Consider the following 56,099-nt stretch of genomic DNA (forward strand, 5'->3'; position numbering starts at 1 on the left):
ACCGCCCGGAATTACCGGGCCGTCGTCACTCTCGCTGCCATCGTCCTATGGCTGCGATAAGTGTCCACACCACCTAGCGCAGGCACACGACGTAGCGCAGCCGGCCGCCGACCGTGCGCTGCGCCGGATCGGCGATAGCAGCCTCGCGGACCCCGACCGGATTGTTCAGATAGGTCCGCATGAAGGCTACGATCTGGTCGCGGTAACGGTCCGGGAATGGCTGGTTGGCGACGCCCCGGTCATCGGTGAAGGTGGTCGGCCCGCCGCCGTCGTCGCTGGTGAGGCAGCCGGCGAGCGGAAGCGAGAGCAGCAGGATGGCTGCCAGTTGTGATGAAATCCGCAAACGACGCTGTTCCCTGAGTCCCCGGAGGCGTCTCATAAACCGCCGGGCGGCCGAAGGGAATTCGCAACTCGGTTATTCCTCGCCCGGGTTCACAACCGGAGCCAGACGCACTCCGGCCCGTCGCCATTGGGGAAGCAATGGACGGACGGGCCGGTTCTGCATCCAAAAGGCGCAGCGGGGCAATGTGGATCGAAACTACGCCCCTCGGATCAGATTCAACCGCGCTTGGGTCAGCCGCGCTTGGCCGGCGCAACGTGCTTGGTCGCGACCTTCGCGTGGACGTGCTTGGTCGCATGCTTCGGCGACTTCACCTTCAGCATGCTCATGTGCTTGTGGTGGCGGTGATGGCGATAGTGCTTGTGGTGCATCTTGGCGTTGGCGTTGCGCACCTTCGACGGCAGCTGCTCGCTCTTGATCACGGGAGCGGCCTTGGTCGCCGGGGCAGTCGTGGTCGCCGGCGCGGGCGTTGCGGCCTTGCCGGTTTCGGCGGCGAGCGCGGGCGCTGCGATCACGGACATGGCGAGCAGCGCGGCGGAAATCGTCTTCAACATGGTGGTCCTCCTCGTCGGGATCGAGAGGTCTCCGGCCGGATGGTCGGCCTCACCGATCAATGCACGTGACCTTATGAGCCGCGCACTGAACCCGTTCTGAAGGACCCTGACGGACTTCATTCATGTGCATGACATCTCTGTCATGTTCTCCTCTACCGCCGAAAAAGCAGGATCACGCAATCGTGGGATCGGCCGGGAATGTTCTGCACCCCTGGGTGTTCAAGTCATCAGGCTTGGGTGTAGGATTACCGAGTACGATCAGGAACGATCAGGAGCAACCAGGAATGAGCAGGAAGACGAAGTTTTTGGGCCTCGCAGTGCTCTCGATGACGCTCGCCTCCGGGCCGGTCATCTCGGCCTACGCCGCGGGCAGCGACAATCCCTCGCCGCCGGCTTCCGACAGCGGCAGCAGCAAGGGCAAGAAGGCGAAGAAGGACAAGAGCTCCGCGATCGACGATCAGAAGTTCCTGGCCGGCTATCGCTCCGCCTACACCACGATCTACGACAAGCACGACTATACCGCCGCGATCGAGCAGCTGAAGGCGCTCGGCCAGGATGATCGCGCCGACGTCGCCAACCTGATCGGCTACTCCTATCGCAAGCTCGGCGACTACAAGGTCTCGCAGATCTGGTACGAGCGCGCGCTGAAGGCCGACCCGGCCCATGTGCGCACCTGGCAGTATTACGGCCTCTGGCAGGTCGAACAGGGCAACCGCGATCAGGCGCAATATCACCTGAACCGCATCGCCCAACTCGCCGGCACCAACAGCGACGAATATCGCTCGCTCGCCGCAGCGCTGGAGAAGCCCCCGGGCACCGGCCTGGTTTACTGAGCGAGGCAAATTCCACCAATCGAGCCGGCGCCGTCACGACGACGGCGCCGGCTTTTTGCTGTGCCGTAGGATGGGTAGAGCGCAGCGAAACCCATCCTGCTTCCGCGCGCATCAGAGGTGATAGGTATCGCTTCGCTCCACCCATCCCACGGATCAGCATAATCGTTACGGATGGAGATTACGGATAATGCTCGAGGCGACGATCGGGCTTTTGCGGGCGGCTCGCCCCCACCGTGTTGCCCGCGGCGCCGGCATCCGGCTTGGCCGGACGCGCGGCCTTCTCCACCGGCGGCCCGCTGTTGCCGGTCTTCTTGGCGCTGTTCAGCGCCTCGCCGGTGGTGGTCACGTTGGCGGCCTGCCCGGCCCCCGCCGAGCCGGCCGAAGGGCCGGAGCTTTGCGCCAACACGGTTCCCGATAGCACCAATGCCGCCATCAGTATTGCCGCGTTGATTGTCATGGAGGGGGCCTTCTGCGCTCGAATGATGCACAGCAACGCGCCGCTGCCACGGACGTTCCCACGGAGCCATGATTTAAGGTAAATGCGCGGCAAATTTCCGCCTTGGCGCGGCCTGTCGCAGGAAGCGCCGGGCGTTTGCGGCTTCCTCAGCCATGCGCTGCTGACGGGCTGCGTAGCGCCGCCTCGCGATATTCGGCCCATGCCTGCCGCAGGATTTGCACCGACGAGGTGAGGAATATCGTCGCCATCACGGTGGCGACGGCAAGGTCAGGCCAGGCCGAGACCGATCCCCACACGCCGAGAGCCGCCGCCATCACGATGAGGTTTCCGATCGCGTCGTTGCGCGAGCAGAGCCAGACCGAGCGGACATTGGCATCGCCGTCCTTGTACGGCAGCAGAAGCAGAACCGAGCCTAGATTGGCCGCGAGTGCCAACGCGCCGATGGCGCCCATCACCTCGGCCTTCGGCACGCCGAGCACGAACGTCTGGTAGACGGTCGAGCCGAACACCCACAGCGCCATCAAGCTCAGCGACGCGCCCCTTCAACAGCGCGGCGGAGGCGCGCACGCGCAGGCCGGCGCCGATCACCGCAAGGCTCAGTCCATAGGTGACCGTATCGGCAAGGAAGTCGAGCGCATCGGCCTTGAGCGCCTGCGATCCGGCAAGCTGACCCGCGATCATCTCGGTCAGGAACATCGCGCCATTGATGCCGATGACCGTCCAGAGCACGCGCCTGTAGCGCGGATCGAGGCCGTCAAAGACCGGAACGCCGCCCGAGCAGCCGCACGAATCGGCCGCGCGGTCGCGCTCCCCTGCCCGCACGCCGGCCTTGACCGGCAGCGTCAGCGGCGGTAGTGCGCAGCATTCTGCCCGCAGCAATCGTTCATTGCTCGTCCTTGCAGACGACAGGATAAGGCCGGCCACGCAACGCGTTCAAGCCGATCCATCCGGAACAGCTCCGGCGATCATGCGTCGCGGGTTCAAGGGCTGCCGGCTGCGTTCAGCCGACAGCCCAACCTGCTGATGCGGGCCGTCGCCTCACTTCGCCTTCTGGATCGCGGTAACGGTGTAGCCGCCGTCGCCCTCCTGGGCCTCGAACCGGACCTTGTCGCCGACCTTGACCTGCTTCAGCAGCGCCGGATCCTTGACCCGGTAAACCATCGTCATCGGCTCGTCCATGCCAAGGCTCTTGGCCGGACCGTGCTTGAGCGTGATCTTGCCCGCGCCCTCGTCGATCTTCTTGACCTCGCCATTGATCGCGGCGGCCTGCGCGAGCGCCGCGCCCAGGGTCAGAGCCAGCGCGAACGCGCCGGCGCCGGCAAGTTGGATCATCCTGTTCATCTTGTGCTTTCTTTCGTTGCTGGTTTCATTTCACGATGACGCGGCCGGTCATCCCGTAGTCGCGGTGATCCGGGATCAGGCAGGAATATTCAAACGTTCCGGCCTTGGTGAATTTCCAGACGATCTCCGCGCTCTTCTTCGGTGCGAGGCGAACGCCGTTCGGATCGTCATGCTCCATGTGCGGATGCTTCTTCATCACTTCGGCATGCTTCAGATTCTCTTCGGTGGTCGCGAGCAGGAATTCGTGATCCTCGGTGCCGGCATTGCGGATCACGAAGCGGATCTGCTCGCCGCGCTTGACCTCGATGCGGAACGGCGTGAACTCCATCTCCTTCATCTCGACCTCGACCGTGCGCGAGGGCTTGCTCGGATCGCCGGGCTCGCCGGCCGAATAGGATTCGTGGCCGTGCTTCTCGTGACCACGCGACGGCACTGCGGTGACCGACAGCGCAATCAGCGCGATGCCGATGCTGGTGAGTTGCTTCACTGGATTCTCCATTCTGTGTTTGATGCTTGTCGTTGGTGAGTGAGCTGGATCCGCTACATCTTCATTCCCTTCATCGATGGCTTGGCTTTTCGCCCCGGCGCCGCCGGCGGCTGGCGCGCGGGCTCGGCGGCGGGCGCCTCGACCTCATAGGCAACCGTGCCCGGCGGATATTTGTACGGTCCGGGGTCGGCGTAATCGTCGCGGCCGAGCCCCTCGCGGATCTTCATCACCGTGAACATGCCGCCCATCTCGATCGGCCCGAATTGTCCGGTGCCGGTCATCATCGGCAGCGTGTTGTCGGGCGCGGGCATCTCCATGTTGCCCATCGCCATGCCGGTCGATCCCATCACCATGGCGTCGGGCGCGAGCTTGCCGACCGCCTTGGCCAGATCCTGGCGCGACACGCCGATGAAGTTTCTGACGTCGTGGCCCATCGCGTTCATGGTGTGGTGCGACTTGTGGCAGTGGAACGCCCAGTCGCCCGGATTGTCGGCGAGCATGTCGAACGCCCTGACCGCGCCGACCGGCACGTCGGTCGTGGTCTCCGGATACTGCGCGCTCTCCGGCACCCAGCCGCCGTCGGTGCAGGTCACCGCGAAATTATGCCCATGCACATGGATCGGATGGTTGGTCATGGTCAGGTTGCCGATCCGCACGCGGATCCTGTCGCCGAGACGGATCGGCATCGGATCGATGCCGGGATAGACGCGGCTGTTCCAGGTCCACATGTTGAAGTCGGTCATCTCATTGACCTTCGGCAGATAGGTGCCGGGGTCGATCAGGTAGCTGCTCATGATGAAGACGAAGTCGCGGTCGACTGGCCGGAATGCCGGATCGCGCGGGTGCACGATGAACATGCCCATCATGCCCATCGCCATCTGCACCATCTCGTCGGAATGCGGGTGGTACATGAAGGTCCCGCTGTGCTTCATCTCGAACTCGTAGACGAAGGTCTTGCCCGGCTTGATGTGCGGCTGGTTGAGTCCGCCGACGCCATCCATGCCTGACGGCACGATCATGCCGTGCCAGTGCACCGTGGTGTGCTCCGGCAGTTTGTTGGTGACGAAGATGCGGACCTTGTCGCCCTCGACCGCCTCGATGGTCGGTCCCGGAGCCTGGCCGTTATAGCCCCAGAGATTGGCCTTCATGCCGTCGGCGAATTCGCGCACCACGGGCTCGGCGACGAGATGGAATTCCTTCCAGTCGCCGTTCATCCGCCACGGCAGCGACCAGCCGTTGAGCGTGACCACCGGCCGGTAGTCCGGCCCGCTGGCGGGATGCAGCGGCGGCTGCATCACCACCTTGTCCATGGTCGGTGCTTCGGGAACGGCGGCGGCCTGGACGCGGCCGCTGACCGCGCTCGCCGTGACCAGCGCCGCGCCGCCCAGAAATCCTCGTCGAGAAAACATGTGCTGCTCCATTCAATGACCGCCGCCGGCCGCGGGCTGCGCGGCCGAGGCGATGGAAGACGGTGTCGATGCTGCGCCGGCCGAGCCGCCGCCGTTGATCGCGGTCTGCAGCTCGGATTGCGCCAGAAGGAAGTCGCGCCTGGCGTCGATCGCCGCGCGCAGCGAGGCGAGCCGCTCCCGCGCTTCGGTCAGCAGCGCGAACACGTCGACCTGCATGCTGGAGAAGCGCAGCTGCATCTCCTCGGTGATGATCTGCCGCAGCGGCAGCACCTCGCGCTGGTAATGGCGCGCGATGTCGTAGGTCGAGCGGTAGACGCGGTAGGCGTCGCGCGCCTCGGAGCGGACGTTGATCGCATTCTCGGTCAGGCGGTTCATCGCCTGGCGGTAGATCTCCGCCGCCTGGCGCACGCGCACCTCGCCGCCGTCGAAGATCGGAATCTGGAACTGGACGTCGAAGCCGCGCTCCCTGAACGGCGGGGCTTCGGGATCGTGCGTCCGCCTGTCTATGCCGGCGACGTCGAGCAGCGTGACGAAACGCGTCGCCTCGGCGAGATCGAGCGCCTTGGCGAGCGCGACGATTTCCATCCGTGCGATCTGCAGGTCGACGCGATGGCCGACCGCGGCGATCTCGATCGACGGCTGTTCCAATGGCCGCTTCGGCAGCAATGGCAACTTGCCGGGGATTCGGAAGCCGAGATCGCGGTCCCACAATCCGAGCAGGCGCGCCAGCCGCTCGCGCGAACTCGCCGCGTTCTGCCGCGCGCTGGCGAGGTCGGCGGTGATCTCGGCGTAGAACACCTGCTCGCGGGCCTGGTCGAGCTTGTTCATGCCGCCGGTCTCGCCGAGCTTTTTCGCGAGCTGCGCGGTCGACTCCGCGGTCGCCTTCGCATCCGTCAGCAGCGCGACCGTCTCGTTCGCGGCCACCGCCGCGACATGGCTGCGCCGCACCTCGGCGGCAAGCCGCAAGGTGGCGAGCGCGGCCTTGAGCTGCGCCTGGCGGAAGCGCTCGCGCGCGATCTCGGAGCGGGCCGGCAGGGTCGCGAGCGCCAGGATGTCGCCGACGACTTGCCGCTCGACCTCGCTGGCACCGTTTCCGGTGATGCGGGAGACCGAGAAGGTCGGGTTCGGCGGCAGGCTGTCGGCGACGTAATCGGTCTCCGCCAGCGCCAGTTCGTTATAGGCGGCCTGCAGCCCCTTGTTGTTCAAGAGCGCAACCTGCACGGCGGCATCCGCCGTCAAATTGCGCGCGAGCAGCCGCTTCAGTGCGGCGTCGACGGTCGCGGCCTCGTCTCCGCTGCGAACGAAGGCGACGTCCTTGCCGATCGCCTGCTCGGTCACCTCGGAGACGACGCCCATACCGCTGTCGGGCGAGAACGACGCGCATCCCGCGAGCGCGGATGACGCAAGCAGCAGGATCGGCACGATGGCCAGATGTCGCATGGCGCCCTCCTACTGTTCCGGCTTGGCCGGCGGCGTCACGCCGTCATTGCGCTCGCGCCAGGGCTGCGGCGTCGACGGACGCAGGCTGCTGTAGGGCGCGATCGTCGAGCGGTAGCCGACGGCGGCCGTCCCCGCCGCCGGATTTGCCGGATCGCCTCCGACGACGACCGGCCGGCCGTCGGCCATGCAGCCGGCGAGCGGTGCAGATGCGAGGATGGCGGCGGCCATCCGCGGCAGCAATGTGGGTGGCGCGCGCCAGCCGAGCCTGTTGCCAAGCCTGGTGGCCACGGCGGCGAGCCTCGCCCCGAGATGCGAATACATGGATCTGTCCCGATCATCCGATGAATAACAGGCGTGCGCACGCAAGCGTGCGGCACCGCCACGATGTCAGCGAACGATCAGGCGATGGGGGGACGATAGAGGCGCGGAGGCGCCTCGCTCCGCAGGCTCTGATAAGCCTCGGAAAGACGCGTGGCGATCGGGTGCAAGGGAGCAGCGACGAATGGAAGATCGGCCGGCAGCGCCGACACGCACATCAGCGCGCAGCACGGCCCCGGCGAACTCTTGCCGTCGTGGCTATGCTTCACAGGCGGCGCAGCATCATCGGCTGCGTGTTGCATGTGCATGCCGCCAAGATCGTGGGCGGCATGATCGTGCGTGACGGCTTCGGCATGCGCGATCGACGCCGCGTGAACATGCGCCGCGGCGGCGGGCTGCACCTCATCGGTCAGGCACGGAAACGGCGCCCCGAATGCAAGCGCGAAGGACGGCGCGAGCACGCAAAACAGATAGGCCAGGATGATGGAACATCCCGCCCGCAACCGCCCTGATCTCGTCAATCGCACCAGCACCCGCTTCGCATCTCCGACCGCCGCAAGCTAACCGCAAATCAGCTGCAAACCGCCATCAGCTATATACCCCCTTGGGGTATCATTCAATCCGATTTGAAACTACCAACAGGCGTCATGTTTCCATCACATCCTTGCCTGCTGGCGCGCGGCACAGGAAGCAACTTCGGGTGCCGACACTCTCGCTTCGATCTTGATGCCCTTCACGACGGCGAAGATCGCGGGAATCACGATCAGCGTCAGCAGCGTCGACGAGATCATACCGCCGATCATGGGCACCGCGATGCGCTGCATGATCTCCGAGCCGGTGCCGGTGCTCCACATGATCGGCAACAGCCCGGCCATGATCGCGACCACCGTCATCATCTTCGGCCGGACGCGCTCGACCGCGCCCGCGATGATCGCGCGATTGAGATCGTCACGATCGATCGTGCGTCCCTCGGCCGCGCGGCGCGCCGCGACCTCGCCCAGCGCCTGGTTGAGATACATTAGCATCACGACGCCGGTCTCGGCGGCAACGCCGGCGAGCGCGATGAAGCCGACCGCGACCGCAACCGACAGGTTGAAGCCGAGCGCCCACATCAGCCAGAAGCCGCCGACCAGCGCGAACGGCAATGACAGCATCACGATCATCGTCTCCGCCACCGAGCGGAAATTGAGGTAGAGCAGCAGGAAGATGATCGACAGCGTCACCGGCACCACGATCCTGAGCCGCGCCGCGGCGCGTTCGAGATATTCGTACTGCCCGCTCCAGACCACGTAGGTTCCGGGCGGAAACTGCACGCCGGCCTGCACCGCGCGCTGCGCGTCCGCGACATAACCGCCGAGATCGCGATCGCGGATGTCGACATATATGTAGGTCGCGAGTTGCCCGTTCTCGGTCCGGATCGTGGTCGGCCCGCGCGCCGGCGCGATGTCGGCGACCTCGCCGAGCGGCACCGCGCCGCCCGCCGGCATCGGCACCAGGACGTCGCTGGCGATCGCGCCCGGATTGTCGCGCAAATCGCGCGGATAGCGCATGTTGACGGTGAAGCGCTGGCGTCCCTCGACCGTTGTGGTCACGCTCTGGCCGCCGAGCGCGGTCGCGATGGTGTCCTGCACGTCCTGCACCGCGATGCCGTAGCGCGACAAGGCCTCACGCTTCGGCGTGATCTCGAGATAGTAGCCGCCGAGGCTGCGCTCGGCATAGGCCGACGAGGTGCGGGGCACGCCCCTCACCACCTGCTCGACCTGGCGGGCGAGCTTGTCGATCACGGCAAGATCGGGACCGATCACCTTGACGCCGACCGGCGTCCTGATCCCGGTCGAGAGCATGTCGATGCGCGCCTTGATCGGCATGGTCCAGGCGTTGGAGACACCGGGGAATTGCAGCGCCTTGTCCATCTCGGCGATCAGGCGGTCGAGCGTGAGGCCGGCGCGCCATTGCAGTTTCGGCTTCAGATTGATGATGGTCTCGAACATCTCCGACGGCGCCGGATCGGTTGCGGTCGCGGCGCGGCCGGCCTTGCCGTAGACCGAAGCGACCTCCGGAAAGCTGCGGATGATGCGGTCCTGCATCTGCAACAGCTCGGCCGCCTTGGTCACCGAAATCCCCGGCAGCGTGGTCGGCATATAGAGCAGCGTGCCCTCATTGAGGTCGGGCATGAACTCGGTGCCGAGCTGCCGGGCCGGCCAGATCGAGACGGCGACGGCGCCGAGCGCCAGCAGGATCACCAGCGTTTTCGCCCGCAACACGGCGTGGATGACCGGACGGTAGATCCAGATCAGGAAACGGTTGATCGGATTTCTGTGCTCGGGGGCGATCCTGCCGCGGACGAAGATCACCATCAGCGCCGGCACCAGCGTCACCGACAACAGCGCCGCCGCCGCCATCGCAAACGTCTTGGTGAACGCAAGCGGCGAGAACAGCCGCCCCTCCTGCGATTCCAGCGTGAAGATCGGCATGAAGGACACGGTGATGATGAGCAGGCTGAAGAACAGCGCCGGCCCCACCTCCGCCGCGGCCTCGATCAGGATCGCGACCCGCGACCTGCCGGGCTCGGCTCGCTCCAGGTGCTTGTGCGCGTTCTCGATCATCACGATCGCCGCATCGATCATGGCGCCGATCGCGATCGCGATGCCGCCGAGGCTCATGATGTTGGAGCCGATGCCGAGCAGCTTCATTGCGCCGAACGCCATCAAGACGCCGACCGGCAGCATCAGGATCGCGACCAGCGCGCTGCGGACATGCAGCAGGAACAGGATGCAGACCAGCGCGACCACCGCGCTCTCCTCCAGCAATGTGCGCTTCAGCGTGTCGATCGCCGCATAGATCAGATTGGAGCGGTCGTAGACCGGCACGATCTCGACCGACTTCGGCAAGCTGGTCGCGATCTCCCTGAAACGCTTCTTGACGTTCTCGATCACGTCGAGCGCGTTGACCCCGAAGCGTTGCAGCACGATACCGCTCGCGACCTCGCCCTCGCCGTTCAGTTCAGTGATGCCGCGCCGCTCGTCGGGGCCGAGCTCGACGCGGGCGACGTCGCGCAGCAGCACCGGCGTGCCGCTATCGGTCTTCAGCACGATGTTGCCGAGATCGTTAATGTCCTTCAGATAGCCCTTGCCGCGGATGACATATTCGAACTCGGAGAGCTCGACGGTGCGGCCGCCGACATCGGCGTTGCTGGCACGAATCGCGTCGCGCATCCGCTGCATGGTGATGCCGCGATCGCGCATCCGCTGCGGATCGAGGATCACATTGTACTGCTTGACGAAGCCGCCGACGCTGGCGACCTCGGCCACGCCTTCGGCCCTGGCAAGCGCGAATTTCAGGTTCCAGTCCTGGATCGTGCGGGTGTCGGCAAGGTTCAGCTCTTTCGACATCACGGCATACTGGTAGACCCAGCCGACCCCGGTCGCATCGGGCCCGATGGTCGGTGAGACGCCGGCCGGCAGCCGCGACGCCGCGCCGTTGAGGAATTCGAGCACGCGCGAGCGCGCCCAGTAGATATCCGTGCCGTCCTCGAAGATGACATAGACGAAGGAGACGCCGAAGAACGAGAAGCCGCGCACGACCTTCGACTTCGGCACCGTCAGCATCGCCGTGGTCAGGGGATAGGTGACCTGGTCCTCGATCACCTGCGGCGCCTGGCCGGGATATTCGGTGTAGACGATGACCTGGGTGTCGGAGAGATCGGGGATCGCATCGAGCGGCAGATGCAGCAGCGCGTAAAGGCCCGCGGCTGCCGCAAAGCCGGTGCCGAACAGCACCAGCAGCAGGTTGCGCGCCGACCAGGCGATGACACGGGCAATCATCGCCGGTCTCCCGTCTTGTCGCCCTCGCCCGCCTGGGCAGCACCGGCCTCGGCGAAGCCCTTGATCGCCGCCTTCAGGTTGCTTTCGGCATCGATCAGAAACGTCGCTGATGTCACGACCGCATCGCCTTCGGCGATGCCGTCGCGGATTTCGACATAGCCCTCGCCGCGCCGCCCGAGCTTGACCTCGCGCGGCTCGAACCGCCCGTTGCCGCGGTCGATCAGCACGCTCTGGCGGCTGCCAGTGTCGAGGATGGAATTATCAGCTACCGCAAGTACCGGCGCCGGGCTGCCGGTGTCGATCTCGGCGTCGACATACATGTCCGGCAGCAGTGCGAGGTCGGCATTCTGCAATTCGATCCGCACCCGCGCGGTGCGCGTCTCCTTGTTGACCTGCGGATAGATCACGCTGATCCGGCCGACGAAACTGCGGCCGGGATAGCTGCGCGCCCGCACGGACACGTTCTGCCCGACCACGATATTGCCGAGATCGCGCTCGGCAACGTCGACCAATGCCCACACGACAGAGACGTCGGCAATCCGAAACAGCACGTCGCCTTGCTGCGCGCGCATGCCCTCGATGGCGGCACGCTGCAGCACGATGCCGTCGCGCGGCGACAGCCACTGGATCGCGATCGGAACGGTCCGGCTCTTCTCCATCTCGGCGATGACGGGTTCGGGAACGTCGAGATTGGTCAGCCGCTGCTTGGAGCCGCGCCCGTAGGGCTCGATGTTCGCAGTCGCCTTCGACGTGATGGTCGCGACATATTCGGCCGCAGCGGACGATATTGCCGGGCTGTAGATTTCCATCAACGGCTGGCCCTTCGTCACACGGCTGCCGGTCGTGACGTCGGCGACTTTCTGCACATAGCTCTCGGCGCGCATTGCGATCACCGACACCCGCCGTTCGTCGAGCTGGATCGTGCCGGGTGCACGGACCAGCGTGCGGATGCGGCGCATCTGCGCGGGCTCGGACTTGACGCCGCTGCGCTGGATCCTGCCGGGCGACAGCGTGATCGAACCGTCGTCGCTGTCATCGCCGTCATAGACGGCGATGTAATCCATTCCCATGGAATCCTTCTTCGGCACCGGCGAGGTGTCGGGAAGTCCCATGGGATTGCGATAATATTTGATCTTGCGCTCGCCTTTCGCGGCAGGCGCGCTCACGTCTGCCGATTGCCCGGGCCCGCCGGCACCGCCCTCGTCATCGGCAAACACCGGCAGATAGTCGCGCCCGTCAGGCGTCTTCTTCGGTGTCGCCGAATAGAGCGACTTGCCGTCGGGATCGCGATAGTAGATCGGCGCAGCAGTCTCCGCCGCCCGCGCGACGGCGACGATCGCAGCTGTCACCGGCCGCGGCGGCAGGTTGCGGCCGATCCATGCGGCGCCTGCCGCTGCCGCGATCGCAGCGGCAGCGCCGGCCCATGTTAAGGCGCCCATTGCTCGGCGGCTCATTGCTCGGCCGTGACGACGAGCTTGTTCTCGACCGCGCCGGTCTCGCCCTGCACCTTGGCGCCGAGCGACAATTGCCAGCGCCCGGCCATGCCGAAGGTCGCCTTGAACCGGTAGGTGCCGGGCTCGGTGCCCGGCATCGGCGTCACCTTGGTGGCCATCTCCTGCATGCCGTCGGGTGCCATGTCGAGCCGGGTCGAGAAGATGACCGCGTCGGGCACGGCTTTCCCGCTCATCTTGTCGACCAGCCGCACCGTGACGATGCGATCGGCACCCGCCTTGACCGTCGGCTGCACCAGCTGGAATTCGTAGTTCTTGATCTCGGCGTGGGCAGACATGCCCGTCATGGCAACGCCGATCAGCGCTGCGGCAGCGGCCCGCGCCAGGTGGAAAGACTTCATGGTGATGATCCTCGTTACGTCTGATGAGCCGCGTGAGCGGCATGCAAAGGCACGCGCGCCATTGGCGCACGCGTCAGCGATCAGGCGCTGGCGCGCCCGTCAGACAGTGGTTCGAGGCGGATGGTCGGGAGGTTTGGTGCCAAGGCCGTCGAGCAGACGGTCGTCATGGGCGGCGATCCGGCTGCGCAACGGATCGCGCTCGATCAGCGACATGGCGCCGGCGGGCACCGGCAGCGAAACGCTCAACATGCAGAGCGCGAGGAACGGACAGTCGTCGCAGCCCTTGCTCTTGCCCTGGTCCGGACAGCACGGCATGTCGTCGGCCAGCGCCTGCTCGGACATCGCCTGTCCAGACATGGCGTGATCGTCCAGCATCGCCTGCATCGCAGCGGCCGAGGCATCCGGCATCATCCGGGCAAATGCCGGCGCCACGGGCGCGAGCAACAGCCCGGCCGCGACGAGCAGCAGAATCCAGAGATTGGCGAGCCGCCTCAGATGCATGCCCGCTTCTCGCACGGATCAGTGCACGGCGCAAATCCGTCCGGCTTCACGATCGCGCCAGCACCCGGGGGGAGCTCTCACTCGCCCCTAGATCTGCTTCAAGGTCGCCGGATCGACCGGCATCCTGCGCAGCCGCTTGCCGGTCGCCGCGAAGATCGCGTTGCTGATCGCCGGCACGATGCCCGAGGTTCCGGTCTCGCCCATGCCGCCGGGCGGCTCAGTGCTCGGCACGATATGGACCTCGATCGCCGGGGCCTGATCGATGCGCAGCATCTGGTAGCTGTCGAAATTGCTCTGCTCGACGCGGCCGTCCTTGAGCGTGATCTCGCCGTAGAGCGCGGCGGTGACGCCGAAATTGATGCCGCTCTGCAGCTGCGCCTGCACCGTGTCGGGATTGACCACGGTGCCGCAATCCATCGCACAGACGACGCGGTGGACACGGACCGAGCCGTCCTTGGCGACCTCGACCTCGGCGACCTGCGCGAGGTAGCTGCCGAACACGAATTGCAGCGACACGCCGCGTCCGCGCCCGGCCGGCAGCTTGCCGCCCCAGCCGGCCTTGGCCGCCGCGAGCTCGAGCGCCGCCTTGGCGCGCGGCGACTTGCCGAGCAGCGCGCGGCGGTAGTCGACCGGATCCTGCTTCGCCGCCGCAGCCAGTTCGTCGATCACGCTTTCGGTGACGAACACATTGTGCGAGGGCCCGACGCTGCGCCAGAACGCGGTCGGAATGCCCGGCGGTTCGACCCGGACATATTCGACGTGGAAGTTCGGAATGTCGTAGACGAGATCGATCGCGCCCTCGGTCGTGTCGGGGTCGAGCCCGTTGCGGAACGCCGGCGGCGCCCATCGCGCCAGCACCGACGAGCCGGCGAAGCGGTTGTTCCAGGCGACCGGCTTGCCGGATGCATCGAGGCCGACCGCAATCCGGTCGCACCAGTAGGGCCGGTACATGTCGTGCTGGATGTCCTCCTCGCGGGTCCACACCACCTTGACCGGCGTATCGACCTGCTTGGCGATCTGCACGGCGCGAATGACACCGTCGACCTCGAGCCTGCGGCCGAAGCCGCCGCCGAGCAGATGATTGTGCACCACCACCTTCTCCGGTGGCATGTTCAGCACCTTCGCGGCCACCGCCTGCGCACGGGAGAGCGCCTGACTGCCGACCCAGATCTCGCAACCGTCGGAACGCACATGCACGGTGCAGTTCATCGGCTCCATCGTGGCATGGGCGAGGAACGGCAGTTGATAGGTCGCCTCGACTTTCGTCGCCGCGCCCGCCATCGCCTTGTCGGCGTCGCCGATATTTTGCGCGACCGTGCCCGGCTTGGTGGTGGCTGCTTCGAGCTCGCGCGCGATGTCCGATGTGGCGAGCTTGGCGTGAGGGCCCTCGTCCCACTCGATCGTGAGCGCCGCCAGACCCTTCTTCGCCGCCCCCATGTGGTCGGCCACCACCGCGACGGCGTCGTCGAGCGTCACGATCTGGCGCACGCCCTTGACGGCTTTTGCCGCCGCATCATCGACGCGCTTCACCCGCCCGCCGAACACCGGCGACTGCGCCAGCGTCGCGACCTTCACCCCGGGCGGCCGTGCGTCGATGCCGTAGACCGCCGTGCCGTTGACCTTGGAGGGTGTATCGAGCCGCTTGGCCGGCGTGCCGATCAGCTTGAACTCGGCCGGGCTCTTCAGCGTGACATTCTCCGGCACCGGCATCTGCGCCGCGTCAGTCGCGAGTTCACCGTAACCCAGCTTGCGTCCGGAGGCCGCGTGATGCACCTCGCCGTTCTCGGCGCGGCATGTCCCCGGCTCGACGTTCCAGCGTTTCGCCGCGGCCGCGACCAGCATCGCCTTCGCGGTGGCGCCGGCTTTCCGCATCGGCTGCCAGGCGCCGCGCATTGCGTTCGAATTGCCGGTGGCCTGCACGCCGAGCAGCGGGTTGGCGTAGAGCTTGTCGCTCGGCGGCGCGTGTTCGAGCCGGACCTGCGTCAGGCCGATCTCGAGCTCCTCGGCGATCAACATCGGGATCGAGGTGTAGGTGCCCTGCCCCATCTCGACATAGGGCATGGTCAACACGACCTTGCCGTCGCCGCCAATCCGGACGAAGGCGTTCGGCGCGAAGCCGTCGGAGGCCGCCGCCTCGCTCTCGCGGCCCGCGAACGGCAGGCTCACGCTGAGCAGCAGACCGCCGCCCGCGATCGCGCCGGCGCGGAGGAAATTGCGCCGCGACAGGTCGGCAGCGCGCTCAGACAGATTGTCGATCAGCGTCATGGCTCAACCTCCCGACTGCGCGGCTTGCTTGATGGCTTCGCGAATGCGCACATAGGTGCCGCAGCGGCAGATATTGCCCGACATCGCTTCATCGATATCGGCATCGGTCGGCTTCGGCTTGCCCGCGAGCAGCGCGGAGGCCGACATGATCTGCCCCGACTGGCAGTAACCGCATTGCGGCACCTCATGCGCGAGCCAGGCGTCCTGGATCTTCTTGCCCGCCGGCGTCATGCCGACCGCCTCGATGGTCGTGATCCTGGAGTCGCCGATGCTGTCGATGGTCGTGATGCAGGAGCGCACCGCCGTGTCGTCGAGATGCACCGTGCAGGCGCCGCACAGCGCCATGCCGCAGCCGAACTTGGTGCCGGTCATGCCGAGCACGTCGCGCAGCACCCAGAGCAGCGGCGTGTCGCCATCGGCATCGACCGAATGACTGGTCCCATTGATCGTGATCTGGAAGGGCATCGTGACACTCCTGTCTGGTTCAGGCTTCGGCGGGATTGCGTCCCTCCGGGCGAAATCGGCAGCATTTCGAAGCAATCGGACGCATCATCGCGCCGATTGCTTACTTATGGTAATAAATATAGTTCCGGCACCCCATAAGTAGCGCCTTGATGCGCAATGAAATAACCATTGGTTTATAATCATGGATCGACTGACCAGCATGTCCGTGTTCGCCCGCGTCGCCGATCTCGGCTCCTTCACCGCGGCGGCCAAGGAGCTGCGGATGTCGCCGACCATGATCGGCAAGCATATCCGATTTCTCGAGGACCGGCTCGGCTCGCAATTGATCAACCGGTCGACCCGGCGGCAGGGCCTCACCGAGCTCGGCCGCAGCTATCTCGATCACTGCAAGCAATTGCTTGAACAGGCCGAGGCCGGCGATGCGCTGGTCGAGGAAGCCCTGAGCACGCCGCGCGGCAAGCTCCGCATCGCGACCTCGGTCGCCTTCGGGTCGTACAGCCTGGCGCCCGCGCTGGTGCGCTTCATGAAGAAATATCCGGAAGTCTCGGTCGACCTCATCCTCAGCGACAGGATGGTCGATCTGCTCGAGGAAGGGCTGGATGCGGCGATCCGGGTCGGCACGCTGACCGACTCCACCATGATGTCGCGCTCGCTGTCGCCCTATACAGGCGTGGTGTGCGCCGCGCCGAGCTATCTCGCCGAACGCGGCACGCCAACCCATCCGGCCGATCTCGCCCGCCATGAATGCCTGCGCTACCCCGGCTGGTCGGACGGGCAGCGATGGACATTCTCGGGGCCGGAGGGCGAAGTGCATGTCGATGTCGCGAGCCGCCTCTTCATCAACAGCGCGTTCGGCATCCGCTATGCGGCGCTGGCGGGCGCCGGCATCGTGCTGATGCGCGACGAGCTGCTGGCCGACGATATCGCCGCGGGACGGCTGCAGGTCCTGCTGCCGAACTACACGACGCAGAGCCGCGCGCGCCAGATCCTGTGGCCGAAGCATCGCAAGATGACGCCGAAGCTGCGCGCGCTGATCGACTTCATCGTGGAGACGTATGGCTGAGACAGATCGCCGCGGCCAAACCGCTCAACGCGACTGGCCAAGGTTGTGACATCGCGACGGAGCGCGTAGGATGAGAATGTGCAATGAGGCCGTCGCGCCGATGCCGGGCGGCTTCCGTTCAAGTGAGGCGCGACATGCTGCCTGCCGAGGTTTGGACGCGCCTTCCCATCTCGAGAATTGAATATCTGAGCGACGCCGTTCGCGGCGCGGGCCTTGACTCGACCCAGATGTCCAGCGGTCATCTCTCGGGCAGTCTCGTCTTTTCGAACTCGGACGGCATCGAGTACAGCGGGCTGATCGACGGAGACAGCGCCGCGCCCACCGGATCGACCGGTGGACGTAGCCGAATTTAGCAGGAGATACACTGATGCTTGACTTGAAGCGTACTACGATGCTTGCAGCGTCCATCCTCACCGCCTCGATCATTGCGGCAATACCGCTTGAATCTGCGTCCGCAGCGCTGCTCGGCGCGATGCCGATCGGTAATCACGTCGCGCAATCATCCGACGTCGTTGCAGTCCGCGCGGCCGGCCGCCGTGGCGGCGCAGCGGTCGGTCCCCGCGGCGGCGCCGTCGTTCACCGTGGTGGCGCAGCCGTTGGGCCGCGCGGTGGCGCCTATCGCGGCCGCACCGCCGTCGTCGGGCCCCGCGGCAACGTCGCGGTTCGCGGCCGGACGGTGGTGGGAGGCGGCGGATGGGCGCGTCCGGGCCGGTATTACTGGCCAAGGGGCGGCGCAATCGCAGCCGGCGCTGCCATCGGGGTCGTGACGGCGGCAACGGCCGCGGCATGGGCCGGTGCCGCGCCGGCGCCCGGCATGTGCTGGTACTATACCGATCCGTCCCGCACGCAAGGATTCTGGGACTACTGCCAGTAATCGCCGTAGCGAGCGAACCGATATGAAGCCAGCGATGTCTCGCGCCTGCCCTGGCGGAGGCACCACTGGTGTTCCTCGCTACTTCGTGCTTGCGATGATCAGAAGATTATTGAGTACGGGCGTGGAGCAAAACGCCGCCACGATCGCGATATTGTAGGGGTTGTTGCTGCGCCAAAGCAGCCACATCATGAAATAGGTCAGACCGAGCTTCGGAATAAGCCACCAGGGGCCGAGCCATGTCTGAGCGACATGCATGAACGGGTTCAACTCGCCGAGGCCGAGATTCAGGATCGTGTTGGTGGTGTAGAGATCGGCGATGCCAAGAAGCAGGACGGACAGCACGAGGAGCGTCTTGGCGAGGTAACGTGGCCCCAGAATAATCTCGTAAGCAAATGCGGCGCCCCCCGGGACGTTTCGCTTGAACCACGACTGCGCGGCATCATTGGTCGCGAAAATCTTCAGATGCTCCGGCTCGCCAACGGGCTTGCTTGTGTCGGTATAGACCCAGACTTTCATTCGATTGCTCAAATATCTCTTTTCAAATCACAAAAAAGCATCATCTGCCGAGATGGTCATCTCGGGAGACCAAGGTAGCTCTGCCGTCGCCGTGAGGATAATTCCGGAGAGTGGCGTTGCGTTGGCCTCGAGGTGCCGCTTCAGGGCGGTTCAATCGTTGCGGCGCTTCAGGTCCAAGCGTCCGATGCGTTCATCAATCAGTCGATTTAGTTTCTCGTCCCGCCGTGAATTCTTCCTAAACAGCCCGCCATGCAGCCGATAGGCAAGAAGGAGCAGGACAATGGCAGTGCCCCCGAGATAGTAGGACCAGTCCATTCTTGAACCGCGCCTGGTTGCTGCAACGGCCGAAGCTTAGGGCGAGCCTGTCCTACTTGTCCAACGCTATCCCGTGCGCCGCACCTGCCCGGGCCCAAATGGATTGGCCTGATTTATGCTTGGAAATGGCTGCATACGGAGGACGCGCGATGAGGCGGGACCTTTTGGTTATTTGCGGCGGAATGCTGGCCACGGGCGCCATCGCCTGGATCCTGTTGGGCAACCCGGCGAGCGGGCCACATATGCACGGGCTCCAGACGATGTCGGCAGACCAAGACTTGAGACTCGTCTCCCAGCGAAGTCCATATATGCGGGACGAGCGCTAGGGCCGTCCCTGGCGGGTGCCTGCGAACTTCAATCACTGAGCTGCCCGGCAGCGCAAGCCCGCTCGGCAACAATATTCGATTTTTCCGAACAACGCCCAACGGCTGTCGATTCGAATGCGTCCAGTCAGTGGGACTGAGCGTAGGGTGCAGCATTCATCAGCAGCCCCCCAAAAAGCAGGACCAGATAGAGCATCGAAAACACGAACAAGCGACGAGCAGGCCGCCTTTCCTTGTCGTCGCTCCGGCGCAACTGCCATGCGAGAAAAATCATGATCGCTCCCAGCGTCGCCGCGGCCGCGCCGTAGACGGCTCCCGCGAACCCCAGCGCACAAGGCAGCAGTGAGATCGGAACCAAAAGCACGCAATAGAGAAGAATCTGGCGCTTTGTTTCTGTCTTGCCAGCCACGACCGGCAACATCGGCACACCGGCACGGGCGTATTCTCCAGCAAGATTGAGCGACAGTGCCCAGAAGTGGGGTGGCGTCCAGAGGAAGATGATCAGAAACAGGATGAGCGGCTCGAGCCCAACATGTCCCGTGACCGCAGCCCAGCCAATCACCGGAGGGAGCGCGCCGGCGGCACCGCCAATAACGATATTCTGCGGCGTTCGGCGTTTGAGCCACATCGTGTAGACGACGACGTAGAAGAAGATAGTGAAAGCAAGCAGCGCAGCAGCGGCCATGTTCAGCAAGGTGCCGAGAGCCAGGACGGCGCACGTGCCGAGCATCAATCCGAAGGCCAATGCTTCCGGGCGCGATACGCGGCCGCTGGGAATTGGACGGATGGCGGTACGCGCCATCACCGCATCGATGTCGGCGTCGTACCACATATTGAGCGCAGCTGCGGCGCCAGCTCCCGCGGCTATGCAGAGAAGAGCAGCGAAACCGGTGAAGGGATCGATGCCGCCTGGTGCGACCATGAGACCGACCAGTGCGGTAAAGACGACCAGCGACATCACGCGCGGTTTCGTCAGTGCGACGTAATCTCCGATGTTGGCATAGCTCCGGCGAAGAATTGAACGATTGATTTGCACGAGACTAATTCCTCGTCGGTTCGAAAAAGCCATCGGCCAAAGGCCTGCTTCGCAGGGTTCCGGACGATGTGGCGAGTCCTCCGCCTTCAGGACGCTTTGCCTTGTCCAGCATGACCCACGCGGTCGTGGCCGTCCATTTCTTAGCTTGCTGACGCGAAGAACATCACCCGAAGCAGATGCGTATAGTCGGATTCGAACATCATGATCCCGACAAAAACCAGCACCAGCACCGGCGGCAACAGGATGGCGTAGGCCAACGCCAACCGCTCCCAGGCCATGTGCATGAACACAGCGACGATCAGGCCGGCCTTCAGCACCATGAACAGCAGGATCAGCGACCATCGCAGGTGGCCGTGGATACCAAAATAGTCGACGAGATAGGAGCAGGTGCTGAGCACGAACAACCATCCCCAGACCACGAGATAGAGCTTGATCGGGTGCTGCTGGCCCTCTGCATGCGCGGCGCCCGATGCCACCGCACCATGCACATAGCTGTGTAGCGCATGCTGTGCTGCCTGCCCTTCCACATGTACCGCTGCTTCTGTCATGCGCGACCTCACCAGAGATAAAAGAAGGCAAAGATGAACACCCAGACCAGATCGACGAAATGCCAGTACAGGCCCATGATTTCGACGATCTCGTAATAGCCCTTGCGGCTCGTGAAAAAGCCGCGCCGCTCGACGTCGAAGTCTCCCCGCCAAACCTTTCGCGCGATGGCGATCAGGAAGATCACGCCGATGGTCACGTGGGTGCCGTGGAAGCCGGTGATCATGAAGAAGGAAGCGCCAAATTGCGGTGCGCCCCACGGGTTGCCCCAGGGCCGCACGCCCTCCATGATCAGCTTGGTCCATTCGAAAGCCTGCATTCCGACGAACGTCGCGCCAAATGCCGCGGTGGCCAGCATCAAGGCTGCCGTTTTGACGCGATCCCGGCGGTAACCGAAGTTGACGGCCATCGCCATCGTCCCGCTGCTGCTGATCAGGATGAAGGTCATGATCGCGATCAGGATGAGCGGGATGTGCTGACCGCCGATATTGAGCGCGAATACTTCGCTGGGGTTGGGCCACGGCACGGTCGTCGACATTCGCGCCGTCATGTACGACAGCAGGAAGCAGCTGAAGATGAAGGTGTCGCTCAGAAGGAAGATCCACATCATGGCCTTCCCCCAGGACACGTTCTTGAACGCGCGCTGGTCCGAGGCCCAGTCGGCGGCGATGCCGCGCAATCCGGGTATCGTTCCGGGCAGCGCCTTGGGGGTTGCGAGTGTGGTTTCGGTCATCGCTTCCTGCCTCGCTAGGTGAGCAACTGGCGACAGATGTCGACGAAATTGTCTGTCCAGCCCGTCAGCAGACCGAGCAGGACCAGCCAGACCAACAACAGGAAATGCCAGTAGATGGTACAAAGCTCGACGCTCAGGCGCATCTGCGTCATCGGCGCGCCACGCCACAGTTTTACGGTCGCCCTGCCGAGCGCCACCAGGCCGCCGGTCAGGTGCAGCCCGTGGAGCGCGGTGATCAGATAGAAGAAGGAATTGGCCGGATTCGACGCCATGGCATAGCCGGCGATGTTGAGCTGCTGCCACACCACGAGCTGCCCGATCAGGAACATCACGGCCGATGCACCGCCGACCAACAGGCCCGCGATCAGGCCCTCATGGTCGTCGCGGCGCGCGGCCATCAGCGCCCATTGCAGCGCCATGCTGCTGATGACGAGGACGCCGGTGTTGAACCACACCAGCCTCGGCAGCGGCAACTCGCGCCAGTCCACCATGGTGGTGCGCATCGAGTAGGCGCTGATCAGGAGCGCGAACAGCGAACCGACCACCGCGAGAAAAACACCGAGGCCGATTTTTGCCGCCGGCACCGAAGAGCCGAGATCGCCGCGAAGATCCACCGCAATGCCCTGCTCCAGCCACGGCTTGGCGGCCAGCCGTTGCTGCGAGAGCCACCATCCCGCGATCGCTGCAATCGTAGCAATGAACAGGACGATGGCACTCACGGATGGGCTCCCTGGGCCAGCACCTTGGCCGGCGGTTCATTCTGCGGGATGAAGTCCCTCGCGGAACCGGGCACGCTGTAATCGTAGGCCCAGCGATAGACGACGGGGAGCTCCGTGCCCCAGTTGCCGTGCCCCGGCGGGGTCTCCGGCGTCTGCCATTCCAGCGAGGTGGCACCCCAGGGATTGCCGCCCGCCTCTTTTCCCTTGAACAGGCTCCAGACCAGATTGAACAGGAAGACGAGCTGAGCGAAGCCGACAATCAGCGCCGCCACGCTCATGAACGCGTTGAGGTCATGGGCGGATGCCGGGACGAACGAGGTCTCGCCGATGTCGTGATAGCGGCGCGGCATCCCGAGCAGGCCGAGATAGTGCATCGGGAAGAACACCGCATAGGCCCCGATGAACGTCACCCAGAAGTGGAAGCGTCCGAGCGCGTCATTGAGCATCCGCCCGGTGACCTTTGGATACCAATGATAGATCCCGCCGAACACGGCCATGATCGGCGCAATCCCCATCACCATGTGGAAGTGCGCGACGACGAACATCGTATCCGACAGTGGAACGTCGACGACAACGTTGCCGAGGAACAGCCCGGTCAGGCCGCCATTGACGAAGGTGACGATGAAGCCGAGCGCAAACAGCATCGGCACCGTGAGATGGATGTCGCCGCGCCAAAGCGTCAGCACCCAGTTGTAGACCTTGATCGCGGTCGGGATCGCGATGATGAGCGTCGTGGTGGCGAAGAAGAACCCGAAATACGGGTGCATGCCGCTGACATACATGTGGTGCGCCCACACGACGAAGCTCAGCGCTCCGATCGCCACGATCGCCCAGACCATCATGCGATAGCCGAAGATGTTCTTGCGTGCGTGCGTACTGATCAGATCCGAGATGATGCCGAACGCCGGCAGCGCGACGATGTAGACCTCGGGATGGCCGAAGAACCAGAACAAATGCTGGAACAGGATCGGGCTGCCGCCGCCATACTTGGTCAGCTGGCCCATCTCGACCAGTGTCGGCATGAAGAAGCTGGTTCCAAGGAGGCGGTCCAGCAGCAGCATCACCGAGGCCACGAACAGCGCCGGGAACGCCAGCAGCGCCATCACGGTCGCGGTGAAGATGCCCCACACCGTCAAGGGCATGCGCATCAAGGTCATGCCGCGTGTGCGGGCCTGCAATACTGTTACCACGTAATTGAGCCCGCCCATCGTGAAGCCGATGATGAACAGGATCAGCGAGGCCAGCATGAGAACGATGCCCCAGTCCTGCCCGGGGGTACCGGAGAGAATCGCCTGGGGTGGATAAAGCGTCCAACCGGCGCCGGTCGGCCCGCCCGGCACGAAGAACGTCGCGGCCAGCACCAGCACCGCGAGCAGGTAGACCCAATAGCTCAGCATGTTCACGTAGGGGAAGACCATGTCCCGCGCGCCAACCATCAGCGGGATGAGGTAGTTGCCGAAGCCGCCAAGGAACAACGCCGTGAGCAGGTAGATCACCATGATCATGCCGTGCATGGTGATGAACTGAAGGTACTGGTTGGCATCGATAAAGGAGAACGTGCCGGGAAACCCCAGTTGCAGCCGCATCATCCACGACAGCACCAGCGCAACCATTCCGATCGACATCGCCGTGATCGAGTACTGGACGGCGATCACCTTGGCGTCTTGCGAAAAGACGTACCTCGTCCACCAGCTGTGCGGATGATAGAGCTCGACCTCACCTACTTCGGCGGGCGGGATGCCTGCGACCTCATCAAACGGGATATCGACCATCGGAATACCCTCCTTGGTCTTCCGCTCAGCGACGAGTTCACTTCATCTCCGGCCGAAACATCCGGCCGATCCTCGTCGGCATGTTCATTCGCTGCCAGTCTTGTACGCGGCCTTCGCGACGTTGCGCTGGCCGGACAAGGCGGCGAACGTGTGCTGCTTGTCCAGCCACGCGTGATATTCCTTCTCTTCTTCCACGACGACCTTGCTGCGCATCTGTGCGTGCGCGGCACCGCAAAGCTCCGCGCAGAGGACGTCGAAGGTTCCGGTCCGGGTCGGCGTGAGCCAGTAGTAGGTCACCGAGCCAGGGATCATATCCATCTTCGCCCGGAACTCGGGCACGTAGAAATCATGCAGGACGTCGATCGAGCGGAGCAGCACCTTCACCGGCTTCCCGACCGGCAGATGCAGATCCTCGTTTTGCACGACGATGTCGTCCTGCCCGTTCGGATCATTGGGATTCAACCCGAGTGGATTGTCGGAGCTGATCAGGCGCGCATCTGACGTGCCGAGCCGGCCGTCCTTTCCCGGAAGCCGATAACTCCACATCCACTGTTGTCCGACGACCTCGACGTCGGTCGCGTCGGCGGGAACGGTGACGAACTGGTGCCAGACGATGAGGCCCGGCGCCAGCATGGCGACGACGCCGATCGCGGTGCCGATGCTGAGCCACCATTCGAGCTTCTTGTTCTCGGGATTGTAGTGGGCGCGCCGTCCCTCGGTGTGGTGAAAGCGCAAGACGCAATAGGCCATGAACACGATCACCGCGCAGAACACCGCTCCGGTGATCCAGAATGTCAGATTGATCGTGTGGTCGATATAGCTCCAGTTCGAGGCAATCGGGGTCCACCACCAGGGGCTGTAGAGGTGGAACAGCACCGAGGCGACGGCAACCAGGAGCAGTAAAATCGCTACAGCCATCCCTCATTCCTCCTTGCCATTGAAGGCTGCGGAGACGAACGAAAGGGCGGAGCTCACGTCAGAGGGATGGTCTCACGTTCACCATCACCGTGGCTTTTGCCTCGCCCATTCTGCCGGTCGCGATGCTGGGACATGACAAAAACTCAACGTCACGGCCGCAACCTCATCGGAGCTGGGGCGTCAAGCATCAACATGGTACCCATCGAGCCAGACGTCAATAGAGGAGTCATGCCCGCCGCTGTCCGGCGCGTGTTGGCGGGAATGCATTGGACGCCGCGAACACTGATCGACCCTCCCCAATCGCATGGTGCATCGCAAGACCTCGTTTGTGCATCTGCACAATTCTCCCGACCGCATTCGCCACCTTGCTTCTGCCGCGCATCGGACTAGTTTTACTTGACCGGTTGCGACAGGCGTCGTCCGGCAAGCTCCTTCTGGTTGAATCTGATTTGCCGGACTCAGTCGCGATTTTCGCGCATGAGGCGGATGTGCGTGTGTTGATGGCGCTCCGTTCCCCTGCGGCCACAAGCAAGGAGACCGGAACCATGACCACGGTGTTCGCACGACCCAAGCTGCAATTGTTTGGCGTCTCTACCGCCTTCGTCGTTCGCAAGATCAGCCTTTCCGACCTGGGCGACGCGTTGCGCCTCGGCTGGGAAGACTTCAAGGCCATCCCGACCCACGCAATCGTCCTGTGCGTGATGTATCCCGTGCTCGGACTTGTCCTGTTCAGACTTGTGCTTGGCTATTCGGTGCTGCCGCTGCTGTTTCCGCTCGCCGCCGGCTTCGCCCTGATCGGTCCTTTCGCCGGCCTCGGCCTCTACGAACTGAGCCGACGGCGCGAACGCGGAGAGGAGCCAGGAGCCTGGGATGCGATGCAGGTGCTGCGCGCGCCGTCGTTCGGCGCCATGTTCGAACTTGGCGTTCTTCTGTTCGTTCTGTTCGGGGTCTGGATCGCCACCGCGGACGCGATCTACATCATGACGTTCGGTTATGCGCCGGCTGCGAGCATCCCTGATTTCGCAAAGCGTGTGTTGACGACGCCCGAAGGCTGGTCGCTCATCATCGTCGGATGCGGCGTCGGCTTTCTTTTCGCCTTGGTTGCCCTATGCGTCAGCGTCGTCTCCTTTCCACTGATGCTCGACCGTCATGCGACCGCGATCGATGCGATCCGCACCTCGATACGGGCCGTGATGATGAATCCAATTGAGATGGCCGCGTGGGGATTGATCGTTGCGGTATTGCTGGCGGTGGGCTCACTGCCATTCTTCGTCGGTCTCTGCGTCGTTCTGCCGGTGCTTGGTCATGCGACCTGGCATCTTTACAGGAAGGTGGTCGAGCCTGACCGGAATCCTCCGCAAGAAGAGCCCCGCCCGCCGATCGGTCACCGCTACGCGGCCGATTTCCCGGCCTCCCTCTTCCCGTGGAGCCGTGAGCGCTAAGCGTTTTCGCGCGAAGCATGTCGCGCAATTCAGTGTCGTCCCGGCCTAGTGCGCAATTGCGCACGGGGGCCGGGACGACGAAGGTGGATGTCGGCCGTGTCACACTATCGATGTCGTCCTGGCGAAAGCCAGGACCCATTACCCCAAACGGAATTTGTTGCGCGACGCCGGGGCCGCGATCCCGTTCACAATCGAATTTGGTGGTTATAGGTCCGGCTTTCGCCGGGACGACGACCGTATTTGCAGCGACGGCGCAATCCACACCGCCACATCCCCTTACCTCATCAGCGCCTCGACCTCCTTGCGGAACGCCTGGCGCGAGCCGTCGCGGGAGTAGAACATGTGGCCGCCGGGATAGACCGCGAGCCTGGTGCGGCCCGGGCCCGCGAAGGCCGGCAACTGATCGAGGATGATCTTCGAGGCGAAGTACGGCGTGGCGAGATCGAACAGGCCGTGGCCGACCAGGAGTTTCAGGTTGGGGTCGAGCGCCAGCGCCTGGCGAAGCTGCGTCACCGACTCCGCCGGACTGATGCCGTGACCGAACTCCCAGGCCTTGTTCACGCTTTCGCTGAGCAGATGATAGGAGCCGTCCGGCCGCCAGTTCAGCTTGCGCGTGGTGAGGTCGACGGCGGCGCTGGTCAAGGGCGCCATCAGCGGATCGCCGGACGGATCGTTGAAACGGAAATAGCTGGAATCCGGATAAGGATCGAAGCCCTCGATGGAGGCGTCGTAGCGGCCGGTCACCTTGCCGTTCTTGCGATCGAACTCGCGGCGGAATTCGCCGATGTCGAAACGGCCGGCGAGCCTGCGGCTCACCACCTGATCGATGCCGGTCAGGCTAGCGACCTTGTCGGCGAGCCGCGTGGTGGCCTCGGTGTCGGCCTGCCCCTTGACGAGGTCGAGCAGGAAATCGCCGCGCGCGTAGCTCTCGACGTCGGCGAGATCCTCACGCGTCACCGGGCCCTTTGCCTGTCGCGCGACCGCCGCCATGGTCGGCAGGCTTGCGACATATTGCAGGAGGCTGGAGCCGGTATATTCGCGGAAATCGAGCACCGGCGAGATCAGCACCAGGCCGCGGACGCCGACGCCCTGCTGCATTTGCAGATTGCGCACCACCTTGGGCCCGCGAATGCCGCCATAGCTTTCGCCGACGAGATATTTCGGCGAGGTCAGCCGGTCGTATTTCTCCAGCCAGCGGCGGATCACCAGCGCGACCGAATTGGCGTCGCCGTCGACGGTGAAGAAGCGCTTGCGCGCCTCCTCCGAGGTGGTGACAAAGCGGCTGTAGCCGGTGCCGACAGGGTCGATGAAGACGAGATCGGTGAAATCGAGCCAGGTATCGGCATTGGCCTGCAGCTCGGGCGCGGCCGAGGACACCGCGCCGTCGAACGGCAGCCGCCACGGCCCGACATTGCCCAATTGCAGCCAGGCCGACGCGGAGCCCGGACCGCCGTTGAACAGGAAGGTTACCGGCCGATTTGCCTTCTCGGCACCGTCGAGTTGGTAGGATGTATAGGCGATGTCGGCGAGCGGCTCGCCCTTGTCGTCGAACACGCGGATCGAGCCCGCGGTCGCGCTGAAGTTCAGCGTGCGGGAAGACAGCGCGACCGATTGCTTGGTCGTGGAGTCCGGCGGCAGGCGGTGCTGCTCGGCGGTCGAGCCGCTGGCCGTAGCGTTGGCGCCAGAGCCGGCCTCGCCGCCGCGTCCTGCCCGCCCCTTCTGGCCGCTCGGGTTCTGGCCACCTGGGCTCTGGCCGCTTGGGTTCTGGCCGCTTGGGGCCTGCGCGCTCGGCGACGGCGATGGCTGCGGGACGTCATCGTCGGCTCGCGCCACGGTCGCAAGACAGGCCACCAGCAACGCCGCGGCGAGCCGTGTCGCAAGACTGTTAGCCATATCGTTCACTCCCTGCGCCCCGATTTACGCAATCCAGCAACAAACTGCGCTAGTTTGGCGGCGGCGGCGTGGCATGCGGTCCGTTCCCGGACCATCTCGACAAGGCCGCCCGGGATGTATAGACGAGCGCGGCGTGTTCCGTGCCAAACGAGTTCGTGAGCGAATGGCCAGCTCCAAGCGGTATGACAAGATCGCCTTCGTCGCCAGCGCGAGCGTGGAAGCGCAGTCGGCGCTCGAGCAGCTGACGGAAATGTACGGCAACCATCTACCCGCGGATGCCGACGTCGTGGTCGCGCTCGGCGGCGACGGTTTGATGCTGCAGACGCTGCACGCCAACATGCGCAGCGGCAAGCCGATCTACGGCATGCACCGCGGCACCGTCGGGTTCCTGATGAACGAATATTCGACGCATGATCTGCGCGCCCGGCTTGACGCCGCGCGGGAGTCGCTGATCAATCCGCTGTTGATGCGCGCGACCGACATCCGCGGTGCCGTGCATCTGCATCACGCCATCAACGAGGTCGCGCTGTTCCGGCAGACCTACCAGGTCGCCAAGCTGCGCATCCTGATCGACGAGCACGAGCGGATGCCCGAGCTGATGGCCGACGGCATCCTGGTGGCAACGCCGGCCGGATCGACCGCCTACAACCTCTCCGCCCAAGGGCCGATCCTGCCGATCAACGCGGCGCTGTTGGCGCTGACCCCGATCAGCGCGTTCCGGCCGCGGCGCTGGCGCGGCGCGCTGCTGCCGAATTCCGCCTTCGTGGTGATCGAGGTGATCGAGGGCGAGAAGCGCCCGGTCGCCGCGGTCGCCGACCATGACGAGGTCCGCGACGTCCGCCGGGTCGAGGTGCTGTCCGACAAGACGATCGCGATGCGGATGCTGTTCGACCCCGGCCACTCGCTGGAAGAACGCATCCTGCGCGAGCAGTTCGGCTACTGACGGCGTCTGCCTCCTTGCCCGGCAACCAATCATTAACCCCGGGCGGGATATGGTTAACGTCGGGTAATACCGCATTGGCCCGGTATGCCCTATCAGGGCCGGACCATGTATCGCATCGATTTCAACAAGCTGCGATTTTTGATTTGCGACGACAATCCGCACATGCGCCGCATCCTGCGGACGCTTTTGCATTCGTTCGGCGCGCGCGAGGTGTATGAGGCCGAGGACGGCGCCACCGCGCTCGAGATGTATACGCACTACGTGCCCGACATCGTCATCACCGACTGGTCGATGCCGATCTTCGACGGGCTCGAGCTCGCGCAGATGATCCGGCAGCCGGAATCCAAGGGCAATCCCTACGCGCCGATCATCATGCTGACCGGCCATTCCGAGAAGCGCCGCGTCACGGTGGCGCGCGATGCCGGCGTCACCGAATTCTTGGCCAAGCCGATCTCGGCCAAGGGCCTCTACCAGCGCATCATGAACGTGGTCGCCAACCCGCGGCCCTTCATCAAGACCAAGACCTATTTCGGCCCCGACCGCCGCCGGAACACCACCAACACCTATATCGGCCCCGAACGCCGCGGCAGCGGCGAGGTCGAGGTGCTGCAACAACCGTCGCTGCTCGAAAAGGCGCGCTCGGCCATCTAGGACATCGCCATGGCGAAAGACAAACCCGGGACGATCGAGGTCAAGAGTTTCGGCACGCACCACGTGATCACGCAGCCCAATCCGCTGCGCAAGATGCTGCTGCGCGTCCCCGAGAGCGATCTCGACGATCCGGTCGGCCGCGCCGAAAAGGCGCTCGCCGGGCTGTCGGGCGAGTTCAAGGAGTGGATGACGATCGAGGCCGACCGCCTCTCCGCCGCGCACGCCACCGTGCTGCGCGAGGGCTTCAGCGACAAGACGCGCGAGGAGCTGTTCCGCGCCGCGCATGACATCAAGGGCGATGCCGCGACATTCGGCTATCCGTCGGCCGCCGCAGCCGCGGAGAGCCTGTGCCGCATCATCGAGCACGCGCCGGATCTCGGCGCCGTGCCGCCGCAGCTGATTGCGCACCACATCAACGCCGTGCAGGCGATCGTGCGCAACCGCACCAAGCTCGACACCGCGGTCGTCGCCGGCGTGCTGAGCAAGCAGCTCCGCGGCATCGCCGATGAATTCCTGACCCACGCCAACCGCGACCGTCCCGAACACCTCGAGGCGATCCTCGCGCCGAGCATCGTGCCCGGCGAATAGCCGCGCGGCCGGCTGCTCGCGTTGCGCAACCCACTCAAGCATCCATCGATGGGAAGGAAGCGCGGCCCTCAGGCCGCGATGAGATCGTCGTCGTAGGGCAGCACCGCGATGGCGTCTTCCGCGGCGAGCTCCTCGCAGAACATCCGTGCGTCCTCGCGGGCCGATTCGGTCGCAAAGCGGCGCAGCAGGATCAGGAGCGGCTCGGCCGCCGAATGATCGGTCTCGCAATGCGTCAGCACCCGCTCCACCATGCGGCGATGCAGCCGCGCCGCGCCGTCACCGCTGTCGACATAGCCGACCTCGTGGCTGGCCTCGAGCGCGACGCGGAACGCGGCGTAGGTGGATTCCGGCAAGCCGGCGCGGCGCAGCAGCGCCTGCAGGCCGTTGCCGCCGCGGTCGTTCAACAACGCGGAGACGCGGCCATAGGGCAGTCCAGAGAGTTCAGCGAGCGCCGCCCCGAACAGATCGAGATTGCCCGACAGCAGCGCGCGCAGGATCAACCCGGCGGTCAATTGCCCGGTGGCGCGCAGATGCGTGATCAGGTTCTGCATGTCGTCGCCGAAGGCGCGCGCGGCGATGTTCACCGTGGAGCGTTCCCTGGCCTCGCCGGCAATCCGGTCGGCGCGATCGGCACCGAGCCAGTTTCGCGCGACGACGAACTGCGCCAGCGTGTCGGAGAGCTTTGCGACCAGCGCCAGCCGCGTTGCCGACGGCAAGTCTTCCAGCTGCAGCATCGATTCCCTGATGGCGGCGAGATGGCCGTGGCGCTCGACGATGCGATCCCAGGAGAACGGCGCGAGGCCGGCGTAAGGATTCTCGATCAGCTCGAGCGCGGCGGCCGCCGAGCCGACCTCGGCAATCGCGGCGGCGACGGAGGCCGGCAGATTGGTGCGGCGCGCGATCGCGCACTGCATCTCGTCGGAGCCAGTGGCGACGATGTCGACGAGGTCGGCATCGATCAGGAGCGGTGAATGCTCCAGCACCAGCAGCGCGATCGCCGGCTGGTCGGCCGACAGCGCCTGTACGATTGCGGCAGGCGCGTCCACGCTGCGCGCGAACACCTCGGCCATCGCCTGCCGCACCAGCGGCGACGGGTCGTCGAGCAGCATCAGCAGCGCGCCTTCGGCTGCGATGCGGTCGTCCTCGGTGAGATCCGAGATGAGCCAGGCCCGGGCCAACGCCCGTGTCGCCTCTGCTCGCTCACCTGCTGGAGCGGTCCTAATCCAACTAATAAACTGCCGAACGATCATGGTCCTTCCGGCTTACGCAACGAAACGGCATCGGCATACGACGCCACTACAAGGAAATATAAACCATGACGCTTAATAAAGGGTTCACCATAAACGTTTGGGATTATTGACGTTTCGTTAAGACGGCAACTGCGTGCAGCTTCGCGCGCGCAGCAGGGCAGCGCTAGCCGTTGCTGTAGGTGCCGCTCGGATCGCTGAACAGGTCAAGCCGCCCGGGCGCGCGGACCTTCGGCGTCGCCGATGACGTCAGCGAGGAGGAATTGCCCCACAGCTCCTGCACCGCCGGCGAGATCGGCTCCGAGCGGTCGCCGGCCTGGTAGAGCGAGCGGAAGGTCGGCGCCGGCTGCGCCGATGCGACGGCCGAGGTCGCAGCGACGGGCGTCGCCGACCGGGAGTCGGGGAAGGTCGAGAGATAGGACGCGGTGTCCATGGTCAGCGCTTGTGTGGGCGCCGCGCCTGCGATCGCGTAAGGCGACATGGTGTCGCCGCCCGCCGCGGCGAAGGCGGTGCGTGTATCCTTGGAGTTCGCGGCCGCGGCGTAGCGCGTGGTCAGCACCGAATAGACCTGGCTGACGCTGCGCGCGCTGCCCGACTTGTCGTAGAAGATCGACTGGTTGGCGGCCGCCGCCTTCGGAAACATCGTGGCCGCATTGGCGCTCGGGCTGTCCTCGGCACTCGAGATCAACTTGCCGGCGCCGCCGACGCCCATGAAGTGGGCCATGTAGAGTTCGGCATCGGTCGGACGGCGGCCGAGCTTGCCGGTAAGCTTGAAGCTGTTGGACTGCGTCAGCACCGCCGCCATCGAGGACGCCGCGTCCGGATCGTCGCGCAGCTTCATGACCGCGGCGCGCGCCGAGGGATCGCTGACCGAATAGCTGCCGTCGGAATTCCTGGTGATGGCGTCGGCGTACTGGCCATAGCCGAGCTGGCTTCCGGCCTCCTTGACGGTGCCGAGCCAGGTCTGGTCGATGAATTGATAAAGTCCATGCGCCGACGAGGTCGTGGCGCCGGCCCGCGGATTGAAATTGGATTCCATCTTCGCGGTGGTGAGCAGATATTCGAAGCTCGTGCCGGTGGTCGCGGCCGCCTGCTTGATCGAGCTCGCCACCTTCAGGCGCGAGGAATCGACACCTGCCGAAGCCGTCGCATTGAAGAGGTCGACCGCCATCTGTCCGGGTGCCTTGCCGGGCGCCGGCAATCGGCACCCATGTTCCATCAAGGTGCCGTAATTATGGTTAATGGCGCGTTAATAGCGCCGGTTCAGGGCTGGGCCTCGTAGTAGTGCGCGACCTGGTCGATCTCCTCGGCCGTCATCTGGCGCGCGATGTTGCGCATCTGCTGGCTGATGTCGTTGCGGCGGGCGCCGGATGCAAAGGCCTCGAGCTGCGCCTTGATGTAGACTGCCGACTGGCCGCCCAGCCAGGGGCTTCCCGCCTTGTTGTCGACATCGCCGTGGCAGGAGCCGCAAGGCGCGATGTTGCGCATCGGGGCGCCCGTCACCACGATCGCCGGCGCGGGACGCCCGGTATCCAGATTGTTCGAAGGCACCCGCGGCAGATAGGCGTAATAGGCCGCGACATCCTTCATGTCCTGATCGCTCATCGCCGCTGCGAACGGGCTCATCACCACGCTGACCCGCGCGCCGGTCTTGAAGTCATTCAGCTCCTTGTACGTCACCGCGGCAAATTGCCCGGCGAGGTTCGGTGAATGAGCGTCGCTGACGCCCTGCGGTCCGTGGCAGATCGCGCAGCGCTGCGCCAGCGTTGCGCCCCGCCCGATCGAGACCTGATCTGCCTTGGTCAGCATCTCCGACGTCATGATGACATTGGACGTCTTGAAATCCGGCTTGATGCCGGGCTCCTGCACGGCGGCACGCGGAACGCCGGCCGCGCTGCAGATCGCATCCCAGACCCCCGCAAGCTTCAGGTTGGGCTGCGCCAGCGGCAACCAGATCAGGCCGGCGACGGCCGACAGCACGGCGATGGCGGCCGTGATGCCGACGCTGGCGCCGAACCACGGATTGCGCAGCGAGAACAGCGGCTGGTCGCTCATCGGCCGGCTCCGACATAGACCGCAGGCACGCTGGTCTCGTTCAGCGCCATCAACTGCGCAATCGGGAAACCATAGTTCACCACGGTGAGACCGACCATCAACGCGAGCCACAGGCCGAATGAGTTGAGCGCGACCGGAATCCGCGCGGGCATGTGCAACGGCACCGCGAAGCGGTACGCACCCGCCTCGCCTCGCGCACCGAACTGCCCGCGGATCAGCACCAGCAGGAACAGCAGGCCCGATATCAGAAGAATGAGCCCGCCGATCGCCGACATCGTGACCGACAAGGCCTGTGGCGAGATCGCCGGGTTGGCATAGTCGTAATACGCCATGCGGCGCGGCATGCCGAGAATACCGACATAGTGCCACGGGAAGGTGGTCACGATCATACCGATGAACCACAGCCAGAGCTGCGTGCGCATCAGGCCAAAACTGTCCAGCGCACGGTCGGTCAGATGCGGCCACAGATCATAGGCGATGGCAAAATACATGATCACGATGGCGCCACCGAAGATCAGGTGGAAATGGCCGGTGATCCACTGCGTGTTGTGCACGGTGGCGTCGAGCTGATAGCTCATGTTGATCAGACCGCCGGCGCCTCCGAAGCCGAGCATGACCAGCGACAGCGCCGTCGCCAGCATGATCGGATTGGACCACGGCAGCGCGCCGATCCAGCCGAAGGCGCCGCGGCCGCCACGCAGGCGGCTGGCAATCTCCGCCGACGCGCAGATCGTGAACACCGTGAGCAGCGTCGGCAGCGCGACGAGGCCGGTGAACACCGAATGCATGAACTTGAATCCGGCGCCGACCTGCGGGTCGGCAAACAGGTGATGCACGCCGATCGGCATCGCCACCACGACGAACAGGATGAACGAAATCCGCGCCATCGCGTCGCTGAAGAGCCGGCCGCCGATCGCGCGCGGAAAGATCGTGTAATAGGCGATGTAGGTCGGGATCAGCCAGAAATAGACGATGGCATGCAGCGTCCAGGAGAAGAAGACGCGGGCCAGCCCCGCATCGATCGTCGACTTCAGCCCAAGCGCCACGGGCAGGATCTGGAACAGGATCTCAAGCGCCGCGCCGACCGCGGTCCAGCCCCAGAGCAGTGAGCCCGCAACATTGGCATACATCGCAAGCGGCACCGGCTTGCCCGGGTTCTCGCGCTTCCAGATCACGAAATTGGTCACCATCAGCGCGACCCAGATCCATGAGCCGACCACGACCATGACGACGCCGATGTAATAGAAGGGATTGCCGACCATCGGCGGATAGAAGGTGTAGAGCACCGAGGCGAGCCCGAGCGACACCGGGATCATCGCGACAACGGCGCCGACGGCGACCAGGAAGAAGCCCACCCAGGCCCAGCGCCGTCCAACCAGCTCTTTCTCGAGCGAGGCTTCGGTGATCGCGTAACCGAATCCCATCGCGATCAGTGTCGGGAATACGTATCCCATCGCCGAGCCATGGGCGGTGACCGAGCGATAGTAGAATTCCGGATTGAAATGCCAGGCGTTCAACGGGCTGCGGACGAACATCTGCCAGGCGCCGAGCACCAGCGCGACGCCGAACACGATGAAGGCAAGCCAGAAATGCACCGCGATCAGCCGCTTGTTAATCAACACAGGTCAGCCTCCGCTTCGCTGCCGCCATGTCACGGAACGCAGCCTTGTCGACCACCTTGACCTTGCCCCACATGCCCTGGTGGCCGATGCCACAGAATTCCTGGCACGGCATCACGTGATCGCCCGGCGCCTTGAAGCGCACCGGCAGGTCGGTGACGTAGCCCGGCACCAGCATCGTGTTGATGTTGGTGCCCTCGATCAGGAAACCGTGGACGACATCGGCGCTGGTGGCGCGGAAGGTGATCGGCGTCTCCGCGGGCACCACGATGCATTGCGGTGTGAAGGAATATTGCTGGCCAATCGCGCGCACGGTGACCGATCCGTCGGCTTGCATTTCGCTGCCGAGATTGCTTTCGACGAATTCGCCCGACAGATGCAGCGTCTTGGGATCGGCGGTTTCGACCCGGCCCTGCGGCATCGTCGCCTGATGGATGCCGATATAGGCCGCCATGCCGACCAGGACGCCGACAATGACGATCGACAGCGTCGCCCAGCGCCGCTCGATCCGTGCGGCAACGGCCTCGCCGAGGCTGTGGTCAGTCTCGCTCGCCATCAGGGAACGCTCCGCGGCAGGAAGACCAGTAGATAGAATGCAAACCACAACCCGACCACGACGGCCGTCGCAATGCCCGCGACCGCGACCGCGCCGCCCGGACCGGCGCGTACGATGGTCTCGACATCATCGTCTTCCGAGCCCGATGCCGGCGGTTGCGGCGAAGACGAGTTGATCATGATCGCGCTCCCCTTAACGCGCGACGAGACGAGGTTGACTAGTCATCGCGCTTTAGCTCCTTTGTTTGAGCATGATCGTTTCGGAAAACCGCTTCGCACTTTTCCGGATCATGCTTTAGTTCAGCGTTGCTGCCCGCAGTTCGTTGGCCTGCCGCGCCGACACCGGCTCGCCGCGATTGCCCCAAGCCGTTCGGATGTAGGTCACGACAGCCGCGACCTCGTCATCCGACAGCTTCTGCGCGAACGGCGGCATGCCGTGGGGCATCGGATTGCCCGACGTGCCCGGCGGATACCCGCCATTGAGCACCATCCGGATCGGGTTCACCGCGGAGACCATCTGGATCGACTGATTGCCGGCAAGCGGCGGATAATCCGGCGGCATGCCCTGCCCGGTCGCGCCATGACAGCTTGCGCAGTCGCGGTCATAGATCGACTTGCCAAAGGACAGCAGCAGACTGCTCTCGGCCGACGGTAGCGAAGTCGACGCCTTCTCCGGAGGACCGCCCTGCGCAAGGCCCTTCAGGTAGACCGCCATCGCGCGCGCATCATCATCATTGAGATATTGCAGGCTGTTGTAGACGACCTCGGCCATCGGCCCGTACACGGCGCCCTTGGCGGACACGCCCTTGCGCAGATAGTCGACGATCTCCTCGATCGTCCAGTCGCCGAGCCCGGTCTCCTTGTTGGAGGTCAGCGATGGCGCGTACCAGTTCTGCATCGGGATCAGGCCGCCCTCGAAGGCCTGCGACTGCTTGCTGCCGCCGAGCGCATTGATCGGGGTATGACACATCCCGCAATGCCCTAGCCCCTCGACCAGATAGTTACCTCTGTTCCACTCCGCCGACTTCGTCGGATCAGGCTTGAACTCGCCTTCCCTGAAGAACAGCGTGCGCCAGCCAATGATCAGCGAGCGGTTGTTGAACGGGAATGTCAGGTCATGCGGCTTGTTGAGCTGCCTGACCGGCGGCACCGTGCGCAAATAGGCGTAGATCGCGTCGCTGTCCTCGCGCGTCACCTTGGTATAGGAGGCGAACGGCATCGCCGGATAGACCAGGCCGCCATCGGGGAAGCGGCCATTGTGCATCATCTGGTAGAACTGATCCGACGTCCATGTGCCGATCCCGGTCTGCGGGTCGGGCGTGACGTTCGACGTGTAGAGCGTGCCGAATGGCGTCTTCATCGGCAGCCCGCCGGCGAAGGTCTTGCCTTCGCGCGCGGTGTGGCAGGCGATGCAATCGCCGGCGCGTGCGAGATACTCGCCCTTGGCGAGCACGGCCGGATCGGCCGCCTTCTGCTGCGCCGATGCCCCAATCGGCGACAGTGCCAGCATCAGTCCGACAAGCAGTCCTGTTAAGGTTCGCGACATCGGCACGATCCCTTCAATGCGGTTCGCTGCCGCATTCGAGCGGCATCGGAAGGCTGCCTCGCGGCGCGAAGGATGGATCCGCCGGCGCCGGACGCGACGACAGGTAGGCTGCCACCGCCTTCACGTCGTCCTCCGTCAGCAGGCTCGCGACGATCTGCATGCAATCGGGAGCGAACGCGGTCCGCGTGCCGTAGCGCCAGCCGCCGAGCTGGCCGCTGATATAGGCGGCGCGCAGGCCAAGCAGGCCGGGAATGCCGGGCTCCATGCCCCCCAATGTAGGACCATGACAGGCCGAACAGGGCGGAATGCCGTGCTGCGGATCGCCGTTCTTCACGATCGTCTCGCCGCGCGCCAGAATCTCCTTGCTGTCGACCGGCGGGACCGGCGGCGGAAATGCCGGCCTGAGCGAGGCGAAATATTCGGCGATCTTCTTCAGGTAATCGTCGGTCTGAAACTCCAGCAGGTAGTTCATCGGCGGATATTTCCGCCGTCCATCCCGGAATGCGATGAGCTGGTTGTAGAGATAGCCTGCCGGCTTGCCGGCCAGCCGCGGGAAATAGGCGTCGCTGGTGCCCTCGCCTTCGGCGCCGTGACACGGCGCACAGGCAAGGACGCGCGCGGCCATCGTATCGGGCGCACGCTCGGTGGTTTGCGATTGCGCCTCGCCGATCGGCCACACAGCCCAGGCAAAAAACCCAACAAGCGGTATCAGGCGATGCGCCACAGTTCACCCCCAGTGACGACCATGCGCAACGGCTTGCGCATGGCGTAACAGGGGCCACGAAGTACACGACTTCGCCGCGCTGTACTTGATTCAGATCAATGATCTATTTGCGATAGACCTGCGCCGGATCGAACAGCTTCTTGGCGTCGACAAAGGACAGGCTGACATGCCCGCCCTCGTCCTTCACCGCGCGATAGAAGCAGGAGCGCCGTCCGGTGTGGCAGGCGGCGCCGATCTGCTCGACCTTGATCCACACCGCGTCCTGATCGCAATCCATCCGGATCTCGACCACGCGCTGGGTCTGGCCCGAGCTCTCGCCCTTGCGCCACAGCGCATTGCGCGAGCGGCTGAAGTACCAGCCTTCGCCGGTCGCGATCGTCTTGCGCAGGGCCTCGTCATTCATGTGCGCGACCATCAGCACATCGCCGGTCGCGGCATCGGTCGCGACGCAGGTCACAAGGCCTGCCGCGTCGAATTTGGGCTGGAAGGCCAGCCCCTCCTCGCGGTCGTGATCGTGGGTCGCTGCGGACACGCAAAACCTCGCTCAGGAAAATGCGAGGTTACCGGTTCGGTCCTCGCACCAGGGACAGGAAACGCTGCTGCTCCGCCGGATTGTCGCGGAACATGCCGGTGAAGCGGCTGGTGAAGGTCGATGCACCATGCTTGGCAACGCCGCGCACCGACATGCAGGTATGCTCCGCCTCGATCAGCACGGCAACGCCGCGGGGCTTCAGCACCTCGTCGATCGCAGCCGCGACCTGCGCGGTGAGATGCTCCTGGGTCTGCAGACGGCGGGCGAAGATATCGGTCAGCCGCGCCAGCTTGGAGAGGCCGACGACGCGCTCCACCGGCGTATAGGCAATATGCGCCTTGCCGTAGAACGGCATCATGTGATGCTCGCACTGCGAGGTGAACTCGATGTCGCGGACGAGGACGAAATCGTCGTAGCCGGCGGTCTCGCCGAAGGTGCGGTTCAGTACCTCGGCCGGGCACTGGTGGTAGCCCTGATAGAGCTCGTCATAGGCCTCGACGACCCGGCGCGGCGTGTCGAGCAGTCCCTCGCGGCCGGTGTTCTCGCCGATATAGGCGAGCAGCGTCTTCACGGCGTCCTCCGCCTCCGCCCGCGACGGGCGTGGCTGGTCGGCGCGGACGGCCGCCGTCATGAATTCTGAGGGGTCGAGCTCGCCGGGCTTCGCGTCGGCCGGCTTGTTGGGGCGAATCGATTTGATCAAGGCGTCCATGTCTTCTCCGTTCGACCGGCCCTCGGATTTGACCTTGGTCCGGATGTGTCACCGGGCAGACGGGGCGGATGGTTCGACCGCCGGGCGCCTGAGTCCCACAATTGTAGCACCGCCGCGGCGGAGGTGGGCCGCGGTGGCTGCATGGCCGGGCTATGTTTCCGGCGTTGCCGTCCATATATAGGACGGTGCAACCCAGCCGCCAAGAGCGCCCGGCACCGCCGGAACCAGGCATCTGTCCCCATGCTGAACGACATTTACAACAAGCGGATCATCGAGTTGGCCGGCAATATTCCGCGCCTCGGACGGCTGGCCGACCCGGACGCCAGCGCCACCGCACACTCCAAATTGTGCGGTTCAACCGTCAAGGTCGACCTCAAGATGGACGGTCCCGTGGTGACGGACTTCGCCCATGACGTGAAGGCCTGTGCGCTCGGCCAGGCCTCCTCCTCGATCATGGCGAGCCAGGTGGTGGGCTCGACCGCTGATGAGCTGCGCGAATTGCGCGAGACGGTCCGCAAGATGCTGAAGGAAAATGGCCAGCCCCCGCAGGGCGGCAAATGGGCCGATATCGCGCTGCTCGAGCCGGTGCGCGACTACAAGGCCCGCCATGCCTCGACCCTGCTGACCTTCGATGCAGTGGTCGATGCGATCGGCCAGATCGAGGCCAAGGCAAAGCAGCCGGCGTAAAATTGCATGTCAGGTCATTCCGGGGCGATGCGCAGCATCGAACCCGGAATCTCGAGGTTCCCCGATGCGCAATTGCGCATCTGTGGTCCGCTTACGCGTCCCGGAACGACGCGACAATGTGCGTTCTTACTGCGCGGGCTGGACCGGCGCCGGCGCTGCGCTGCCGCCGGTCGGCACCACGACCTCGGCGGTCTTGGTCGCTCTCGCCTGCGACGCCTCGCCCTCCATCGCGCTGCTCAAGAAGCGATCGTTGTTCTTCGGCTTCGCCTCGGCGACGGGAATAGCGTTGTCCTTGCTGTTGTCCTGCCGCGGCAGCACGTCGGCAACCGCATCGGTGGTGATGAGATTGGTCAGCCGCAATTCGGCCGCCGACAATTCGTGCAGGTCCTCCCACGGCGGCACGCTGAGCGAGAGCGCCAGCAGATCACCCGCGCCGCCCATATCGAAGGTGTATTTGGCAAGACGGCCGATATCGCGCTCGACGATCATCAGGTCCTGCGCGGTGTAGCTCGCCGCCTTGGCGTCGTCGGCGCGATCGCCCATCCAGATCTGATGTACGCGAACATGGGCGGCCGGCGGAACGTAGCGCGTCTTGCCCGACAACAGCAGGAACACGCACATCGACTCGCAATAAGCATCGGGCAGAACGCTCGCGCGGCCGCCCTGCGCGGCCTGATTGACGACGCTGGTGCCGACCGTGGTCAGCACGCCGAGACCGCGGAAGCGGCGGCCGAGCGCGATCGCGTCGTTGACCGAGCCGCCGCTGGAATCGAGCACGATGGTGGCGCCGTTGAGCTGGCGGCCGCGCGCGAACTCGTCGAATTCCCTGGGACTATCGGCCGTGATGATGCCGACCGCGGACACCCAGCCGCGGCAATTCGGCTGGCAGGCGATCCAGCTGAACTTCATCGGCAGCTTGCGCTCTTCGAGGGTCGAATTGGCCTGCGCGGAACCGCCCGCCATGGCGGCGGTGCCGGAAACCGCGAAGCAAAGAGCAACGGCGGCGGTAAGCGCCCAACTGCGCAACGAGAGCGACCTGACGAGCCTCAATTTGGTTCCTTCCCCCAAGCCCTTGGTGATGCGAGCGGTGGCAATGGCCCCATGGCAATGCGCCACGATTCTGTCAGCGGCGCGTTATGGGAACGGTAGCGTTGCTGACCCGGACCGTCCATAGAGCCCTTGCTGCAGCGCCATCGGTGCTGTGCAATAATAACGAACTGTGGCGTAAATATCTGCAAGAAAACAGTTCCTTGGCTTGGAACCCCCGCAAGACTACGTACATACTTGCGTATGCCGCCGACAAACCATTCAACGACACACCATCCACGATGCATGGACTGTGCCAGCACCATGCGCCGCTTGCCGCGCAACCTCGGCCGCGCTTTGATCTGGATCTACCGGCACACGCTGTCGCCGCTGGTCGGCTACAACTGCCGGCATCTGCCGACCTGCTCGGTCTATGGCGACGAGGCGATCGAACGCTTCGGCCTGTGGGGCGGCGGCTGGATGACGCTGGCGCGGCTGCTGCGCTGCCAGCCCTGGGGAACATCCGGGATCGATAATGTCCCGCTCACGAAGCCGCGCGGGGCACGCTGGTACCTGCCCTGGCGCTATGGCCGCTGGCGCGGCGTCAACGAAGGCTGACGCGGCGCCAACAACGGTTGACGCGGCGGCGTCAACGACAATTGATCGGTTGCTGCGGCACGTCCAAGCGCAGCGCGCATTGCTGCCCGGCGGAACTGTGGCGATAGTTGGCGCATTGTTTCATTGCCCCCTTTGGGGAGGAAACAACAATGCGCTGGAAAATCAGCCACAACGGTCATGATCCCCGGCAGATCGACTTGCTGGCCGTGCTTGCCTTGCTCGTCGTGATCGTCGCCGCCTACGGCTACTTCACCCACAATCCGAACAAGCCGAGCACGACGGCGTTCATCGTGCCCAGCCAAAGCGTGAGGTGGTGACGCGCAGTCGAGCTCCCTGATGTTCCGCACGCGGATCGTTGTTGGGATGCTCTCGCGAACACAAACGTGAAAGCCAACCGTTCACTCGGCTGCGGCGGTGGCGGCCGTCCGTCGCGGCCGCGTGACGACCACGACCGCGAGCGCCGCCGCGACGAAGGCCGTAGCCACGTAGCCTGCGCTGTGCAGCCATTCGCGGGCGAACAGCAAGCCGCCGATCGCGGAGCCGATGGCCTGGCCGATATACAGCACCGAGGTATTGAGCGAGACCGACGCCGAAGCGAGCGCCGGCGCCGCACCGACCAGGCGTACCTGCTGCATCGAATTGGTCGATGCAAAGCCGAGGCCCCACACCGCGACGGAGGCGGCCATCAGGGCGTAGGCGCCGGCGCTCAGCGCCCAGCCGGCGACGCCTGCGAGCAGCAGCACGGTGAACAGGACCGAGGTTTTCCAGGCGCCCCACGAGTCCACCACGCGCGTTGCGATCACGATGCCGACGAACCCGAAGATGCCGTAGAGCGCGAACACGATCCCGACGGCGTCCGCATTGGCGCCAGTCAGTTTGGCGAGCAGCGGCCCCATGAAGGTGAACACCACGAACTGGCCGGACATCTGCAGCGTCGTGATCGACAGCAGCAGAATGACCATCGGATTGCGGCCGAGATCGACCCAGGTTCGGAGATCAACCGGCGCGCCGTGCAATCCGCCTGGCAGCCGCCACCACAGCAGTAGGGAACTGACGAGCCCGGTCAGCGCGATCGCGCCATAGGTCGCGCGAAAGCCGTAGCGGCTTGCGATGAAGGTGATCAGCGGCAGCCCGATCGCGGCGGCGAGCGACCAGCCGAGAAAGATGTAGGCAATCGTGCTGCCGCGCTTCTCCACCGGCACGATCAGTGCCGCGGTGCCCGCCGCCTGCGGCGTGTAGAGCACGCCGACCGCGAGCATCACCAGCCGAATGATCAGGAGGCTGTCGTAGTTCGGCACGAAGGCGGATGCCGCATTGGTCAGCGTCAGCACCAGCAGCGTCGCCGTCAGCAGCGCCCGCCGCTCGATCCGGCTGGTCAGCCACGCCGTCACCGGCGAGCCCACGCACAGCACGATCGCGCCGAAGGTGATCAGGAGACCCGCCGTGTGGATCGTGACGCCGAGTCCGTCGGACAACTCCGCCAGCATGCCGGCCGGCGCCAGCACCGAGCAGCCGGTGACGATGTTGCCGAGCATCAATGCGGTGGGGGCGAAGCGTTTCACGCCGCGGTGTTAGCAGACTCCGAGATCGATGCAACTGCATCTAAATGCATGGCACCTGATCGAACGGCGCCTCTTGCGTTCATGGCGACGGTGACGCCGCCGGCACCGCGCTGACGCTCGGCGACGCGGCGGCCGGCAATGGGCTCGCAGGCTTCGGACCGGTGGTCGCCGCCGGGCATGATGCCAGAAGCTGCGTCCAGCCCTGCTCCAGCCCGATGGTGCCGATATCGAATGTCGCAAGGCCGGACTTGGTGTCAGACTTGACGTCGGACTTGGCGTCAGGCTTGGCGTCGGTTGCCGGCGGGCTTTCGCCGATCTGCAGATGCGGGGCCGCGAGCATCGCCTTGACGATGTCCGAGGTCACCGCCTCGCTCCAGACCTCGTATTTGCCGAACCGCGCCGACCGGCCGAATGCAACGGTCTTGGTCGCGCCGGCCATCATCAGCACCGTGGTCTTGCCGGCTGCCCCCTCCTCGAACTCGCGCACGAACATCAGCCGCCCGCGATCCTTGCTCTCGCAGAACAGCCGCCACTCCATCATGCGGAACGCGCTGCCGTCGGCCCTTTTCTGCTGCACGATCTTGCGAACATAGGGCCGTGTCTCCTTCTCCACCGCCCACAGGGTTTCCGGCAGCGGCCGCGTATCGATGCCGAATCGATAGAGCTCCGGCCGCGTCAGCACGTGCAGGTCCTCGAACTTCACGGACTTGATGAGGTCGCTGAGTTCATGGCTGATGCCCATCGCCGCGAGGAATACATTGCGGTCGCGATCGGCGCTTACCATCTCGCGCCGCCTGAAGTCCGCGACGACCTGCGCAGGCGGATGCCCGTGGACGACGAACATCAGCTTGGAGTTATGCACCGCGAGCACCGAATCGGGCGCCACTTCGCGGCTGGTCGCGCCCAGGAACAGATAGGCGCAGGCCGACACGCACATCGCGTTGCGCGTGGCGAGCTCGGCCTCGACCTCGCCCTTGGCAGCCTTGATCTTCAGGCATGCGGTGTCGATCTGCGTGCCGGTGGAACAGGCCGGCACGATGGTACGGCCGACTCGGGCGATTGCCTTGTGCGCGCGCAGGAACCGCGCGATCCCATAGGACTGCTCGACGTTTCCGCCCGGCGAATGAAGGTAGATCGGAAGCTGCCTGTCCTTGACGGCAAACAGGAAGGTGCGAATCCGCTGCGCGGCTTCCCGATCGATCTCGCCTTCGATCGCGATCCAGCGATCGCAGCCGGCGCCGCAGGCGTTCGCTGGCCCATGGGCGAGATAGATGGTCAGCTTCTTCGCGAATCCGGCCTTCTGGACCGGTGTTTCTTCCGCCCGCAACACGCCCGGGATCAGAAGCAACGCCACGAAAAACAGGAGACGGGAAAACATGAACCTTGCGGATCGCGCGATGGCGGAAAACGGACGCCGGACGTTAGACGATGATCGGCAGCGTCGCAACGATCCGTGGCGTCGCCTGCAGCCGAGCCTTGTTCAAATCCGTGCGGCCGGTGGCCCATTTTCTTGATATTGCCGGATTGCAGGCGTCAAATCCCCTGCTATACCGCTGCTTTCCGCTTACCTGCGCTCGTTCGCAGGAGTGAGCTACAGGAGTCACCATGGCAGAAACGCCACCCAAATCCGAATCCGGATTCCAGTACAGCCTCTCTAACCTCAAACCCGCAGAACCCGTGAACAAGATCGCCCTCACCTTCCCTGATGGAGCGAGGCGCGATTTCCCGAGAGGGACCACCGGTCTCGACATCGCCAAAGGCATTTCGCCCTCGCTCGCCAAGCGCACCGTCGCGATGGCGCTCGACGGCACGCTTGCCGACCTCAATGATCCGATCGAGGCCGATGCCAAGATCGAGCTGATCGGCCGCGAAGACCCGCGCGCGCTGGAACTGATCCGGCACGATGCCGCGCATGTGCTGGCGGAGGCCGTGCAGTCGCTGTGGCCGGGCACCCAGGTCACGATCGGCCCGGTGATCGAGAACGGCTTCTACTACGACTTCTTCCGCAACGAGCCGTTCACCCCGGAAGATTTTGCCGCGATCGAGAAGCGGATGCGCGAGATCGTCGCGCGCGACAAGCCGTTCACCAAGGAAGTCTGGGATCGCGAGAAGACCAAGCAGGTGTTCCGCGACAAGGGCGAGGCCTTCAAGGTCGAGCTGGTCGACGCCATTCCCGGCAACGAGCCGATCAAGATCTACTTCCAGGGCGACTGGTTCGACCTCTGCCGCGGCCCGCACATGACCTCGACCGGCAAGATCGGCAACGCCTTCAAGCTGATGAAGGTGGCGGGCGCGTATTGGCGCGGCGATTCCAACAATCCGATGCTGACCCGCATCTACGGCACGGCATTCGCCAGGCAGGAAGACCTCGACGCCTATCTCAAGCAGATCGAGGAAGCCGAGAAGCGCGACCACCGCAAGCTCGGCCGCGAGCTCGACCTGTTCCACTTCCAGGAGGAAGGCCCGGGCGTGGTGTTCTGGCACCCCAAGGGCTGGACCATCTTCCAGCAGCTGATCGCCTATATGCGGCGCCGGCTGCTCGGCGACTACAACGAGGTCAACGCTCCGCAGATCCTCGACAAGGCGCTGTGGGAGACCTCGGGCCATTGGGACTGGTACCGCGAGAACATGTTCGCGGCGCAGTCCGCCGGCGACGAGGCCGAGGACAAGCGCTGGTTCGCGCTGAAGCCGATGAACTGCCCGGGCCATGTGCAGATCTTCAAGCACGGGCTGAAGAGCTACCGCGACCTGCCGTTGCGGCTCGCCGAGTTCGGCGTCGTGCATCGCTACGAGCCGTCGGGCGCGATGCACGGCCTGATGCGGGTGCGCGGCTTCACCCAGGACGACGCCCATGTGTTCTGCACCGAGCAGCAGCTCGCCGACGAGTGCCTCAAGATCAACGACCTGATCCTGTCGACCTACGCCGATTTCGGTTTCGACGGCGAGCTCACGGTCAAGCTCTCGACGCGGCCGGAGAAGCGCGTCGGCACCGACGAGATGTGGGATCACGCCGAGCGCGTGATGGCGACGGTGCTGTCGGAGATCAAGGCCAAGGGCAGCAACCGCATCCGGACCGAGATCAATCCAGGCGAAGGCGCGTTTTACGGACCGAAGTTCGAGTATGTGCTGCGCGACGCCATCGGCCGCGACTGGCAGTGCGGCACGACCCAGGTCGACTTCAACCTGCCGGAACGGTTCGGCGCGTTCTACATCGATCATGATGGCTCGAAGAAGGCACCCGTCATGGTGCACCGCGCGATCTGCGGTTCGATGGAGCGCTTCATCGGCATCCTGATCGAGCACTATGCCGGCAACTTCCCGCTCTGGCTGGCGCCGACCCAGCTCGTCGTCACGACCATCACCTCCGAAGGCGACGAGTACGCCAAGGTGGTGGCGGCCGCCGCGCGCCGCGCCGGGCTCCGGGTCGAGATCGACCTGCGCAACGAGAAGATCAACTACAAGGTCCGCGAGCACTCGCTGGCCAAGATCCCGGCCCTGCTCGTCGTCGGCAAGAAGGAAGCCGAGACCCACTCGGTCTCGGTCCGCCGCCTCGGCAGCGAGCGGCAGACCGTGATGCCGACCGATGAGGCGATCGCCGCGCTGGCGGATGAGGCGACGCCGCCCGACGTGAAGCGGGCGCGATCCGTCGCCTGATCTTCACAATCGGTCTAAACTGGCTTTCATTGGCTTGGTCGTGTCCCCATCTTGGGGGCACGACTCCCCTTGAAGGACATTTCCGTGCCCGATGCCATTGAACTCCTGAAGACGCGCCGCTCGATGAAACCGCGCGAGATGACCGGCCCGGGCCCGTCCGCGGCCGAGCTCGAGACCATTTTGACGATCGGCGCACGCGTGCCTGACCACGGCAAGCTCGCGCCCTGGCGCTTCATCGTGTTCGAGGGCGATGCCCGCGCGCGGGCCGGCGACGTGATCGCAAAGGTCTTCGCCCGGAAGAATCCCGGGGCGCCGGCCTCCGACATCGAGGTCGAGAAGAAGCGCCTGACCGACGCGCCGCTGGTGATCGGCGTGGTCTCCTTCACCAAGCCGCACCCGAAGGTGCCGCCGTGGGAGCAGGAATTGTCGGCGGGCGCCAGCGCGATGAACATCGTTACCGCGGCGACCGCGCTCGGCTACGGCGCCTGCTGGCTGACCGGCTGGTTTGCCTTCGACCGCGACGTGCTCGACGGCCTCGGCCTGAAGCCGGACGAGAAGCTCGCCGGGCTCATTCACATCGGCACCCCGACCAGGCCGAGCGAGGACCGCCCGCGCCCGGCCCTGTCGGATATCGTGACGCGGTTCTAGGGTATAGGCTTGTAGCCCGCATGAGCGGAGCGATATGCGGGACACTCGTCCCGGGTGTCGCTTCGCTCACCCGGGCTACAAAAGCCCTCGCCATTGTCGGGCATGACGACTACGCCGCCTTCGACGCACGCTCCGCAAAGCCGCTCAGCAAGGCCGCGATCTCGCCGGCCGGCCGCGCCGCGCTGAACAGAAATCCCTGCACCTCGTTGCAACCTTCGGCGCGCAACCAGTCGAGCTGGTCTGTCGTCTCGACCCCTTCCGCGGTCGTGGTGATCCTGAGGCTGCGGCCAAGGCCCGAGATCGCGCGCACGATCGCGAGGCAATCGGAGCGCCGCGCCAGATCCTTCACGAAGGAGCGGTCGATCTTGATCTTGTCGAACGGGAAGCTGCGCAGATAGCTCAGCGAGGAATAGCCGGTGCCGAAATCGTCCATCGAGATGCTGACGCCCAGCTCGCGCAGCTGATGCAGGATCGCGAGGTTGGCCTCGGTTTCCGCCAGGAACACCGACTCGGTGATCTCGAGCTCGAGCCGCCGCGCCGACAGGCCGGAATGCGCCAGCGCCGAGATCACGGCCTGGACCAGATTGCGGCTGCGGAACTGCACCGGCGACAGATTGACGGCGACCTTGACGTCGGCGGGCCACTTGATCGCCTCCGAGCAGGCTTCGCGCAGCACCCATTCGCCGAGCGCGACGATCAGGCCGATGTCTTCGGCAACCGGGATGAACTCCGCAGGTGAGACCATGCCCTTCTGCGGGTGCCGCCAGCGCAGCAGCGACTCGAAGCCAGAGATGCGGTCGGCCGCGATATCGACCAGCGGCTGGTAGTGCAGCTCGAACTCGCCGTTGCTGAAGGCCGCGCGCAGATCGCGCTCCATGTCGCGGCGCTTCTGCGCCTGCTGATCCATCTCCGGTTCGAAGAAGTGGTGCACGCCGCCGCCCTCGGACTTGGCGCGGTACAGCGCCATGTCGGCATTGCGCATCAATTCTTCCGACGTCGTGCCGTCACCCGGTGACAGCGCGATGCCGACGCTGGCGCCGACCACGACCTCGAGCCCGTCGATGTTGTAGGGCGCGCTCAGCGCTTCGATCAACCGTTCGGCGAAAGCGCTCGCCTCGTTCGGCGAAACGTCGGCCGCAAGCACGATCGCGAATTCGTCGCCGCCGAGGCGGGCCGCCACATTGTCGTCGCGGACCACCTCGCGCAGCCGCTCCGCCACCAGCTTGAGCAGGCGGTCGCCCATCGGATGCCCGAAGGAGTCGTTGACGTTCTTGAACAGGTCGAGGTCGATGCACATCACCGCGACGCGCTTGTTGCCGCTGCGGCCGCGCTCCAGCGCCTCGCGTAGGCGCTCCTGGTAGAAATCGCGGTTCGGCAAATTGGTGAGACCGTCATGGTGCGCCATATGCGCGATCCGCGCTTCGGCGGCGCGGCGCTCGGTGATGTCGACCACCGCGACCAGATAGCCGTCGCGGCCCTCGAACGCCACCTTGCGCCCGAAGGTCAGCACGTGGATCTCGCTGCCATCGGCCCTGATGTGCCGCCAGTCGCGGCTCGATTGATAGACGTCGCCGATCTCGCGCAAGGCGGCGCTGTGCACGCTCCACTCATCCACCGGCCAGATCTGGCGCAGCGTCATGCCGAGAAACTTTTCCCGGCTGTATCCATAGTGCTGAACGGCGGCGTCGTTGACGCTGAGGAATTCCATCGTGCCGGCGTCGAACACCCACATCGGCATCGGGTTGTTCTCGAACAGCAGGCGGAACGACTGCTCGCGCTGCTTCAGCGCGGTGACGTCGGAGACGGTCAGCGACAGCATGTCGCCGAACGCCGTGACGCCGAGCCGCAGGCAGCGATCGCCGCTGTCGATCTCGAACTGCCCGCCCGGGCCGCCGCCGACAAATCCACGCAGACGGCTCATCACCGCTGACGCCGCAAGCGGATTGCCGCCGGCGCTGAGCCGGCGCCACAGCAATTCGGTCGCAGGCTGCATCAGCAGCCTTGCGGCGCCCTGGTTGAGATGCACGATCTGGAAGTCGGCCGGCTCGCCGCGCGCATCGCGGATCGCGGCGAGCGACAGCACGCCCTCGTCGGTGGCCGAGAAAATCGTATCGAGCAGATTGTACTGCGCATTGCGCTCGTTGACATAGACGCCGACCAGGATACCGCCCCAGCGCGACCGCGTCGGTAGCGCCAGCACGTCGAAGGTCCGCACCAGCCCGTCGCGGACGCAATGCGCCGACGCCAGATAGGGCCGGCAGTTCTCGCGCGCGTTTGCGGCCGCCTCGGTCAACGCGGTGGCGCAATCCGGCGGCAGGGCGCTGAGCGGAATGTCCCAGCGCTCGTCGTTCAGCCATGTCTGGACATAGCGGCCGGCGTGCGAGACGCTGAGCATGCTATCGACGCTCCGCAGCAGCACGATATGATCGGCGAGCCGGCCGAGACTGCCGAGCATCACGTCTTCATAGTGCGGCAGCTTTTCGCCGGGACGGACCGCGGCCTGCCACTTGCGTTGCAGAACCGGTACGTCGGCGAACATCTCGGAATTGAATTTGGCCGATGCTTTAGCTGATTTCTTGTTGGCCATGACCATGGCGCGCCCCACGCAAACACTAGTCCCCACGGCATCCAAGTCATGCCGCGGCTTAACGTCATGTAAAAATAGGCAGGCCCGGTATCGCCGCGAGCGATTATGACGGCTCAAATTCGCGCGATGGTTAGTTCACATTAGAGACTATGACAGCTGCATGAAATGCAGGACCGGCCGGACGTCAGCGCGCCACGACCTCGACTTCGCCATCGACACCGTTGACGACATTGAAGGGGCGCTCGAACACCTTGCCTTCGTTCTTGGCGATCGCGCGATACTCGCCCTCGGAGAGCACGACGCGCGGGAACGCGCCGATCGATTCCTTGATCACGTCGCCGCCCGGCGTGATCACCGACCAGGCGGTGTTGGCAAGCGCCTCGCCGCCCCGCTCGCTGACCAGCTTGAGGGTGATGACGGCGGCGCGATGGGTGACGGTGACGTCGGTCAGCTTGCCCGCCCCGACGCGAATGTCGGAGCGCACCACCGAGTTGGCGTCGCCATAGTTGGAGACGATGTAGTAGGTGCCCTCGGGCAGCAGCGCGACGTCGCCGGCGGCAACGTTCGGCACCATCGGTCCACGGTCCGAACCGTCGAACTGGCTGCCCTTGTAGATCGCAAACGAGATCTGGTTGGCGGGGATCTTGCTGCTGCCGACCCGACCCTCGATCCGCAGGCCCCCGGCCGGCAGCACGAAGGACTCGCGGTCGGTCTCCGACTTCAGGCTGACGGCGCGCACTGCGCTGACGAGGCCGAGCGCGACATGGACGACATAGTTGCCGGGCGGCAGCACCACGTTGGGCGTCGCCCCGCGCTCTTCGCGGACCAGCTTGTAGGTACCGTTGTCGTCAGGCTTGTCGGCGAACACCCGCCACACCAGCCCGGCATTGATGACCGGCAGGTCCTTGCCGTACCGCGCCGTCAGCGACAGCACCGCCTGCCCCGCGGCCGGCGACCCGGCCGGCGGCGCTGCTACCACCGGCGGCACGGTCGCAATCGAGGGCTGGACGATGGTCGGCTGGTTCAGCGGACCAGGCAGAACGGGCCCTGAACCGCCGCCCGATGGCGGCGCCAGGTTGAGCGCCGGACCGGACGGCACCTCCGGGACCGAGGCGGGCGGAATCGGCGGCGGCCGGTCGCTGAAGAACTGTGCAGATACGGAACCGGGGATCAGGGCGAGCAAAAATGCCGCAAGCGTCAACAGCGGAAGGAGCCGCATGCCCCGTCCGCATCCGCCGATGCCGTTGCCCCTCGAAGTCATCATCATGCTTTTCAACGAAAACGCGGCAAATTCAAGCCTTCGTCCAAGGGATCCAGGGGGCGTCCAAGGCTTTGTCACAGTCCGGGTGGGCGGTGTCCGCCATTTGGAACCGCGCGATCAAGCCGATGTTAGCCCTATCGTCGCGGTCCAGTCACATTCCCTGCCTACCGCGGACTACCCGGGGCATGAATCGTGCCTGTGGGACTAACCATGAAGACGGACGACGCTGGCGCAGCCATGCTGCGCAGCCTAGTCTCGCGCAGGCAGGAGATTTGTCGTGTTGGATAGCTGGATGGGCCGAGGCCACAAGAGCTCCGACGGCCCCGACAAGGTAGGCTTGGGAACGGTTCGCCGGCCGGTCATCGGGCTTGCGCTCGGCGGCGGCGCCGCGCGCGGCTTTGCCCATATCGGCATCATCAAGACCCTGCTGGCCCACGGCATCGTCCCCAATGTGGTGGTCGGCACCTCGATCGGCTCCGTGGTCGGTGGCGCCTATGCGGCCGGCCATATCGAGACGCTGGAGCAATGGGCGCGCGGCCTGCAGCCGCGCAGCGTGCTCGGCTACCTCGACATCCGCCTCAACGGCTCCGGCCTGATCCGCGGCGCCAAGCTGGCCGCCGAGATCGAGGCTGCGTTGGGCCAGGTCATGATCGAGGACCTCACGGTCAAGTTCGCCAGCGTCGCCACCGAAGTGCGCACCGGGCACGAGATCTGGTTGACCCAGGGTCGCGTGGTCGACGCCATGCGCGCCTCCTACGCCCTGCCCGGCATCTTCGCGCCGGTCCTGATCGGCGACCGCTGGTTGGTCGACGGCGCGCTGGTCAATCCGGTGCCGGTCTCGGCCGCGCGCGCGCTCGGCGCCGAGATCGTCATTGCGGCGAACCTCTCCAGCGACGTGTTCGCGCACTCGACCACGATCTACAATCACGGCCCGTCCGCCGCGCCGGAGGTGACGGTTGCGGTGACCGCCGAGGCCGAACTCGAGCCGGAGCCGCCGAAGCGCCGGTTTGGCCGCTTCTTCTCCGCCGAACGTACCGTGAAGCGGGAGTTTTTCGGCAGCGCCAGCCGGCCCGGCATCTCGAGCGTCATGGTCGACGCCTTCAACATCATGCAGGACCGCATCACCCGCGCACGCCTTGCCGGCGATCCGCCTGATATGCTGATCTCGCCGCGGGTCGGTCAGATCGGCTGGTTCGACTTCCACCGCGCCGACGACCTGATCGCGCACGGGATACGCGCCGCCGAACGCTCCATCAGCGCAATCGAGGAGGCAATCGACATCCTGGCGCCGCCGTCGAGCGGCGCGGGCAGCACCGGGAAGTAGCGCTCAGGCGGTCTTGATGTAGTCGCGCAGCGCCTCCTGCTCGCGCTCATATTCCTCGACGCGCCGCTTGACGATGTCGCCGATCGAGATCAGCCCGACCACCTTGCCGTCCTCGACGACAGGAAGATGGCGGAATTTTCCCGTGGTCATCATCTCCATGATGCCGCTGACCGTATCGGACTCGCGGCAGCTCACGACCTTCTTGGTCATGACCGCGCTGACCGGTTCGTCCAGCGCGCCGGCGCCGCGCTCAGAGAGCACGCGCACGATGTCGCGCTCCGACAGGATGCCCTCCATGCGGCTCTGCTCCATCACCAGCACCGCGCCGATCCTACGCTCGCCGAGCAGCTTGACCGCGGCCGAGAGCTTCGCGCCGGGCGCGACGCTCATGACCTGATGGCCTTTTGCATCGAGAATGGAACGTACCGTCATTGTCGGCCTCCCTGAATCCGCTCGCGCCCCGCTTGAGCGGAGCCGAGCCTGTTCGCCAGAGTCTTCAATCAACAGTTCCGCGCCGATTTCGGTTCCGCGGCGCGGCGAGTAGCAGGGCTCGATTTGTCGGCCCGCTTTGTTTCTGCGTCACAAAGATGATGGAGGAATTCGATCCAGGCCGCAAGCTGGCGATCAGACGCGCCCCGACTGATCCACCGACGACGCATCTGCAGCATCGTCCCGCGTGCGCGGCACCGGATCGAACAACGAGAACAGCAGCAGTCCGGCAACGAAGCCGCCGATATGCGCCTGCCAGGCGACGCTCGCGCCCTCGCCGCCGAGCGACAGCGAGGTGGCGCCGAACAGGATGTTGACGCCGAACCATATCGCCAGGAAGGCGAGCACCCGTCCGTTGCGCAGCGCCCGCCACAGCGACAGCGCAGGCACCTTGGCCGCCGCCTCGGCATCGCCACGGCTGAACGACAGGAAGCTGCCCTTCACAAAGGCAAAGCGGATCGCCGCCGCCATCGTCCCCGACACCGAAGCCGACGCTCCGATCATCGGCGCGATCGCGTGCTCATGGGTCAACAGATGCGCAAGCGCCCCGGCGGCCGCCGTCACCGCCATGAAGACAAAGAAACGCAGCGCGCCGAAGCGCCGCGCCAGCGCGCTGCCGAACGGCAGCAGCCACAGCACGTTGAAGCCGATATGGGTGAGGTTGGCGTGCAGCAGCGAATAGGTGACGAAGGTCCAGACCTTGGCGCCTTCGCCGCCCGGAAAGGTGATGTCGAGCAGCGTCGAATCGTAGCGCTTCGGGATGAAGCCGAAGACGTCGATGGTCCAGTTCTCCAGCTCCGGCGGCAGCAGCACCCGCAGATGAATCACCGCGATCAGCAGGATGTAGGCGGTGAGCGCCGGCGGCAAGGTCAGGATCGGCTCGCGCGGCGCCTCCGGCGGCGGCGCGAGCGGGGATTCGGGATGGGAGTCCAAGGGGTCGGCGACCTCGATGCGGCGGTGGATCAGAGATAGGCGGCTTTCGCACCCCTGTGCAAGTGCACAATCCCAAAATCGGACACCGGGTGTCGCGCAGTGCGGAATCGGGACAAAAGAAAAGGGAGGGCGCTGAGAACGCCCTCCCTGGTCGGCTGGTCTTCTCGTGCCCCGGAGGGATCGGGAGAAAATCCCCACCCCTCCCCGCACGGTGACCAAACTGTTTGACGCCACCTGTGTACCAAAGGCGCCGGCGCTTGGGGCAGCCGGCGCGAACAGGAACGCGCACCCTACCCACTGGTTCCGCGGGGGCCAAGGACATAGTTAAATTTACGTTAACAACACAAAGCTGCCGATAAGCCGCCCAAAGCGCGGCCACGGCATGGACGCTGCACAGCCTTCCCTGCACAACAGAGAAGGGAAGGCGCCTGAGCAAAACCGGGACAGATGTGTCCCGCCGAGACAGGTGCCGGGCAAGGTTTAGATGAAACACAGCTCGAGCCGCGAGTTCTTCGCATATTGGAATGCGAAGCGCGGCACCGCACGTGCACCTGACCGGAGTGAGTTCGAGCCGTCCGCGGTACGCGAACTACTGTCCGACATCTTCGTGCTGTCCTATGACGGCGAGACCCGATTTCCGTTCCGCGTCGCCGGCACCCGCACCTCCGCCCTGCTCGGCTGCGACCTCAAGAACCGGAGCTTTTCCGCCCTGTTCACCGGTGCGAGCCGCGGCGAGATCGAAGACATCATCACCTGCGTCGTCGAAGAGACCCTGCCGGCCATCGCCGGCATCACCGCCACGACCGAGAGCGGCGCCAAGGCGCATCTCGAGCTGCTGCTGCTGCCCTTCACGAGCCGTGTCCATATGCCGGCGAGCCTCACCGGCCTGCTCGCCCCGTTCGAGGACGACGTCGGCCGGCTGCACGACCTGGTGCTGACCTCGTGGCGTTACCTGCATCCCCAGGAGCGGTTCGTGCCGCGGACCCTGCGCAAGCTCGCCATCGCGCGCGGCCTGATGGTCTACGAAGGCCTGCGCTAGCCGCCGGCACCCGCCTTGGGACGGGATGGCAGGCGCCGGTCGCTTGCACCCCGCCCCGCGGAACTCTATTAGCTGTCTGGCCGTCACGGCGGGGTGGACCCGCTCATTGCAGCTGCGGCCGGGCTGGGCATGTTTCGGAATTCGATCAGGCAGAAGATCGTCGGCATTGCCGCGGGACTCATCATCCTCGCGGTGGTCACCTCGCTGCTGTCGATGGTGATGGCGGGCCAGGTCGGCCATCTCCTCGACGAGCTCACCAACCGCTACATCCCCGCCTATGGCCACCTCGCCCGCGTCAACATCCGCGCGCTGGAGCGGTCGCTCGCCATGCGCCGGATGATGATGGCGAAGATGCAGGCGCCGGCCGAAGACTCCGGCTACGAAAGCGCGCGCAAGGCCTTCGACGAGATCGAGCCCCTGATCAAGCGCGAGGCCGACGCCGCGCGCACGCTGATCGATGCGATCATCGCCGATCCCTCGACGCCATCCGACAACGCCGCGCTCGGACGCCTCGATGACCGCATCGACAATGCCGTCAACGACCTGTTGATGCGCCTGAACGCAGAGAACAAGACGCTGCTCGAGCAAATCGACGCCAAGGACTTTGCGGCGGCGAAAGCGACCACGCTGCGCGCCGACGCCCTGCGCGACGACTTCAACACCAGGATCGAGGGCATCCGTGCCGACATGCTGGCGCAGGTCGCTTCGGCCGCCGCAAAGGTGATGAGTGCCCAGCAGCGGGCGATCATCATCTCCGGCGTCGTGACCGCCATTGCCGCGATCCTCGGCTTCGTGTTCGCGATGCTGGTCGGCAGCGGCATCACGCGTCCGGTGATGCGCCTGCTCGAAAGCACCCGCGAGGTCGA

The 56,099-nt window shown here is 65.0% G+C and carries 56 protein-coding genes and 2 pseudogenes (1 of these 58 running past the window's edge); 16 read left to right on the plus strand and 42 right to left on the minus strand.

Annotation, left to right across the window (positions count from 1 at the left end):
* Window positions 1-76 precede the first annotated feature (76 nt).
* Window positions 77-343 (minus strand): annotated as a pseudogene (locus tag Q2M23_RS30540) (hypothetical protein); the annotation flags it as partial.
* A gap of 230 nt (window positions 344-573) precedes the next feature.
* A complete protein-coding gene (locus tag Q2M23_RS30545) occupies window positions 574-894 on the minus strand; it encodes a His-rich protein BRANT (RefSeq protein WP_316398035.1) in 321 nt (106 codons plus the stop codon).
* A gap of 284 nt (window positions 895-1,178) precedes the next feature.
* On the opposite strand from Q2M23_RS30545, the gene Q2M23_RS30550 reads away from it, so the two are divergent.
* On the plus strand, window positions 1,179-1,727 hold the full coding sequence (locus tag Q2M23_RS30550; protein ID WP_316398036.1) for a tetratricopeptide repeat protein: 549 nt from the start codon (window positions 1,179-1,181) through the stop codon (window positions 1,725-1,727).
* Between the two features lie 178 nt (window positions 1,728-1,905).
* Here the strand turns inward: Q2M23_RS30550 and Q2M23_RS30555 are convergent, their stop codons facing one another.
* The 14 genes and pseudogenes from Q2M23_RS30555 to Q2M23_RS30620 form a co-directional block, all read right to left on the minus strand.
* Window positions 1,906-2,184, minus strand: coding sequence for a hypothetical protein (locus Q2M23_RS30555; RefSeq protein WP_057019637.1), 279 nt, complete (start codon window positions 2,182-2,184; stop codon window positions 1,906-1,908).
* Window positions 2,185-2,330: 146 nt separating this feature from the next.
* Window positions 2,331-3,024, minus strand: a pseudogene (locus Q2M23_RS30560) (cation transporter).
* Window positions 3,025-3,222: 198 nt separating this feature from the next.
* Complete coding sequence (locus tag Q2M23_RS30565; protein ID WP_057019685.1) at window positions 3,223-3,525, minus strand: copper-binding protein; 303 nt, start codon at window positions 3,523-3,525, stop codon at window positions 3,223-3,225.
* Between the two features lie 25 nt (window positions 3,526-3,550).
* Window positions 3,551-4,024, minus strand: a complete 474-nt coding sequence (locus tag Q2M23_RS30570) for a cupredoxin domain-containing protein (protein ID WP_253639544.1) — start codon at window positions 4,022-4,024, stop codon at window positions 3,551-3,553.
* A 41-nt stretch (window positions 4,025-4,065) separates the two neighbouring features.
* Entirely contained in the window at window positions 4,066-5,421 is a 1,356-nt protein-coding gene (locus Q2M23_RS30575; RefSeq protein WP_316398037.1) for a copper oxidase, read from the minus strand.
* 12 nt (window positions 5,422-5,433) lie between these two features.
* The gene (locus Q2M23_RS30580; protein WP_316398038.1) at window positions 5,434-6,861 is read right to left on the minus strand and encodes a TolC family protein; all 1,428 of its coding nucleotides are present in this window, start codon (window positions 6,859-6,861) and stop codon (window positions 5,434-5,436) included.
* Between the two features lie 9 nt (window positions 6,862-6,870).
* Window positions 6,871-7,182, minus strand: a complete 312-nt coding sequence (locus tag Q2M23_RS30585; RefSeq protein ID WP_316398039.1) for a hypothetical protein — start codon at window positions 7,180-7,182, stop codon at window positions 6,871-6,873.
* 77 nt (window positions 7,183-7,259) lie between these two features.
* Complete coding sequence (locus tag Q2M23_RS30590; RefSeq protein ID WP_316398040.1) at window positions 7,260-7,712, minus strand: hypothetical protein; 453 nt, start codon at window positions 7,710-7,712, stop codon at window positions 7,260-7,262.
* 123 nt (window positions 7,713-7,835) lie between these two features.
* Complete coding sequence (locus Q2M23_RS30595; RefSeq protein ID WP_316398041.1) at window positions 7,836-11,003, minus strand: CusA/CzcA family heavy metal efflux RND transporter; 3,168 nt, start codon at window positions 11,001-11,003, stop codon at window positions 7,836-7,838.
* The gene (locus Q2M23_RS30600) at window positions 11,000-12,442 is read right to left on the minus strand and encodes an efflux RND transporter periplasmic adaptor subunit (protein WP_316398042.1); all 1,443 of its coding nucleotides are present in this window, start codon (window positions 12,440-12,442) and stop codon (window positions 11,000-11,002) included. The genes Q2M23_RS30595 and Q2M23_RS30600 overlap by 4 nt, the downstream gene beginning before the upstream one ends.
* Window positions 12,443-12,453: 11 nt before the next feature.
* Window positions 12,454-12,855 carry a FixH family protein gene (locus Q2M23_RS30605; protein WP_316398043.1) on the minus strand — a complete coding sequence of 134 codons (402 nt, stop codon included), beginning with the start codon at window positions 12,853-12,855 and terminating at the stop codon, window positions 12,454-12,456.
* 99 nt (window positions 12,856-12,954) lie between these two features.
* Window positions 12,955-13,356 (minus strand): hypothetical protein, encoded by a 402-nt coding sequence (locus tag Q2M23_RS30610; RefSeq protein ID WP_316398044.1) that lies wholly within the window; start codon window positions 13,354-13,356, stop codon window positions 12,955-12,957.
* Window positions 13,357-13,443: 87 nt separating this feature from the next.
* Entirely contained in the window at window positions 13,444-15,621 is a 2,178-nt protein-coding gene (locus Q2M23_RS30615; RefSeq protein WP_316398045.1) for a xanthine dehydrogenase family protein molybdopterin-binding subunit, read from the minus strand.
* Between the two features lie 3 nt (window positions 15,622-15,624).
* Window positions 15,625-16,086 carry a (2Fe-2S)-binding protein gene (locus tag Q2M23_RS30620; protein WP_057019645.1) on the minus strand — a complete coding sequence of 154 codons (462 nt, stop codon included), beginning with the start codon at window positions 16,084-16,086 and terminating at the stop codon, window positions 15,625-15,627.
* A 181-nt stretch (window positions 16,087-16,267) separates the two neighbouring features.
* Between Q2M23_RS30620 and Q2M23_RS30625 the strand changes: the two genes are divergently transcribed.
* The 3 genes from Q2M23_RS30625 (at window position 16,268) to Q2M23_RS30635 (ending at window position 18,023) form a co-directional block, all read left to right on the plus strand.
* Window positions 16,268-17,149, plus strand: coding sequence for a LysR substrate-binding domain-containing protein (locus Q2M23_RS30625; RefSeq protein ID WP_316398046.1), 882 nt, complete (start codon window positions 16,268-16,270; stop codon window positions 17,147-17,149).
* Between the two features lie 134 nt (window positions 17,150-17,283).
* Window positions 17,284-17,502: a hypothetical protein gene (locus Q2M23_RS30630; RefSeq protein WP_168856725.1), complete on the plus strand. Its 219-nt coding sequence runs from the start codon at window positions 17,284-17,286 to the stop codon at window positions 17,500-17,502.
* A 14-nt stretch (window positions 17,503-17,516) separates the two neighbouring features.
* Complete coding sequence (locus Q2M23_RS30635; protein WP_076831596.1) at window positions 17,517-18,023, plus strand: hypothetical protein; 507 nt, start codon at window positions 17,517-17,519, stop codon at window positions 18,021-18,023.
* A 78-nt stretch (window positions 18,024-18,101) separates the two neighbouring features.
* On the opposite strand, the gene Q2M23_RS30640 is transcribed toward Q2M23_RS30635, so the two are convergent.
* The 8 genes from Q2M23_RS30640 to Q2M23_RS30675 form a co-directional block, all read right to left on the minus strand.
* Window positions 18,102-18,539, minus strand: a complete 438-nt coding sequence (locus Q2M23_RS30640; RefSeq protein ID WP_057019648.1) for a DUF5658 family protein — start codon at window positions 18,537-18,539, stop codon at window positions 18,102-18,104.
* 150 nt (window positions 18,540-18,689) lie between these two features.
* Window positions 18,690-18,854, minus strand: a complete 165-nt coding sequence (locus Q2M23_RS30645; RefSeq protein ID WP_168856726.1) for a hypothetical protein — start codon at window positions 18,852-18,854, stop codon at window positions 18,690-18,692.
* 450 nt (window positions 18,855-19,304) lie between these two features.
* Window positions 19,305-20,213 carry a heme o synthase gene (locus Q2M23_RS30650; RefSeq protein ID WP_057019650.1) on the minus strand — a complete coding sequence of 303 codons (909 nt, stop codon included), beginning with the start codon at window positions 20,211-20,213 and terminating at the stop codon, window positions 19,305-19,307.
* 140 nt (window positions 20,214-20,353) lie between these two features.
* Window positions 20,354-20,761, minus strand: a complete 408-nt coding sequence (locus tag Q2M23_RS30655) for a cytochrome C oxidase subunit IV family protein (RefSeq protein WP_050384760.1) — start codon at window positions 20,759-20,761, stop codon at window positions 20,354-20,356.
* A gap of 8 nt (window positions 20,762-20,769) precedes the next feature.
* On the minus strand, window positions 20,770-21,492 hold the full coding sequence (locus Q2M23_RS30660; protein WP_057019651.1) for a heme-copper oxidase subunit III family protein: 723 nt from the start codon (window positions 21,490-21,492) through the stop codon (window positions 20,770-20,772).
* Between the two features lie 14 nt (window positions 21,493-21,506).
* Window positions 21,507-22,211, minus strand: a complete 705-nt coding sequence (locus Q2M23_RS30665) for a cytochrome c oxidase subunit 3 (RefSeq protein ID WP_229189347.1) — start codon at window positions 22,209-22,211, stop codon at window positions 21,507-21,509.
* Window positions 22,208-23,983 carry a cytochrome c oxidase subunit I gene (gene ctaD / locus Q2M23_RS30670; RefSeq protein WP_316398047.1) on the minus strand — a complete coding sequence of 592 codons (1,776 nt, stop codon included), beginning with the start codon at window positions 23,981-23,983 and terminating at the stop codon, window positions 22,208-22,210. Before ctaD ends, Q2M23_RS30665 begins: the two co-directional genes overlap by 4 nt.
* Before the next feature lie 84 nt (window positions 23,984-24,067).
* Complete coding sequence (locus tag Q2M23_RS30675) at window positions 24,068-24,901, minus strand: cytochrome c oxidase subunit II (protein ID WP_076831602.1); 834 nt, start codon at window positions 24,899-24,901, stop codon at window positions 24,068-24,070.
* A 545-nt stretch (window positions 24,902-25,446) separates the two neighbouring features.
* Between Q2M23_RS30675 and Q2M23_RS30680 the strand changes: the two genes are divergently transcribed.
* Complete coding sequence (locus Q2M23_RS30680; RefSeq protein WP_026192934.1) at window positions 25,447-26,343, plus strand: DUF2189 domain-containing protein; 897 nt, start codon at window positions 25,447-25,449, stop codon at window positions 26,341-26,343.
* Window positions 26,344-26,619: 276 nt separating this feature from the next.
* Here the strand turns inward: Q2M23_RS30680 and Q2M23_RS30685 are convergent, their stop codons facing one another.
* Window positions 26,620-28,236 (minus strand): S10 family serine carboxypeptidase-like protein, encoded by a 1,617-nt coding sequence (locus Q2M23_RS30685; protein WP_316398048.1) that lies wholly within the window; start codon window positions 28,234-28,236, stop codon window positions 26,620-26,622.
* A 163-nt stretch (window positions 28,237-28,399) separates the two neighbouring features.
* Here Q2M23_RS30685 and Q2M23_RS30690 point away from each other — a divergent pair, with 163 nt between their 5' ends.
* From Q2M23_RS30690 to Q2M23_RS30700, 3 genes are all read left to right on the plus strand, one after another.
* Window positions 28,400-29,179, plus strand: a complete 780-nt coding sequence (locus tag Q2M23_RS30690; protein WP_316398049.1) for an NAD kinase — start codon at window positions 28,400-28,402, stop codon at window positions 29,177-29,179.
* Window positions 29,180-29,284: 105 nt separating this feature from the next.
* The gene (locus Q2M23_RS30695) at window positions 29,285-29,830 is read left to right on the plus strand and encodes a response regulator (RefSeq protein ID WP_028336173.1); all 546 of its coding nucleotides are present in this window, start codon (window positions 29,285-29,287) and stop codon (window positions 29,828-29,830) included.
* Window positions 29,831-29,839: 9 nt separating this feature from the next.
* Window positions 29,840-30,418 carry an Hpt domain-containing protein gene (locus Q2M23_RS30700; protein WP_016843908.1) on the plus strand — a complete coding sequence of 193 codons (579 nt, stop codon included), beginning with the start codon at window positions 29,840-29,842 and terminating at the stop codon, window positions 30,416-30,418.
* 68 nt (window positions 30,419-30,486) lie between these two features.
* Here Q2M23_RS30700 and Q2M23_RS30705 read toward each other — a convergent pair whose 3' ends face one another.
* The 10 genes from Q2M23_RS30705 to folE all read right to left on the minus strand — a co-directional run bounded on the left by Q2M23_RS30705 (window position 30,487) and on the right by folE (window position 39,405).
* Entirely contained in the window at window positions 30,487-31,668 is a 1,182-nt protein-coding gene (locus tag Q2M23_RS30705) for a DUF2336 domain-containing protein (RefSeq protein WP_316398050.1), read from the minus strand.
* A gap of 163 nt (window positions 31,669-31,831) precedes the next feature.
* Complete coding sequence (locus Q2M23_RS30710) at window positions 31,832-32,836, minus strand: transglycosylase SLT domain-containing protein (RefSeq protein ID WP_316398051.1); 1,005 nt, start codon at window positions 32,834-32,836, stop codon at window positions 31,832-31,834.
* Between the two features lie 92 nt (window positions 32,837-32,928).
* Window positions 32,929-33,720 carry a c-type cytochrome gene (locus Q2M23_RS30715; RefSeq protein ID WP_316398052.1) on the minus strand — a complete coding sequence of 264 codons (792 nt, stop codon included), beginning with the start codon at window positions 33,718-33,720 and terminating at the stop codon, window positions 32,929-32,931.
* Window positions 33,717-35,342 (minus strand): cbb3-type cytochrome c oxidase subunit I, encoded by a 1,626-nt coding sequence (locus Q2M23_RS30720; RefSeq protein WP_316398053.1) that lies wholly within the window; start codon window positions 35,340-35,342, stop codon window positions 33,717-33,719. Before Q2M23_RS30720 ends, Q2M23_RS30715 begins: the two co-directional genes overlap by 4 nt.
* Complete coding sequence (locus Q2M23_RS30725; RefSeq protein ID WP_092082230.1) at window positions 35,332-35,895, minus strand: cytochrome C oxidase subunit II; 564 nt, start codon at window positions 35,893-35,895, stop codon at window positions 35,332-35,334. The genes Q2M23_RS30720 and Q2M23_RS30725 overlap by 11 nt, the downstream gene beginning before the upstream one ends.
* On the minus strand, window positions 35,895-36,074 hold the full coding sequence (locus Q2M23_RS30730; protein WP_016843914.1) for a hypothetical protein: 180 nt from the start codon (window positions 36,072-36,074) through the stop codon (window positions 35,895-35,897). Before Q2M23_RS30730 ends, Q2M23_RS30725 begins: the two co-directional genes overlap by 1 nt.
* 115 nt (window positions 36,075-36,189) lie before the next feature.
* Entirely contained in the window at window positions 36,190-37,440 is a 1,251-nt protein-coding gene (locus Q2M23_RS30735; RefSeq protein ID WP_410469792.1) for a c-type cytochrome, read from the minus strand.
* 13 nt (window positions 37,441-37,453) lie between these two features.
* Window positions 37,454-38,119, minus strand: a complete 666-nt coding sequence (locus Q2M23_RS30740) for a c-type cytochrome (RefSeq protein ID WP_410469794.1) — start codon at window positions 38,117-38,119, stop codon at window positions 37,454-37,456.
* A gap of 148 nt (window positions 38,120-38,267) precedes the next feature.
* Entirely contained in the window at window positions 38,268-38,696 is a 429-nt protein-coding gene (hisI, locus tag Q2M23_RS30745; protein ID WP_316398054.1) for a phosphoribosyl-AMP cyclohydrolase, read from the minus strand.
* A gap of 28 nt (window positions 38,697-38,724) precedes the next feature.
* Window positions 38,725-39,405 carry a GTP cyclohydrolase I FolE gene (folE, locus tag Q2M23_RS30750; RefSeq protein WP_016843918.1) on the minus strand — a complete coding sequence of 227 codons (681 nt, stop codon included), beginning with the start codon at window positions 39,403-39,405 and terminating at the stop codon, window positions 38,725-38,727.
* A gap of 240 nt (window positions 39,406-39,645) precedes the next feature.
* Here folE and Q2M23_RS30755 point away from each other — a divergent pair, with 240 nt between their 5' ends.
* Window positions 39,646-40,092 (plus strand): iron-sulfur cluster assembly scaffold protein, encoded by a 447-nt coding sequence (locus Q2M23_RS30755; protein WP_028342685.1) that lies wholly within the window; start codon window positions 39,646-39,648, stop codon window positions 40,090-40,092.
* 126 nt (window positions 40,093-40,218) lie between these two features.
* On the opposite strand, the gene Q2M23_RS30760 is transcribed toward Q2M23_RS30755, so the two are convergent.
* Entirely contained in the window at window positions 40,219-41,055 is an 837-nt protein-coding gene (locus tag Q2M23_RS30760) for a hypothetical protein (RefSeq protein ID WP_156436479.1), read from the minus strand.
* A gap of 369 nt (window positions 41,056-41,424) precedes the next feature.
* On the opposite strand from Q2M23_RS30760, the gene yidD reads away from it, so the two are divergent.
* Both yidD and Q2M23_RS30770 read left to right on the plus strand, forming a co-directional pair.
* Window positions 41,425-41,736 carry a membrane protein insertion efficiency factor YidD gene (gene yidD / locus Q2M23_RS30765; protein WP_057019665.1) on the plus strand — a complete coding sequence of 104 codons (312 nt, stop codon included), beginning with the start codon at window positions 41,425-41,427 and terminating at the stop codon, window positions 41,734-41,736.
* A 149-nt stretch (window positions 41,737-41,885) separates the two neighbouring features.
* A complete protein-coding gene (locus tag Q2M23_RS30770) occupies window positions 41,886-42,053 on the plus strand; it encodes a hypothetical protein (RefSeq protein WP_016843922.1) in 168 nt (55 codons plus the stop codon).
* Between the two features lie 81 nt (window positions 42,054-42,134).
* Here the strand turns inward: Q2M23_RS30770 and Q2M23_RS30775 are convergent, their stop codons facing one another.
* Both Q2M23_RS30775 and Q2M23_RS30780 read right to left on the minus strand, forming a co-directional pair.
* Window positions 42,135-43,271, minus strand: a complete 1,137-nt coding sequence (locus Q2M23_RS30775; RefSeq protein WP_316398067.1) for an MFS transporter — start codon at window positions 43,269-43,271, stop codon at window positions 42,135-42,137.
* A 106-nt stretch (window positions 43,272-43,377) separates the two neighbouring features.
* On the minus strand, window positions 43,378-44,676 hold the full coding sequence (locus Q2M23_RS30780) for an ATP-dependent Clp protease proteolytic subunit (RefSeq protein ID WP_316398055.1): 1,299 nt from the start codon (window positions 44,674-44,676) through the stop codon (window positions 43,378-43,380).
* 227 nt (window positions 44,677-44,903) lie between these two features.
* On the opposite strand from Q2M23_RS30780, the gene thrS reads away from it, so the two are divergent.
* Together thrS and Q2M23_RS30790 are read left to right on the plus strand one after the other, a co-directional pair.
* Window positions 44,904-46,952, plus strand: a complete 2,049-nt coding sequence (gene thrS, locus Q2M23_RS30785) for a threonine--tRNA ligase (protein WP_316398056.1) — start codon at window positions 44,904-44,906, stop codon at window positions 46,950-46,952.
* 84 nt (window positions 46,953-47,036) lie between these two features.
* Window positions 47,037-47,600 (plus strand): nitroreductase, encoded by a 564-nt coding sequence (locus tag Q2M23_RS30790; protein WP_057019692.1) that lies wholly within the window; start codon window positions 47,037-47,039, stop codon window positions 47,598-47,600.
* A 109-nt stretch (window positions 47,601-47,709) separates the two neighbouring features.
* Here the strand turns inward: Q2M23_RS30790 and Q2M23_RS30795 are convergent, their stop codons facing one another.
* Both Q2M23_RS30795 and Q2M23_RS30800 read right to left on the minus strand, forming a co-directional pair.
* On the minus strand, window positions 47,710-50,193 hold the full coding sequence (locus tag Q2M23_RS30795) for a putative bifunctional diguanylate cyclase/phosphodiesterase (protein WP_316398057.1): 2,484 nt from the start codon (window positions 50,191-50,193) through the stop codon (window positions 47,710-47,712).
* Between the two features lie 178 nt (window positions 50,194-50,371).
* Window positions 50,372-51,448: a hypothetical protein gene (locus tag Q2M23_RS30800; RefSeq protein ID WP_028342693.1), complete on the minus strand. Its 1,077-nt coding sequence runs from the start codon at window positions 51,446-51,448 to the stop codon at window positions 50,372-50,374.
* Window positions 51,449-51,725: 277 nt separating this feature from the next.
* Between Q2M23_RS30800 and Q2M23_RS30805 the strand changes: the two genes are divergently transcribed.
* Window positions 51,726-52,772, plus strand: coding sequence for a patatin-like phospholipase family protein (locus Q2M23_RS30805; RefSeq protein ID WP_057019669.1), 1,047 nt, complete (start codon window positions 51,726-51,728; stop codon window positions 52,770-52,772).
* Between the two features lie 3 nt (window positions 52,773-52,775).
* Here the strand turns inward: Q2M23_RS30805 and Q2M23_RS30810 are convergent, their stop codons facing one another.
* Together Q2M23_RS30810 and Q2M23_RS30815 are read right to left on the minus strand one after the other, a co-directional pair.
* Window positions 52,776-53,204 carry a CBS domain-containing protein gene (locus Q2M23_RS30810; protein ID WP_057019670.1) on the minus strand — a complete coding sequence of 143 codons (429 nt, stop codon included), beginning with the start codon at window positions 53,202-53,204 and terminating at the stop codon, window positions 52,776-52,778.
* A gap of 192 nt (window positions 53,205-53,396) precedes the next feature.
* A complete protein-coding gene (locus Q2M23_RS30815) occupies window positions 53,397-54,194 on the minus strand; it encodes a rhomboid family intramembrane serine protease (protein ID WP_316398058.1) in 798 nt (265 codons plus the stop codon).
* A gap of 484 nt (window positions 54,195-54,678) precedes the next feature.
* Here Q2M23_RS30815 and Q2M23_RS30820 point away from each other — a divergent pair, with 484 nt between their 5' ends.
* Both Q2M23_RS30820 and Q2M23_RS30825 read left to right on the plus strand, forming a co-directional pair.
* Window positions 54,679-55,233, plus strand: a complete 555-nt coding sequence (locus tag Q2M23_RS30820; protein ID WP_057019672.1) for a PAS domain-containing protein — start codon at window positions 54,679-54,681, stop codon at window positions 55,231-55,233.
* Window positions 55,234-55,362: 129 nt separating this feature from the next.
* Window positions 55,363-56,099: the start of an adenylate/guanylate cyclase domain-containing protein gene (locus tag Q2M23_RS30825; RefSeq protein ID WP_316398059.1), read on the plus strand. Its footprint extends 997 nt past the window's final position; the window shows 737 of its 1,734 coding nt (coding positions 1-737); the start codon lies at window positions 55,363-55,365; its stop codon lies beyond the right edge, outside the window.

The sequence above is a fragment of the Bradyrhizobium sp. 33ap4 genome, from assembly GCF_032654765.1.
In the GTDB taxonomy this organism is placed as follows: domain Bacteria; phylum Pseudomonadota; class Alphaproteobacteria; order Rhizobiales; family Xanthobacteraceae; genus Bradyrhizobium; species Bradyrhizobium australafricanum.

Bases quoted from the DNA above. Each gene is read 5' to 3' on its own strand.
- Q2M23_RS30640 (WP_057019648.1), bottom strand. From the start codon at position 18,539: ATGAAAGTCTGGGTCTATACCGACACAAGCAAGCCCGTTGGCGAGCCG.
- Q2M23_RS30800 (WP_028342693.1), bottom strand. From the start codon at position 51,448: ATGACTTCGAGGGGCAACGGCATCGGCGGATGCGGACGGGGCATGCGG.
- Q2M23_RS30700 (WP_016843908.1), top strand. From the start codon at position 29,840: ATGGCGAAAGACAAACCCGGGACGATCGAGGTCAAGAGTTTCGGCACG.
- Q2M23_RS30780 (WP_316398055.1), bottom strand. From the start codon at position 44,676: ATGTTTTCCCGTCTCCTGTTTTTCGTGGCGTTGCTTCTGATCCCGGGC.
- Q2M23_RS30620 (WP_057019645.1), bottom strand. From the start codon at position 16,086: ATGCCCTTCCAGATCACGATCAATGGGACCAGTCATTCGGTCGATGCC.
- Q2M23_RS30770 (WP_016843922.1), top strand. From the start codon at position 41,886: ATGCGCTGGAAAATCAGCCACAACGGTCATGATCCCCGGCAGATCGAC.
- Q2M23_RS30690 (WP_316398049.1), top strand. From the start codon at position 28,400: ATGGCCAGCTCCAAGCGGTATGACAAGATCGCCTTCGTCGCCAGCGCG.
- Q2M23_RS30675 (WP_076831602.1), bottom strand. From the start codon at position 24,901: ATGGCTGTAGCGATTTTACTGCTCCTGGTTGCCGTCGCCTCGGTGCTG.
- Q2M23_RS30555 (WP_057019637.1), bottom strand. From the start codon at position 2,184: ATGACAATCAACGCGGCAATACTGATGGCGGCATTGGTGCTATCGGGA.
- Q2M23_RS30630 (WP_168856725.1), top strand. From the start codon at position 17,284: ATGCTGCCTGCCGAGGTTTGGACGCGCCTTCCCATCTCGAGAATTGAA.
- Q2M23_RS30710 (WP_316398051.1), bottom strand. From the start codon at position 32,836: ATGGCGGTCGACCTCTTCAATGCGACGGCTTCGGCAGGTGTCGATTCC.
- Q2M23_RS30610 (WP_316398044.1), bottom strand. From the start codon at position 13,356: ATGCATCTGAGGCGGCTCGCCAATCTCTGGATTCTGCTGCTCGTCGCG.
- Q2M23_RS30655 (WP_050384760.1), bottom strand. From the start codon at position 20,761: ATGACAGAAGCAGCGGTACATGTGGAAGGGCAGGCAGCACAGCATGCG.
- Q2M23_RS30635 (WP_076831596.1), top strand. From the start codon at position 17,517: ATGCTTGACTTGAAGCGTACTACGATGCTTGCAGCGTCCATCCTCACC.
- Q2M23_RS30600 (WP_316398042.1), bottom strand. From the start codon at position 12,442: ATGGGCGCCTTAACATGGGCCGGCGCTGCCGCTGCGATCGCGGCAGCG.
- Q2M23_RS30760 (WP_156436479.1), bottom strand. From the start codon at position 41,055: ATGGCGGGCGGTTCCGCGCAGGCCAATTCGACCCTCGAAGAGCGCAAG.
- Q2M23_RS30820 (WP_057019672.1), top strand. From the start codon at position 54,679: ATGAAACACAGCTCGAGCCGCGAGTTCTTCGCATATTGGAATGCGAAG.
- Q2M23_RS30755 (WP_028342685.1), top strand. From the start codon at position 39,646: ATGCTGAACGACATTTACAACAAGCGGATCATCGAGTTGGCCGGCAAT.
- Q2M23_RS30735 (WP_410469792.1), bottom strand. From the start codon at position 37,440: ATGTCGCGAACCTTAACAGGACTGCTTGTCGGACTGATGCTGGCACTG.
- Q2M23_RS30730 (WP_016843914.1), bottom strand. From the start codon at position 36,074: ATGATCAACTCGTCTTCGCCGCAACCGCCGGCATCGGGCTCGGAAGAC.
- Q2M23_RS30695 (WP_028336173.1), top strand. From the start codon at position 29,285: ATGTATCGCATCGATTTCAACAAGCTGCGATTTTTGATTTGCGACGAC.
- Q2M23_RS30570 (WP_253639544.1), bottom strand. From the start codon at position 4,024: ATGGAGAATCCAGTGAAGCAACTCACCAGCATCGGCATCGCGCTGATT.
- Q2M23_RS30795 (WP_316398057.1), bottom strand. From the start codon at position 50,193: ATGGTCATGGCCAACAAGAAATCAGCTAAAGCATCGGCCAAATTCAAT.
- ctaD (WP_316398047.1), bottom strand. From the start codon at position 23,983: ATGGTCGATATCCCGTTTGATGAGGTCGCAGGCATCCCGCCCGCCGAA.
- Q2M23_RS30660 (WP_057019651.1), bottom strand. From the start codon at position 21,492: ATGACCGAAACCACACTCGCAACCCCCAAGGCGCTGCCCGGAACGATA.
- Q2M23_RS30545 (WP_316398035.1), bottom strand. From the start codon at position 894: ATGTTGAAGACGATTTCCGCCGCGCTGCTCGCCATGTCCGTGATCGCA.
- Q2M23_RS30615 (WP_316398045.1), bottom strand. From the start codon at position 15,621: ATGACGCTGATCGACAATCTGTCTGAGCGCGCTGCCGACCTGTCGCGG.
- thrS (WP_316398056.1), top strand. From the start codon at position 44,904: ATGGCAGAAACGCCACCCAAATCCGAATCCGGATTCCAGTACAGCCTC.
- Q2M23_RS30680 (WP_026192934.1), top strand. From the start codon at position 25,447: ATGACCACGGTGTTCGCACGACCCAAGCTGCAATTGTTTGGCGTCTCT.
- Q2M23_RS30575 (WP_316398037.1), bottom strand. From the start codon at position 5,421: ATGTTTTCTCGACGAGGATTTCTGGGCGGCGCGGCGCTGGTCACGGCG.
- Q2M23_RS30725 (WP_092082230.1), bottom strand. From the start codon at position 35,895: ATGGCGAGCGAGACTGACCACAGCCTCGGCGAGGCCGTTGCCGCACGG.
- Q2M23_RS30775 (WP_316398067.1), bottom strand. From the start codon at position 43,271: ATGCTCGGCAACATCGTCACCGGCTGCTCGGTGCTGGCGCCGGCCGGC.
- Q2M23_RS30705 (WP_316398050.1), bottom strand. From the start codon at position 31,668: ATGATCGTTCGGCAGTTTATTAGTTGGATTAGGACCGCTCCAGCAGGT.
- Q2M23_RS30625 (WP_316398046.1), top strand. From the start codon at position 16,268: ATGGATCGACTGACCAGCATGTCCGTGTTCGCCCGCGTCGCCGATCTC.
- Q2M23_RS30550 (WP_316398036.1), top strand. From the start codon at position 1,179: ATGAGCAGGAAGACGAAGTTTTTGGGCCTCGCAGTGCTCTCGATGACG.
- Q2M23_RS30605 (WP_316398043.1), bottom strand. From the start codon at position 12,855: ATGAAGTCTTTCCACCTGGCGCGGGCCGCTGCCGCAGCGCTGATCGGC.
- Q2M23_RS30580 (WP_316398038.1), bottom strand. From the start codon at position 6,861: ATGCGACATCTGGCCATCGTGCCGATCCTGCTGCTTGCGTCATCCGCG.
- Q2M23_RS30595 (WP_316398041.1), bottom strand. From the start codon at position 11,003: ATGATTGCCCGTGTCATCGCCTGGTCGGCGCGCAACCTGCTGCTGGTG.
- Q2M23_RS30715 (WP_316398052.1), bottom strand. From the start codon at position 33,720: ATGAGCGACCAGCCGCTGTTCTCGCTGCGCAATCCGTGGTTCGGCGCC.
- Q2M23_RS30810 (WP_057019670.1), bottom strand. From the start codon at position 53,204: ATGACGGTACGTTCCATTCTCGATGCAAAAGGCCATCAGGTCATGAGC.
- yidD (WP_057019665.1), top strand. From the start codon at position 41,425: ATGGACTGTGCCAGCACCATGCGCCGCTTGCCGCGCAACCTCGGCCGC.
- Q2M23_RS30685 (WP_316398048.1), bottom strand. From the start codon at position 28,236: ATGGCTAACAGTCTTGCGACACGGCTCGCCGCGGCGTTGCTGGTGGCC.
- folE (WP_016843918.1), bottom strand. From the start codon at position 39,405: ATGGACGCCTTGATCAAATCGATTCGCCCCAACAAGCCGGCCGACGCG.
- Q2M23_RS30645 (WP_168856726.1), bottom strand. From the start codon at position 18,854: ATGGACTGGTCCTACTATCTCGGGGGCACTGCCATTGTCCTGCTCCTT.
- Q2M23_RS30565 (WP_057019685.1), bottom strand. From the start codon at position 3,525: ATGAACAGGATGATCCAACTTGCCGGCGCCGGCGCGTTCGCGCTGGCT.
- Q2M23_RS30585 (WP_316398039.1), bottom strand. From the start codon at position 7,182: ATGTATTCGCATCTCGGGGCGAGGCTCGCCGCCGTGGCCACCAGGCTT.